Source organism: Acidovorax sp. 94 (genome assembly GCF_003634645.1).
Lineage (GTDB): Bacteria > Pseudomonadota > Gammaproteobacteria > Burkholderiales > Burkholderiaceae_C > Acidovorax > Acidovorax facilis.
Window position 1 is genome coordinate 3,257,501 of sequence record NZ_RBJA01000001.1, and the last position, 56,363, is coordinate 3,313,863.

At 62.7% G+C, this 56,363-nt stretch carries 58 protein-coding genes (1 of these 58 cut by a window edge); 24 read left to right on the top strand and 34 right to left on the bottom strand.

Annotated features, from left to right (window positions below):
* On the top strand, positions 1–1,361 hold the 3' portion of the coding sequence (abc-f, locus tag C8C94_RS14930) for a ribosomal protection-like ABC-F family protein (protein WP_121421271.1). Its footprint begins 538 nt before the window's first position; the window shows 1,361 of its 1,899 coding nt (coding positions 539–1,899); its start codon lies beyond the left edge, outside the window; the stop codon is at positions 1,359–1,361.
* A gap of 77 nt (positions 1,362–1,438) precedes the next feature.
* Here abc-f and C8C94_RS14935 read toward each other — a convergent pair whose 3' ends face one another.
* From C8C94_RS14935 to C8C94_RS14965, 7 genes are all read right to left on the bottom strand, one after another.
* Positions 1,439–2,536 carry a chemotaxis response regulator protein-glutamate methylesterase gene (locus C8C94_RS14935; RefSeq protein WP_055398272.1) on the bottom strand — a complete coding sequence of 366 codons (1,098 nt, stop codon included), beginning with the start codon at positions 2,534–2,536 and terminating at the stop codon, positions 1,439–1,441.
* A 15-nt stretch (positions 2,537–2,551) separates the two neighbouring features.
* The gene (gene cheD, locus C8C94_RS14940) at positions 2,552–3,301 is read right to left on the bottom strand and encodes a chemoreceptor glutamine deamidase CheD (protein WP_055398273.1); all 750 of its coding nucleotides are present in this window, start codon (positions 3,299–3,301) and stop codon (positions 2,552–2,554) included.
* Between the two features lie 27 nt (positions 3,302–3,328).
* Positions 3,329–4,234 (bottom strand): CheR family methyltransferase, encoded by a 906-nt coding sequence (locus C8C94_RS14945; RefSeq protein WP_121421273.1) that lies wholly within the window; start codon positions 4,232–4,234, stop codon positions 3,329–3,331.
* Between the two features lie 101 nt (positions 4,235–4,335).
* On the bottom strand, positions 4,336–4,824 hold the full coding sequence (locus C8C94_RS14950) for a chemotaxis protein CheW (RefSeq protein WP_010466005.1): 489 nt from the start codon (positions 4,822–4,824) through the stop codon (positions 4,336–4,338).
* Positions 4,825–4,876: 52 nt separating this feature from the next.
* Positions 4,877–7,030 (bottom strand): chemotaxis protein CheW, encoded by a 2,154-nt coding sequence (locus tag C8C94_RS14955; protein ID WP_121422886.1) that lies wholly within the window; start codon positions 7,028–7,030, stop codon positions 4,877–4,879.
* A 40-nt stretch (positions 7,031–7,070) separates the two neighbouring features.
* Complete coding sequence (locus C8C94_RS14960) at positions 7,071–7,433, bottom strand: response regulator (RefSeq protein ID WP_010466008.1); 363 nt, start codon at positions 7,431–7,433, stop codon at positions 7,071–7,073.
* Between the two features lie 49 nt (positions 7,434–7,482).
* Complete coding sequence (locus C8C94_RS14965) at positions 7,483–7,929, bottom strand: hypothetical protein (RefSeq protein WP_010466010.1); 447 nt, start codon at positions 7,927–7,929, stop codon at positions 7,483–7,485.
* A 182-nt stretch (positions 7,930–8,111) separates the two neighbouring features.
* Here C8C94_RS14965 and C8C94_RS14970 point away from each other — a divergent pair, with 182 nt between their 5' ends.
* Together C8C94_RS14970 and C8C94_RS14975 are read left to right on the top strand one after the other, a co-directional pair.
* Positions 8,112–9,224 carry an ATP-binding protein gene (locus C8C94_RS14970; RefSeq protein ID WP_121421274.1) on the top strand — a complete coding sequence of 371 codons (1,113 nt, stop codon included), beginning with the start codon at positions 8,112–8,114 and terminating at the stop codon, positions 9,222–9,224.
* Complete coding sequence (locus tag C8C94_RS14975; protein ID WP_121421275.1) at positions 9,221–9,850, top strand: response regulator transcription factor; 630 nt, start codon at positions 9,221–9,223, stop codon at positions 9,848–9,850. Before C8C94_RS14970 ends, C8C94_RS14975 begins: the two co-directional genes overlap by 4 nt.
* Positions 9,851–9,874: 24 nt before the next feature.
* Here the strand turns inward: C8C94_RS14975 and fliR are convergent, their stop codons facing one another.
* From fliR to fliF, 13 genes are all read right to left on the bottom strand, one after another.
* Positions 9,875–10,645 carry a flagellar biosynthetic protein FliR gene (gene fliR, locus C8C94_RS14980; RefSeq protein ID WP_055398277.1) on the bottom strand — a complete coding sequence of 257 codons (771 nt, stop codon included), beginning with the start codon at positions 10,643–10,645 and terminating at the stop codon, positions 9,875–9,877.
* An 80-nt stretch (positions 10,646–10,725) separates the two neighbouring features.
* The gene (gene fliQ / locus C8C94_RS14985; protein WP_015015801.1) at positions 10,726–10,995 is read right to left on the bottom strand and encodes a flagellar biosynthesis protein FliQ; all 270 of its coding nucleotides are present in this window, start codon (positions 10,993–10,995) and stop codon (positions 10,726–10,728) included.
* A gap of 11 nt (positions 10,996–11,006) precedes the next feature.
* A complete protein-coding gene (gene fliP / locus C8C94_RS14990) occupies positions 11,007–11,714 on the bottom strand; it encodes a flagellar type III secretion system pore protein FliP (RefSeq protein ID WP_121422887.1) in 708 nt (235 codons plus the stop codon).
* Positions 11,715–11,769: 55 nt separating this feature from the next.
* Positions 11,770–12,126, bottom strand: a complete 357-nt coding sequence (locus C8C94_RS14995; RefSeq protein ID WP_121421276.1) for a flagellar biosynthetic protein FliO — start codon at positions 12,124–12,126, stop codon at positions 11,770–11,772.
* A gap of 7 nt (positions 12,127–12,133) precedes the next feature.
* Entirely contained in the window at positions 12,134–12,571 is a 438-nt protein-coding gene (gene fliN, locus C8C94_RS15000; protein ID WP_055398281.1) for a flagellar motor switch protein FliN, read from the bottom strand.
* A complete protein-coding gene (gene fliM, locus C8C94_RS15005; RefSeq protein WP_010466026.1) occupies positions 12,561–13,565 on the bottom strand; it encodes a flagellar motor switch protein FliM in 1,005 nt (334 codons plus the stop codon). The genes fliN and fliM overlap by 11 nt, the downstream gene beginning before the upstream one ends.
* An 18-nt stretch (positions 13,566–13,583) precedes the next feature.
* A complete protein-coding gene (gene fliL, locus C8C94_RS15010; protein ID WP_121422888.1) occupies positions 13,584–14,156 on the bottom strand; it encodes a flagellar basal body-associated protein FliL in 573 nt (190 codons plus the stop codon).
* A gap of 372 nt (positions 14,157–14,528) precedes the next feature.
* Positions 14,529–15,893 carry a flagellar hook-length control protein FliK gene (locus tag C8C94_RS25890; RefSeq protein WP_233573480.1) on the bottom strand — a complete coding sequence of 455 codons (1,365 nt, stop codon included), beginning with the start codon at positions 15,891–15,893 and terminating at the stop codon, positions 14,529–14,531.
* A 2-nt stretch (positions 15,894–15,895) separates the two neighbouring features.
* The gene (fliJ, locus tag C8C94_RS15020; RefSeq protein ID WP_055398283.1) at positions 15,896–16,360 is read right to left on the bottom strand and encodes a flagellar export protein FliJ; all 465 of its coding nucleotides are present in this window, start codon (positions 16,358–16,360) and stop codon (positions 15,896–15,898) included.
* Positions 16,361–16,379: 19 nt separating this feature from the next.
* Positions 16,380–17,774, bottom strand: coding sequence for a flagellar protein export ATPase FliI (gene fliI / locus C8C94_RS15025; RefSeq protein WP_121421277.1), 1,395 nt, complete (start codon positions 17,772–17,774; stop codon positions 16,380–16,382).
* Positions 17,764–18,495, bottom strand: a complete 732-nt coding sequence (locus C8C94_RS15030; protein WP_121421278.1) for a flagellar assembly protein FliH — start codon at positions 18,493–18,495, stop codon at positions 17,764–17,766. The genes fliI and C8C94_RS15030 overlap by 11 nt, the downstream gene beginning before the upstream one ends.
* Positions 18,479–19,474, bottom strand: a complete 996-nt coding sequence (fliG, locus tag C8C94_RS15035) for a flagellar motor switch protein FliG (RefSeq protein ID WP_055398286.1) — start codon at positions 19,472–19,474, stop codon at positions 18,479–18,481. The genes C8C94_RS15030 and fliG overlap by 17 nt, the downstream gene beginning before the upstream one ends.
* Before the next feature lie 24 nt (positions 19,475–19,498).
* On the bottom strand, positions 19,499–21,193 hold the full coding sequence (gene fliF / locus C8C94_RS15040) for a flagellar basal-body MS-ring/collar protein FliF (RefSeq protein WP_121421279.1): 1,695 nt from the start codon (positions 21,191–21,193) through the stop codon (positions 19,499–19,501).
* Between the two features lie 172 nt (positions 21,194–21,365).
* On the opposite strand from fliF, the gene fliE reads away from it, so the two are divergent.
* The gene (gene fliE / locus C8C94_RS15045) at positions 21,366–21,677 is read left to right on the top strand and encodes a flagellar hook-basal body complex protein FliE (RefSeq protein WP_055398288.1); all 312 of its coding nucleotides are present in this window, start codon (positions 21,366–21,368) and stop codon (positions 21,675–21,677) included.
* Positions 21,678–22,089: 412 nt separating this feature from the next.
* Here the strand turns inward: fliE and C8C94_RS15050 are convergent, their stop codons facing one another.
* The 4 genes from C8C94_RS15050 to C8C94_RS15065 all read right to left on the bottom strand — a co-directional run bounded on the left by C8C94_RS15050 (position 22,090) and on the right by C8C94_RS15065 (position 26,036).
* The gene (locus tag C8C94_RS15050; protein WP_121421280.1) at positions 22,090–22,389 is read right to left on the bottom strand and encodes a flagellar protein FliT; all 300 of its coding nucleotides are present in this window, start codon (positions 22,387–22,389) and stop codon (positions 22,090–22,092) included.
* Between the two features lie 2 nt (positions 22,390–22,391).
* Positions 22,392–22,847, bottom strand: coding sequence for a flagellar export chaperone FliS (gene fliS / locus C8C94_RS15055; protein ID WP_008904393.1), 456 nt, complete (start codon positions 22,845–22,847; stop codon positions 22,392–22,394).
* A gap of 61 nt (positions 22,848–22,908) precedes the next feature.
* Positions 22,909–24,345: a flagellar filament capping protein FliD gene (fliD, locus tag C8C94_RS15060; protein ID WP_121421281.1), complete on the bottom strand. Its 1,437-nt coding sequence runs from the start codon at positions 24,343–24,345 to the stop codon at positions 22,909–22,911.
* A gap of 200 nt (positions 24,346–24,545) precedes the next feature.
* Positions 24,546–26,036, bottom strand: coding sequence for a flagellin (locus C8C94_RS15065; protein ID WP_121421282.1), 1,491 nt, complete (start codon positions 26,034–26,036; stop codon positions 24,546–24,548).
* Positions 26,037–26,360: 324 nt separating this feature from the next.
* Between C8C94_RS15065 and C8C94_RS15070 the strand changes: the two genes are divergently transcribed.
* Positions 26,361–27,839 carry a flagellin gene (locus C8C94_RS15070; RefSeq protein ID WP_121421283.1) on the top strand — a complete coding sequence of 493 codons (1,479 nt, stop codon included), beginning with the start codon at positions 26,361–26,363 and terminating at the stop codon, positions 27,837–27,839.
* 112 nt (positions 27,840–27,951) lie between these two features.
* The gene (locus tag C8C94_RS15075; protein WP_121421284.1) at positions 27,952–30,147 is read left to right on the top strand and encodes a tetratricopeptide repeat protein; all 2,196 of its coding nucleotides are present in this window, start codon (positions 27,952–27,954) and stop codon (positions 30,145–30,147) included.
* A 26-nt stretch (positions 30,148–30,173) separates the two neighbouring features.
* On the opposite strand, the gene C8C94_RS15080 is transcribed toward C8C94_RS15075, so the two are convergent.
* The 7 genes from C8C94_RS15080 to rfbF are packed head-to-tail and all read right to left on the bottom strand — an operon-like array spanning position 30,174 to position 36,464.
* Positions 30,174–30,830 carry a hypothetical protein gene (locus C8C94_RS15080; RefSeq protein WP_233573481.1) on the bottom strand — a complete coding sequence of 219 codons (657 nt, stop codon included), beginning with the start codon at positions 30,828–30,830 and terminating at the stop codon, positions 30,174–30,176.
* Positions 30,824–31,726: an NAD(P)-dependent oxidoreductase gene (locus C8C94_RS15085; protein WP_121421285.1), complete on the bottom strand. Its 903-nt coding sequence runs from the start codon at positions 31,724–31,726 to the stop codon at positions 30,824–30,826. The genes C8C94_RS15080 and C8C94_RS15085 overlap by 7 nt, the downstream gene beginning before the upstream one ends.
* Entirely contained in the window at positions 31,726–32,796 is a 1,071-nt protein-coding gene (locus tag C8C94_RS15090) for an FkbM family methyltransferase (protein WP_233573482.1), read from the bottom strand. The genes C8C94_RS15085 and C8C94_RS15090 overlap by 1 nt, the downstream gene beginning before the upstream one ends.
* Before the next feature lie 28 nt (positions 32,797–32,824).
* The gene (locus C8C94_RS15095; RefSeq protein WP_121421286.1) at positions 32,825–34,066 is read right to left on the bottom strand and encodes a class I SAM-dependent methyltransferase; all 1,242 of its coding nucleotides are present in this window, start codon (positions 34,064–34,066) and stop codon (positions 32,825–32,827) included.
* Entirely contained in the window at positions 34,063–34,623 is a 561-nt protein-coding gene (locus tag C8C94_RS15100; protein WP_121421287.1) for a dTDP-4-dehydrorhamnose 3,5-epimerase family protein, read from the bottom strand. The genes C8C94_RS15095 and C8C94_RS15100 overlap by 4 nt, the downstream gene beginning before the upstream one ends.
* Entirely contained in the window at positions 34,620–35,687 is a 1,068-nt protein-coding gene (gene rfbG / locus C8C94_RS15105; RefSeq protein WP_121421288.1) for a CDP-glucose 4,6-dehydratase, read from the bottom strand. Before rfbG ends, C8C94_RS15100 begins: the two co-directional genes overlap by 4 nt.
* A gap of 6 nt (positions 35,688–35,693) precedes the next feature.
* Entirely contained in the window at positions 35,694–36,464 is a 771-nt protein-coding gene (gene rfbF, locus C8C94_RS15110; protein WP_121422892.1) for a glucose-1-phosphate cytidylyltransferase, read from the bottom strand.
* A gap of 396 nt (positions 36,465–36,860) precedes the next feature.
* On the opposite strand from rfbF, the gene motA reads away from it, so the two are divergent.
* From motA to C8C94_RS15155, 9 genes are all read left to right on the top strand, one after another.
* Positions 36,861–37,721: a flagellar motor stator protein MotA gene (motA, locus tag C8C94_RS15115; protein ID WP_055398297.1), complete on the top strand. Its 861-nt coding sequence runs from the start codon at positions 36,861–36,863 to the stop codon at positions 37,719–37,721.
* Between the two features lie 30 nt (positions 37,722–37,751).
* On the top strand, positions 37,752–38,759 hold the full coding sequence (gene motB, locus C8C94_RS15120) for a flagellar motor protein MotB (RefSeq protein WP_233573483.1): 1,008 nt from the start codon (positions 37,752–37,754) through the stop codon (positions 38,757–38,759).
* A complete protein-coding gene (gene cheY / locus C8C94_RS15125; protein ID WP_010466076.1) occupies positions 38,756–39,142 on the top strand; it encodes a chemotaxis response regulator CheY in 387 nt (128 codons plus the stop codon). Before motB ends, cheY begins: the two co-directional genes overlap by 4 nt.
* 4 nt (positions 39,143–39,146) lie before the next feature.
* Complete coding sequence (locus C8C94_RS15130; RefSeq protein ID WP_121421289.1) at positions 39,147–39,767, top strand: protein phosphatase CheZ; 621 nt, start codon at positions 39,147–39,149, stop codon at positions 39,765–39,767.
* Positions 39,768–39,997: 230 nt separating this feature from the next.
* Complete coding sequence (locus tag C8C94_RS15135) at positions 39,998–41,152, top strand: flagellar biosynthesis protein FlhB (RefSeq protein ID WP_055398300.1); 1,155 nt, start codon at positions 39,998–40,000, stop codon at positions 41,150–41,152.
* Positions 41,149–43,230, top strand: coding sequence for a flagellar biosynthesis protein FlhA (gene flhA, locus C8C94_RS15140; RefSeq protein ID WP_121421290.1), 2,082 nt, complete (start codon positions 41,149–41,151; stop codon positions 43,228–43,230). Before C8C94_RS15135 ends, flhA begins: the two co-directional genes overlap by 4 nt.
* On the top strand, positions 43,227–44,723 hold the full coding sequence (gene flhF / locus C8C94_RS15145; protein ID WP_121421291.1) for a flagellar biosynthesis protein FlhF: 1,497 nt from the start codon (positions 43,227–43,229) through the stop codon (positions 44,721–44,723). The genes flhA and flhF overlap by 4 nt, the downstream gene beginning before the upstream one ends.
* Positions 44,716–45,513, top strand: a complete 798-nt coding sequence (locus C8C94_RS15150; protein ID WP_121421292.1) for a hypothetical protein — start codon at positions 44,716–44,718, stop codon at positions 45,511–45,513. The genes flhF and C8C94_RS15150 overlap by 8 nt, the downstream gene beginning before the upstream one ends.
* A 294-nt stretch (positions 45,514–45,807) precedes the next feature.
* Complete coding sequence (locus C8C94_RS15155) at positions 45,808–46,524, top strand: RNA polymerase sigma factor FliA (RefSeq protein WP_121421293.1); 717 nt, start codon at positions 45,808–45,810, stop codon at positions 46,522–46,524.
* Between the two features lie 254 nt (positions 46,525–46,778).
* On the opposite strand, the gene C8C94_RS15160 is transcribed toward C8C94_RS15155, so the two are convergent.
* The 3 genes from C8C94_RS15160 to flgA all read right to left on the bottom strand — a co-directional run bounded on the left by C8C94_RS15160 (position 46,779) and on the right by flgA (position 48,439).
* On the bottom strand, positions 46,779–47,153 hold the full coding sequence (locus C8C94_RS15160) for a hypothetical protein (protein WP_121421294.1): 375 nt from the start codon (positions 47,151–47,153) through the stop codon (positions 46,779–46,781).
* A gap of 71 nt (positions 47,154–47,224) precedes the next feature.
* Complete coding sequence (gene flgM / locus C8C94_RS15165; RefSeq protein ID WP_121421295.1) at positions 47,225–47,545, bottom strand: flagellar biosynthesis anti-sigma factor FlgM; 321 nt, start codon at positions 47,543–47,545, stop codon at positions 47,225–47,227.
* A 93-nt stretch (positions 47,546–47,638) separates the two neighbouring features.
* Positions 47,639–48,439, bottom strand: coding sequence for a flagellar basal body P-ring formation chaperone FlgA (gene flgA, locus C8C94_RS15170; protein WP_228898966.1), 801 nt, complete (start codon positions 48,437–48,439; stop codon positions 47,639–47,641).
* A 220-nt stretch (positions 48,440–48,659) separates the two neighbouring features.
* Here flgA and C8C94_RS15175 point away from each other — a divergent pair, with 220 nt between their 5' ends.
* The 9 genes from C8C94_RS15175 to flgJ all read left to right on the top strand — a co-directional run bounded on the left by C8C94_RS15175 (position 48,660) and on the right by flgJ (position 56,363).
* Positions 48,660–49,118, top strand: coding sequence for a flagellar basal body rod protein FlgB (locus C8C94_RS15175; RefSeq protein ID WP_121421297.1), 459 nt, complete (start codon positions 48,660–48,662; stop codon positions 49,116–49,118).
* A gap of 36 nt (positions 49,119–49,154) precedes the next feature.
* Positions 49,155–49,559, top strand: coding sequence for a flagellar basal body rod protein FlgC (gene flgC / locus C8C94_RS15180; RefSeq protein WP_121421298.1), 405 nt, complete (start codon positions 49,155–49,157; stop codon positions 49,557–49,559).
* 15 nt (positions 49,560–49,574) lie between these two features.
* Positions 49,575–50,231 carry a flagellar hook assembly protein FlgD gene (locus C8C94_RS15185; protein WP_121421299.1) on the top strand — a complete coding sequence of 219 codons (657 nt, stop codon included), beginning with the start codon at positions 49,575–49,577 and terminating at the stop codon, positions 50,229–50,231.
* Between the two features lie 39 nt (positions 50,232–50,270).
* Positions 50,271–51,551, top strand: a complete 1,281-nt coding sequence (gene flgE, locus C8C94_RS15190; protein ID WP_121421300.1) for a flagellar hook protein FlgE — start codon at positions 50,271–50,273, stop codon at positions 51,549–51,551.
* A gap of 58 nt (positions 51,552–51,609) precedes the next feature.
* Positions 51,610–52,350, top strand: a complete 741-nt coding sequence (flgF, locus tag C8C94_RS15195; protein WP_121421301.1) for a flagellar basal-body rod protein FlgF — start codon at positions 51,610–51,612, stop codon at positions 52,348–52,350.
* Positions 52,351–52,387: 37 nt separating this feature from the next.
* Complete coding sequence (flgG, locus tag C8C94_RS15200) at positions 52,388–53,170, top strand: flagellar basal-body rod protein FlgG (RefSeq protein WP_121421302.1); 783 nt, start codon at positions 52,388–52,390, stop codon at positions 53,168–53,170.
* 29 nt (positions 53,171–53,199) lie between these two features.
* Positions 53,200–53,892 (top strand): flagellar basal body L-ring protein FlgH, encoded by a 693-nt coding sequence (locus C8C94_RS15205; RefSeq protein ID WP_121421303.1) that lies wholly within the window; start codon positions 53,200–53,202, stop codon positions 53,890–53,892.
* Between the two features lie 383 nt (positions 53,893–54,275).
* On the top strand, positions 54,276–55,427 hold the full coding sequence (locus C8C94_RS15210) for a flagellar basal body P-ring protein FlgI (protein WP_121421304.1): 1,152 nt from the start codon (positions 54,276–54,278) through the stop codon (positions 55,425–55,427).
* A gap of 15 nt (positions 55,428–55,442) precedes the next feature.
* Complete coding sequence (gene flgJ, locus C8C94_RS15215; protein WP_121421305.1) at positions 55,443–56,363, top strand: flagellar assembly peptidoglycan hydrolase FlgJ; 921 nt, start codon at positions 55,443–55,445, stop codon at positions 56,361–56,363.

A 56,363-nucleotide genomic window follows, 5' to 3' on the forward strand; every position in this document is an offset into this window, starting at 1 on the left:
ATTCGATTGAATGGCTGGAGGACCTTCTCCTCGACTTTCCCGGCAGCGTTGTCACCATCACCCATGATCGATCGTTCCTGGACCGGGTCGCCACGCGCATTGTGGAACTCGACCGAGGCCAGCTCCGGTCTTACCCCGGAAACTTCGCGCAATACCAGATACAGAAAGAAGAACAGCTGGCGCAGGAGGCTGTCATCTCGGCCAAGGCCGACAAGCTTTTGGCGCAGGAAGAGGTCTGGATACGCCGGGGCGTCGAAGCACGCCGCACCCGCAGCCAGAGCCGCATCAGCCGCCTGGAGCATTTGCGTGCGCGCCGCGAAGCACGTCGCGAGGTGGTCGGCAGCGTTCGCATGGATGTGGCAACCGGTGGTTCCAATGGCTACCAGGGCAAGATCGTCGCTGAGCTGACCGGGGTGGGCAAATCGTTCGGTGACAAAACGATTGTTCGCAACTTCACGGGGACCATCCTGCGCGGCGACAAGGTGGGACTGATTGGCCCCAACGGAGCAGGCAAGACCACGCTCCTCAAGATGATCCTTGGCGAGCTCGCGCCTGACGAGGGCTCCATCCGCCAGGGAGCCAACCTGCAAGTTGCGTATTTCGACCAGATGCGCCACGCGGTCAATCTGGATGCCACGCTGGAAGACTTCATCAGCCCGGGCAGCGAATGGATCGAGATTGGCAACCAGCGCAAACACGTGAAAAGCTATCTGAGCGATTTCCTGTTCTCTCCGGCCCGCGCGCACTCTCCGGTTCGCTCGCTATCGGGTGGGGAACGTAACCGCTTGCTGTTGGCGCGGCTGTTCGCGCGTCCTGCGAACGTCCTGGTGCTGGATGAGCCCACCAACGATCTGGACATCGACACGCTGGATCTCTTGGAAGAGTTGCTGGAGAACTATGAAGGTACGGTCTTCCTCGTCAGCCACGACCGAACCTTTCTCGACAACGTCGTCACCAGTACCATCGCATTTGAAGGCGATGGACTGTGGCGAGAGTACGAAGGCGGCGTGCAGGACTGGCTGCTGCAATCCAAGCGCAGTAGGGCTCTCAACGCTTCAGCACCCGCCACCAAAAAGGTTGATGCGGATAGTTTGAGTCAAAATGCCGATCAGCGCTTATCCAGCAAGCCCGAGCAGCTATCAAAAAAGAAGCTTAGCTACAAGGAGCAACGCGAACTGGATCAGCTCCCGGCGCAGATCGCCAGCCTGGAATCCGAACAGCAGGCGCTCCAAGAGGCGCTGGCAGATGGGACCCTCTACAGCACCGATCCAGCGCGGGCAGCAGTCATGACCGCGAGGGCGGGCGCGATCGAAGACGAGTTGATGGCCGCACTGGAGCGATGGACAGCCCTGTCCGCATAGCGTTAGCCGGTCGGGGAACATAGCGCGGCCCGCAGGAAACCATCCAGCCTGCAGCGCTCAAGGGCCGCGTTATTCCATCAGATGCGGTGGTGCAGCCGATCCGTAGCGCCGCGCAGACGGGTGATCAGCGCAGGCGCGATCTGCCCCAGCGGCAGAACCTCATCAGCAGCGCCATGGGCAATGGCCTCACGCGGCATGCCAAAGACAATACAGGTCGCCTCATCCTGCACATAGTTGTAGCTGCCGGCGTCCTTCATTTCGCGCATCGCAGCCGCTCCATCATTACCCATTCCAGTGAGCATGATGCCGAAGGCGTTGCGTCCAACCACTGCGGCGGCAGATTTGAACAGCACTTCCACCGAGGGCTTGTGACGATTCACGGGCGGACCATCATCCACCACCGCCACATAGTTGGCACCACTACGTGCTACATGGAACTGGGTGCCACCCGGCGCGATGTAGGCATGGCCAGGCAAGATGCGCTCGCCATTGACCGCCTCTTTGACCGTAATCTGGCACAAACCGTTCAAGCGGGCAGCAAAGCTGGTGGTGAACCCTGGAGGCATGTGCTGGGTAATGACAATCGCGGGCGAATCCGCCGGCATTTGCACCAGCACCTCCTTGATAGCCTCCGTCCCCCCTGTGGACGCACCAATGCAGATCAGCTTTTCGGTGGACAGACGGCCCAGGAGCGCCGAGGCTGGGGGCGCGACAGCAGCCCCGGCGCCGCCCCCTGCTGGCGCAGCGTCACGCACGGGTGCACGGCGGACCTGGGCGACCGCAGCCACACGGATCTTGTCCACAATCTGCGCAGCGAGATCATTGAGGCCGCTGGCCAGCCCCACCCGGGGCTTGGCCACAAAATCGACGGCACCCAGTTCGAGCGCCTTCATGGTCACCTCGGCGCCCCGCTCCGTCAGCGTGGAAATCATCACCACTGGCATCGGGCGCAAGCGCATCAGACGCCCCAGAAAATCGATGCCATCCATCCGGGGCATCTCAACATCCAGTGTGATGACATCAGGATTGAGCTCACGGATCATCTCGCGTGCCACCAAGGGATCATTGGCCGTGCCAATGCACTCCATGTCCCGCTGCCGGTTGATGATCTCGGACAGCAGACTACGGACCAGCGCCGAATCGTCCACCACGATCACCCGGATTTTCCTGCTCATTAACTCACGCCTTCCTCAAAACAGATCGACAGAACCGCCCGAGGTAGTCTTTGCCACAGTAGCTGCATTGCCACGCACTTCCTGGGCCACCAGGGTTTCGGGATGTGCGTGTGCCAATCGCTTGACCATGGCCTTCCCCGTGATGGGGAAAAAAACCACCTTGCGCGGATAAATATCCAATACATCCTCGGAGACGATGGGAATCCGCTCCGTGTGCAGGTAGTTCAAAACAAAATTGGTGTTGCGCTCACCGACGTTCATGGTCGTAAAGTTGTGCATAACCTGCGCCCCGCCAAATATCTTGGCCTGCATGGTCTCGCGCCGGGCGCCCAGCTTGAGCATCTCGTTGATCAGCAATTCCATCGCGTATGAACCATAGCGGCCCGACGCATCCGCCACGTCACCATCGGGCAGCATGAAATGGTTCATCCCTCCCACATGCGCGCGGCTGTCCCACAAGCAGGCGGCAATACACGACCCCAACACGGTCATGATGATCATGTTCTCGTCGCCGACGAAATACTCACCAGGAAGCACCTTCACAGCGTTGTGCTGGAAATGATGGTCCAGGTAGAAAAAAGATGCCTCCCCAGGCTTGCGGCTGCGCGCTTTGAGATCTTGCAGCGATGATTCCCTTGCAGGACCTGCCCCCGCAGAGTAGATGTCCGCACTCAACGGCGCAATGCGAGGGGCACGGCGCCGCTCGGACGCACCAGAAGAGGCGGCGGCCGGAGAAAGAGAGGATCCTGATGGAATATTGGTCATGGGCTAGGTGCGAGGCAACATGGCAGGTCAGCGACGCTCGTACACGGTCTTGCCACGCAGCGTAAACAGGTCTCTGGACTCGCTAAAGTTTTCGGCATGCCCCACAAACAGCATGCCCCCGGGTTTCAGGACCCGGTGAATCCTTTCCAGCACGCGTCGCTGCGTGGCGGCGTCAAAGTAGATCATCACATTGCGGCAAAAGACCACATCGAAGGGCTCTTTGAACGGCCAGTCGTCCCGGATGAGGTTCACGCTCATAAAGTCAATCGCGCGGCGCAACTCCGGCTTGGCCCGCACCATCCCCAGGTTGCCACCCTTTCCCCGCAGAAAAAACTTTTGCAGGCGCTCCGGGCTCAGCCCCTTGAGACTGTCAAGGCGGTACACCCCTTGCGCCGCCGTCGCCAGCACGCGGGAATCAATGTCACTGGCAGTCAGCTTGAAAGAAGCGTTGGCTCCCAGCGCCTCGAACGCGGTCATGACAATGGAATAAGGCTCTTCTCCGGTGGATGCCGCGTTGCACCAAACCTTCCAGCTGGCAGACGGCTTGCTCCGCAGGTGCGAAGCAAAAATCTCAAAGTGGTGCTGCTCGCGGAAGAACGCAGTGAGGTTGGTGGTCAGGGCATTGATGAACTCCTGCCACTCCGGCCCGTCGTGCGTCTCCAGCCATCCCAGATAGTCGTGAAAGCTGCTGTGGCCCGTGTCCCGCAAGCGGCGTGAAAGGCGGCTATACACCATGGCGTGCTTCCCATCGTGCAAGCTGATCCCGGCCCGTTGATAGATCAAGGCCTGCACCCGCGCAAAATCTGCATTGGTCCAGACGAATTCACGCCCTTGAGCCAGCGGCCCCGACGGCGCTGCAGCAGCGGCAAACGCTGGATCCGCCCTGCCAACGGGAGGCCGGGCTGTTGAAGAGGCACTGGTGGGTTGGGCCATATTGATCGTCCGACGGGAAATCCTGTTCGCTCCTAGAGATCTGCAAGCCACACCTGAAATCTGGCAGGTGCCGGGTCCACCACGTTGGTGACGGAGGAGTCCTACTCGTTGGCAGTCACCAGCCCCATGTCTACGCCGGACATGAGTTTCTCGATGTCCAGCAAAATCAGCATCCGCTCCCCCACCGACCCCAGCCCCAGGATGCAACTGTTGTCGATGGCGCTTTCGATATCAGGCGCCGAACGGATGCTCTCAGGTGTCAACTCCATCACATCACTGACTGAGTCCACCACGATTCCGACCACCCGGTTGCGAAGGTTCAGAATGATGACCACCGTGAAGCTGTTGTAGTCGGCCTGCGCGCAGTTGAACTTGAGCCGCATGTCAACGATGGGCACGATGGTGCCGCGCAAATTGACGACACCCTTGATGAAGTTAGGGGCGTTCGCAATCCGTGTAGGTGGCTCATAGCCACGTATCTCCTGCACCTTCAGGATGTCGATACCGTACTCTTCCTGGTCGAGACGGAAAGTCAGATATTCACGGGTGCCCGTTGGCACCGCCTCTGCTGTTTTACCCATCACACTCATGGTGCTTCTCCTTTCGTGACAGCGCCGTGCCCCTGGGAACGGCCGCTTGAATCTAGTGGCGCGCCCTGCGCACCAAGCCGCCTGTGTCCAGAATGAGTGCGACCGTGCCGTCACCCAAGATGGTGGCCCCCGATACGTTGGGAACCTTGCGGTAGTTCGACTCCAGGTTCTTGACTACCACCTGGTGTTGGCCCAGCAGCTCATCGACCAACAGCGCCACACGGCTGCCATCCGCCTCGACCACCACCATGATGTTGCTGGATTTGTTGGGATCGAAACGCGGCACCTGGAAAATTTTCTCCAGCGCAATCACCGGCATGTATTCATCGCGCACTTTCACCAGTTGCGAACCTTGGGCCACAGTGCTCACATCGTCTGCATTGACCTGGAAGGACTCCACCACCGAAGACAGCGGAAGAATGTAGACCTCATCACTCACGCCCACGGACATGCCATCCATGATGGCCAGCGTCAGCGGCAGGCGCACAGAAACCTTCATCCCGTAGCCTTCAGCGGAATCGATTTCGACCGAACCATTGAGTGCAGCGATGTTGCGCTTGACCACATCCATTCCCACTCCACGCCCGGACACATCCGTCACCTCGTCAGCCGTGGAGAAGCCGGGCGCGAAGATCAATTGCCAGACCTCCGCGTCGCTCATCTGCTCGGACACTTCAATGCCACGCTCTTGGGCTTTGCTGAGAATCTTTTCGCGCGAGAGCCCACGGCCATCGTCGCGTACCTCAATCACGATCGAGCCGCCTTGGTGAGAGGCCGACAACGTGATGGTCCCATGCTCGGATTTGCCTTTGGCCAATCGGTCTGCGGGCATCTCAATACCGTGGTCGCAACTGTTGCGCACCAAGTGAGTCAGCGGATCGGTGATCTTTTCCACCAGCCCCTTGTCCAGTTCGGTGGCTTCGCCCAGCGTCACCAGTTCCACCTTCTTGCCCAGCTTGTTGGCCAGGTCCCGGAGCATGCGGGGGAAACGGCTGAAGACAATGGACATCGGAATCATGCGGATCGACATGACCGACTCCTGAAGATCGCGGGTATTGCGATCCAGGTCAGCCAGCCCTGCCAGCAACTGCTGGTACGCACCAGCATCCAGGCCCCGGCTGTTTTGCGCCAGCATCGCCTGGGTGATCACCAGTTCGCCCACCAGATTGATGAGCTGGTCGACCTTTTTCACATCGACCCGAATGGTCGTGGACTCCATCTGCGCCTGCATGGCAACCTTGGGCTCGCTGGCCTTGGGGGCTGCAGCAACCTTCACAGCTTGGGCTGGGGCCTGCGCTGCGTGAGGTGCATCCGCACGTGGGGCACCAGGCGCTTCGCTGAAGAACCCGTAGGCCTCACCCCCAGCGGCGCCAGCAGCAAGGACCGTTTCTTCATCCTCGTCGGCGGCAGCGCCCGACGCTGGCGCCGCAGCGTCACGGATCAGCACCTGCTCCTTGGCCACATGAAAGGCAAACAGGTCGAGCAGATCGTCGTTGGTGGAGGTGGTTTCCACCGCGAAACTCCGCGTATTGGCCTGTGGACTTTCTATGTCACGGATCGCCCCGAGGCCCGGGATATCCCGAAAAAGCTCCTTGATGGCATCCGCCTGCTCCAGTCGATCCAAGGGACCAATCTGAATCTCCAGGGTCCGAGCCTGTCCGGCCACCGCCGGTGTCACTACCTTCGGTGCTGGCGCTGGTGCTGCAGCCTGTGGAGCTGGAGTTGGAGGAGGTGCGGCTGGCGGCGGGGGCGGAGCGACAGCAGGGGCATCCCCGGGGACCAACCCTGCAGCAAGTTCACTAATGCGACGCACCAGTGAGGTGGTGGAAACCGCTTCGCCCTGCCCACCTGCTTGGTGGCGGGCCAGCAGGCTCCGCGAGGCGTCGGCAGATTCGAGGAGCACATCCACCATCTGCGGAATCGGCTGGAGCTCGTGGCGGCGCAAGCGGTCCAGGAGAGACTCCATCTGGTGGGTCAACTCCGCAACATCCGAGAATCCAAAAGTGGCTGAACCACCCTTGATGGAATGGGCGCACCGGAAGATGCCATTGAGTTCTTCGTCATTGGCGCTACTCAAATCCAGATCCAGAAGCATCTGCTCCATCTGGTCCAGGTTTTCGCCCGCTTCCTCGAAAAAGATCTGATAGAACTGGCTCAGGTCGAAGTCAGCACCTGCACCCGATCCTTCTTGGTAAGTTTCCGCCATCATGGGCTCCTGTGTACTTGGTGATCCCGGACAACCCGACTCAGCGGATCACTTTCTGGATAACTTCAATCAGGCGATTGGGATCGAAGGGCTTCACCAACCAGCCGGTCGCGCCAGCAGTACGTCCCGCCTGCTTCATCTGATCACTGGACTCGGTGGTGAGGATCAGAATGGGAATGGTCTTGAACTTAGGGTTCTCACGCAGTTTCCGAGTGAGCCCGATCCCGTCAAGCCGGGGCATGTTCTGGTCAGCCAGCACAAGATCGATATTGTGGCTCTCGGCCTTTTCCAGGGCATCCTGCCCATCCACCGCCTCCACGACGTGATAGCCGGCACCCGTCAGAGTGAACGACACCATTTTCCGCATGGACGGTGAATCATCTACGGCAAGGATCGATTGCATGTAAGGCTCCAACTGACTTAAATATATAGGTTAACCAGTGATGTAAAGATCAGAACAGGTCCACCGAACCGGCATCCATCTCGCTCTGCGTGACAGGGTTAGGCCGGTCGGGCGCCATCTCCGCAAAGGGCGCCGCTTCTTCGCCATCTTCATTGCCCATGGCTTCAGAAGCCAAACGGAACGCGCATCCTTGAAGCACCTTGGTCGTGTGCCATATCAGCTGGGACGCCATATCCTGGAACTGCAACTCAGTCACTGCACTGCGCAGCGCAGCGCGGGCAGCCACCAGCTCCGGGGAATCTGCAACGGCAGCATCCGTTAGCACCGCGTTTGCCTCCCCAAAGCGTTCCAGCAGGTTATCGGTAGCGTGGTTCAGCAGTCCTTCCAGGCGATGCAGGTCATGCATAACGACCAGCAACGAATCCTGCAGTTCTGCCGCCACCATGACGGGAACCTGGACAGCAGGTCCTCCAGACGTTGTTAGCGTAGATTGCATCGTTTCTCCATCGCGGCACGCAGCAGCAAAGCACGCAAAAACACAGAACTACGACACCCGCACAGTGGCCCCAAGCCCGTGTGCACCGTGGTGTCAGCGCCCATTGGACGCTGACGCTGAAACCATCCCAATCGGACAAACACCCTTGTTTGTTCCAATTTGTATCCTATGATAGCGCTCCTATGGTCACCATAGCATCAGACCAGACCCTCAACATCCTGCATCTTGAAGATTCACTGGCAGATCATGAGTTGACCGCATTGACCCTGCGGCGCTCCGGTCTCCACTGCCACCTCCATCGGGTGGATTCGCTCTCCGAATTCCAGCGGCTCACAGATATCCAGCCGTTTGACATCATCTTGGCAGATTACCGGCTGCCCGGCTTCACGGCACTGGACGCGTGGGCACATGTGGTGCAAAAGCCGCAACACCCCCCCTTTATCCTTCTGTCGGGAGCCATCGGCGAGGCAGCAGCTGTAGATGCGATCCGCCTGGGCATTGCCGATTACCTGCTTAAAGACGACCTTCAGCGGCTGCCGCATGTCATTGCACGCGCCCTGGAGGTTCATGAAGCCCGTCAGGCGCGCGAACTGGCTGTCGCGCAACTGGAAGCCTCGGAGCGCCGACTGGCTGACCTGACCGAACATCTGCAAACCTCGATCGAGCAGGAACGTGCGTCCATTGCCCGCGAGATCCATGACGATATCGGCGGCGCACTGACGGCCGTCAGGTTCGATGTGGCATGGATCGGACGCCATAGCACCAATACGGAGATGCAACAGCATGCAGCCTCAGCGGCAGAGATGTTGCAGCATGCCATTGGAGCAAGCCAACGCATCATGATGAACCTGCGCCCCCCGATTCTTGAACAGGGACTGGTGGCAGCGGTGCAATGGCTTGCCGCCGGATTTGAGCGTCGCTCGGGCATTCCCGCCCGGGTTATCAGCAGCAGCGAATCTATCCGGGCCACCGCAGATATTCAGCTGGTTGCCTATCGCACAGCGCAGGAGGCGCTGACCAACATCTCCAAACACGCACATCCCCGCACAGTGCACATTGACCTCTCCGACAAAGAGGATGTCCTGACATTGGAAGTGACTGACGATGGGCAAGGTATTGACCCCTGCATGCTCGAAAAACCAAAAGCCTTTGGGCTCAAAGGCCTGCACGAGCGTGCCCGGACCGTGGGGGGATGGCTGGACATCAGCAGCCGGCCCGGCCATGGCACGTCCGTGATCCTGTCCATACCGCTAACATCGCACCCAACACCACCAGCTCCAGGAGATGCGCAGTGATTCATGTGGTCCTGTGCGATGACCACGCCGTCTTGCGGCGTGGAATACGCGACACGCTGGCCGACGCGCCCGACATCCAGGTAACTGGCGAGGCCGGAGGATATTCCGAGTTGCGCGAGGTCTTGCGCTCCGCCGCCTGCGACGTATTGCTGCTCGACTTGAATATGCCGGGCCGCAGCGGCTTGGAGGTGCTCACCAGCTTGCGCGAAACCCATTCCGCCATCAAGGTGCTGGTGGTCTCGATGTATCCAGAAGATCAGTACGCCCTGCGCTGCCTGAAAGCTGGCGCGCAAGGATATGCCAACAAGGCAGGGGACCCGGTCGAGCTGATTGCTGCCGTGCGGACCGTCATGCAGGGACGCAAGTACCTCACGGCAGAAGTGGCGCAGATGCTCGCGGACAGCCTGGCACAGCCTACGCCGGAAGCGCCACACACGGCCTTGTCGGAGCGGGAGCTGCAAACGCTGGTCAAAATCGCGTCCGGACGCAGGCTGTCGGACATTGCAGAAGAGCTGATGCTGAGTCCAAAGACAGTGAGTGTCTACCGTTCACGGGTGCTGGAAAAGCTCAAGCTGTCCAACAATGCGGAGCTTACCGTCTACGCCATCCGAAACCAGCTGGTCTGAACCTGCCCCCAGCGCCACCTATGACTACCGCTGAGCAGCAAACAGATCGACTGCCTGCTGCATGAGCGCGAGCACGGGTTGCTCCAGTAGCGGCAGTGTGGCCACAATACCCAGCATGCCTACCGTCAACGTCACGGGGAAGCCGACCGCATAGATATTCATTTGCGGTGCCACGCGGGAAATGATGCCCAGCGTCAAATTGACAAACAGCAACAGCGCAATCATCGGCAGAGCAATCCAGAGCGCGCTGGCGAACAGCGACGAGCCCAGTTCATAAAGGCGCATCTGCCCGAGCGCCTGCAAAAAATTTCCATCGACAGGAAAGCGGTCAAAGCTTTTCACCACGGCCATCAGGATCAGCAAGTGGCCATTGATGACCACGAACAGCAGCATGGCCATATGCCCAAAAAACCGCGCAACGGCGCTGATCTGCGCATTGGACGACGGGTCAAAGAACGACGCGAAATTCAAGCCCATCTGCAAACCGATGATTTCACCCGCCAGTTCCACGGCCGCAAACACCAGCCTGACAGAGAAACCGATCGCAAGGCCCACGGCCACCTGCTGAGCAACAGCACCAAACGCCTCACGACCATTGACGCTGATGACCGGCTGATCACCCAGCACACCCTGCGCGCACAGTGCCACCAGAAACGCCAGTCCAATTTTGACGCGCATGGGAACTGTGCGCATGGAGAACACCGGCGCGACCGAGAACACGGCCAGCACGCGCAAAAAGGGCCACAGAATGGGCGAAAGCCAAGCCATCAGCTGAGCCTCGGTGAAAGTGATCACACGATCCTCAACGGGCTTCGAAGCGGGCGTCTGGAGGACCCGACTTCAGGAAAAAACCCATAGCTCGCCCTCTCACCGGGCTAGCCAATCATCGAAGGAATCGATTCGATGGTCCGGCGGATAAAGTCCACCAGGGTGCTGAGCATCCAGGGGCCTGCAATGGCAAAAACCACCATCGCAGCAATGAGCTTGGGAACAAACGCAAGCGTCGCTTCGTGGATCTGGGTTACGGCCTGAAAAATGCTCACGAGCAATCCCACCGCCATGACGACCCCGAGCACGGGCATCGAAATCATCAGAAGCAATGTCAGCGCATCACGCCCGATGGTCAGCACCATTTGTGAAGTCATTGGCAGCTCCTTCAGGGTACAAAACTGGCAGCCAGCGAGCCAATCAGCAGGTTCCAGCCGTCCGCAAGCACAAACAGCATGAGTTTGAACGGCAGTGCCACCAGCACCGGAGACAACATCATCATGCCCAAGGACATGAGGATGCTCGACACCACCATGTCGATCACCAGAAACGGAATGAAGATCATGAACCCGATCTGAAACGCCGATTTCAGCTCACTGGTGACAAATGCAGGCACAAGCACCCTGAGGGGTGCAGTTTCTGCGGTCACACTGGAATCCAGTCGCGCCAAGCGGGAAAACAGGGCAAAGTCAGACTGCCTGGTCTGCTTGAGCATGAAACTGCGCATCGGCGCTTCGGCCTTTTCCAGAGCCTGTTCAAAACTGATGGTGTTATTGGTGTAAGGCACATAGGCATCCTGGTACACACGGTCCAGGGTAGGCCCCATGACAAAAAAAGTGAGAAACAGCGACAGCCCGATGATGACCTGGTTGGGCGGCGCGGACTGGGTGCCCAGCGCCTGGCGCAACAGCGACAAAACAATCACGATCCGGGTAAAGCCCGTCATCATGAGCAGCACCGCTGGCAAGAAGGACAGCGCCGTGAAGAACAACAGTGTCTGAATAGGCACCGAGTAACTGTTGCCAGACGGACCGCTCCCCACCACCAGCGGGAGGGACCCGGCAGACGCCTGCGCGAAGGCCAGGTCATGCCCCATGAACCCCACCGAAGCGACCGCTCCCAGCAGCGCCACGCGACGGGTGAGCGATACATCAGCCATTGGCGGTACTTCCTGGGGGGTTCACGGCGGAAGCGACTGCCTGCGCGAAAGAAGGCTCCGCTCTGGGTGCCGAATGGGGGGCGGCTGACGGACCAGCAGGGAACACATGCAGACAGCTCACTTGCTGAGCGGTAACGCCCAGCACCAGCCAGGTTCGCGCATGCTCGGGCCCGACTTCCACCGTCACCACGCGCTGATGGGGGCCGACAGCCACGGCAGACAGTACCCGGGATGCGGCTCCCACACCAGCGCTACCCGCCGCCTGGCGCTGCTGCAACCGGCGGACAAGCCAGGGCAGTAAGGCCATGGCGCCCACAAAAAGGACGACCACGAGCAGCGTCTGGGTCATGCTGCCACTATCCACGACTGACCCGCCGCAAACGCTCGGAAGGCGTCACCACGTCCGTGAGACGAATACCAAACTTGTCATTTACAACCACCACCTCGCCCTGGGCAATGAGATAGCCATTGACCAGAACGTCCATCGGCTCACCCGCGAGGGCATCGAGCTCAACCACCGACCCTTGCGCGAGCTGAAGGATGTACTTGATGGGTACCTTGGTGCGCCCAAGCTCCACCGATAACTGGACGGGTATGTCCAGCACCATGTTGATGTCGTTGACCGTGCCATCGCCACCACCGGAGAAAGGGCGTACAGGCTCACCAGACAACGGGCCACCTTGCTCCCCGTCGCCAGGCTTGTCGTCGGTGCGCTTTTGTTCTTCAAGCGCCTCGGCCCAACCCGCAAACGGGTCGTCCGCGCCAGCATCCTTGTTATCTTCTTCAGTTGACATCTTTTTCTCCCAGCCAGCTCATGTCGGCATTGCGCAGGCATTCTTCGATACGAATGGCGTACTTGGAATTGTGCGTTCCGTACTGGCACTCAAAAATGGGGACCCCACCAATCGATGCGCGAATGCGGGGTTCTCGGTCCAGCTCGATGAAATCGCCAGGCTTCATGGCCAGCAACTGCTCCACGGTGGCGTCGGCGCGTGCCAATTCGGCCACCAGGGTCACTTCGGCTGCCTGGATTTCCCGGGTCAGCACGCGGACCCAGCGGCGATCCACTTCAATGGAGTCGCCCTGGGTGGACGAATACAACACATCACGGATCGGCTCCAGCGTCGCGTAGGGCATGCAGATATGGATTGCGCCCGAAAGGTCCCCGATTTCCAGCTGAAACGCCGTGGATACAACGATTTCGCTGGGGGTGGCAATGTTGGCAAACTGCGGCTGCATCTCGGACCGCTGGTACTCCAGCTCCAGCGGGTAAATGCCCTGCCAGGCCTTTTTGTATTCAGCACAGATCACGTCCACCAGGCGGTTGATGACCCGTTGCTCCGTGGGCGAAAAATCCCGACCTTCAATCCGTGTCTGGAACTTGCCCACGCCGCCGTACAGCGTGTCGATGATGCCGAACACCAGCGAGGGCTCGCACACGATCAGTCCGCTGCCGCGCAGCGGACGGATGGCCACAATGTTGAAGTTCGTGGGTACTGCCAGCTCGCGCAGAAAGGCGCTGTAACGCTGCACGGATACCGTGCCCACCGAAATTTCAGGACTGCGGCGGATGAAATTGAAGAGCCCGATGCGGAAGTTACGTGCAAACCGCTCGTTGACGATTTCCATCGTAGGCATACGCCCACGGACGATGCGCTCCTGGCTGGAAATGTCGTAGTTGCGTACGGAGCCCGCCTCAGCAACCTCCTCGACCGATTTCTGGCTCTCACCAGTAACCCCTTCGAGAAGGGCATCAACTTCTTCCTGGGAAAGAAATGAATCACTCATGACTGGTCCTCGCCCGGGTCATTGGATGATGAAGCTGGAAAAAAGCACACGGTGCACCGGGTTGCGCTCTGTGCGCCGACGCGAAGGCCGGTCCTCCGCATCATCGTCCTTATCCGCCTCGGCAGCACGTGCGCGCTCCTTGGGAACCGTGTAACCCAGGGGGCGGGAGACTTCCCGCAGGATGTCTGCAGCCAGCTTTTCCTTGCCTTCCCGCTGCAGCAGTTCAGTGGAAGTCCGCTGGGAAACCAGCATCAGGATGCCACTGCGTATGGAGGGCAAATACAGCTTCACCTGCTCTGCTGTCTTGGCATCCTCCAACTCCAGGGTGATACCAATCTGGGCAAACCGGTCACCCCCAGGGTCTGCTAGGTTCACCACCATGTTCTCCATGGGCAGGAACGTGGGGGCCACCTTGGGCGCCTCCTTGCGGGCTGGTGCAGCCCCATCTTCTTCGTCGGCATGGGAGCGGCTGGAAATGAACCAAGCCGCCGCGCCGCCACCAATCACCAGCACCGCCACCACAACGCCGATGATGATGATGAGCATCTTCTTGCTTTTGGCCGGGGCCGCTGCGGGAGTATTGGCTGACACGTTGCGGATTCCTTGCGGTGGGAGACGGGCCGGGCCCGCGCAATCCATGGGCGAGCAAAACCGGATGGCCCATTATTGGGCGGGGCTGCAACCAATAATAGCCAGAATAAAAGCCCAAAACCATGGCATTCACTGCGCTATGGACTCTGCACGCAAGCACCGGAACGGCGTTCGGTCGCGCTGCAGCGGCAAGACCTGATGGAATGCAGGAGCAGCCACCGCTGCAAAGCAACCTATCAGAAGTGCTCTGGGGTAGGGAGTAACACGGTACTCGCGTACCGCCAGCAGCAGCGTAAAGACGCCGCGCGAGCGAGTTCCTGACCGGGAGGGTGACGCGGGCGGCAGGCGGGTAGCCCCGTCTGCCCGCCGGGCTCACACAAAGACGTCTACTGTGCGATCCGGGGCGCCACCGCGCAGCAGTGAAGCCGTGCCAGTGGGCGCTGCAGCGACCACCTTCGCCTGGCGAGCGCCATCGCGCTGGCCCTGCCGCTCAGCCCCACCCGCATCGTCACGCTGCCCCGCCGAGGTGCCAACCGACATACCCGACAGCACGAGGCCCTCACTGCGCAACAGCTCACTCAATTGCGCCATGCTGCGGTCCAGCAGCTCACGGGTTTGCGGCTGGTCGCTGCGGAACGTCACGTGGGCCTCATTGCCCGACAGCGACACCGACACCTCTACCGGCTGCCCGTCGCGGTTGAGCGTCAGTTCCGCATTCTGTGTTTTCTGGTTGACCCAATAAGCCACCTGCTCGGCGACCTGCTCCTCAACACCTGCCTGTGCAGGGTCGGCAAACACCGTGGCCCCATCCAGGGAGCCCGGCTCCACCGGCGCAGAACCGCTGCCGCTATCCAACCAAGCCCCGGCGCTGGAACGCCCCTCGCCAGAGCGGCCTCCAGCGTCCGCACCCTCCCCACCTCTCGCGGACGCTACCGGAGACAGCAAACCCTCTGCAACGGAGGCGACCACAGCGCCACCCGCCGGGTCCACCATGCCCCCCGGACTGCGATCCGATGCGCCAGCAACTGGCATCCCCACCATTCGCTCGCTGGCCATCTGCACCGCAGCCAGGGCCACGCCTTGATGGCCCGGCAACTGCTGCGCAGCGCCTCCTCCGAGGGAGCGACCTGTAGACATTTCCACTGCATCTGCCTTCTGGGCCAAGGCACTTTGCATGCGGGAGAAAATCCGACCCTGCGCCATCCCGCCGACCGGCGGGAACCCTTCCTGCAAGTCTGCCGAAGTGTCGAGCCTGGCTGTTTCAGCCACGATGCCTTGCGAAAGACCGTCCGTTCCGGGAAGGATTCCCGCCAGGGACGCCAGCCCCCCTTGGGCGCTACCACCCTGCGCGTCCAGCCCCAACACCGCTCGGGTCTGCGCTCCGGCACTCAAAATGCTGCCGCCCTGCCCGCGCTCTGCCGCAGCAGCATCAATCCGCCCATGGGCGCCGGGCACCAGCAAACCCTGCCAGGCAGCCATGGCGGAGGCCTCCATGGCCGCCTTTGCAGCGTCCGACAAAGCCACATCGGAAGGAGCGGCACCCGAGGCCGCCAGATCCAGCGGAGCGCCATCGCCTCCGCCCATCGCCCCATCGCCCAAAGCTGCCAGCAGCGCCAGAAAGCCGCCAGCGCCCGGTTCGTTAGCGTCCGGGGTCTGCGCTGTGGAGCGGTGCCGAGCGGCATGGGCGGACTGGGCGGACTGGGTGCCCTGGGGAGAAGAAATTTTGGTGGGTTCCATGGTCAATACTCCCGGCCCTCAGAGCCCTGAATCGCACTGCGGTACTGCAACGCAGCCCGCTCATCGGTTTGTTTCTGATCTCTTCGCATTTCGGCCAACTCCAGGTCGTGGCGCCGCTTTTCCATGACCTTGCGCAGGCTTGCCAGACGCAATTCCGCCTCCAGCAAGGCGCGCCTGGCGGCCTCCACCCGATGGGCGTGGTCTCCCACCACACCATTCTGGACACCCGCCGCGTGGCCCAGGCGGTCCATGAACTGGTAGTGGTGGTACATCACCTCGGGCTTCATCGTGGTATCGGCCTTCATGCCCCAACGCGCCTGGGTCTCTCGGGCGTAATCTTCCAGCTGGTCGAGCTGGGCACGCGCCGCCTGCTGCGCAGCCAACATGTCCTGCAGCGCCTGGCGCGCGTCGTCCCGCTTGCGGGAGGCGACTTCCACAGCGACGGCGAGCGAGTTCAGGCTGGACATGGCTGACTACCCCAGGTGTTCAATGGTCCAACACCGCTGCCATGCCCGCCACGCTCTGGTCCATCGAGGCGGCCTCGAACATGTCCTGCTGCAAGAAGGCGGCCATCTGCGGCTGCAGGCGAATGGCTTCGTCCAGGGCGGGATCGGAGCCGCTCATGTACGCACCGACCTGCACCAGATCCCGGCTCTTCTGGTAGCGCGAATACACCGCCCGAAAGCGTCGCGCCAGATCAAAATGCCCGCGCGACACCACGTTGTGCATCACGCGGGATGCAGACTGCTCGATGTCGATGGCGGGGAAATGCCCCGTCTCGGCCAAAGCCCGCGACAGCACGATGTGCCCATCCAGAATCGCACGCGCCGCGTCAGCGATCGGGTCTTGCTGGTCATCGCCCTCAGACAGCACCGTGTAGAAAGCCGTGATCGAGCCAACCCCATGCAGCCCGTTGCCACTGCGCTCCACCAGTTGCGGCAGTTTGGCAAAGCAGGAGGGCGGATAGCCCTTGGTGGCGGGAGGCTCACCGATGGCCAGCGCAATTTCGCGCTGCGCCATGGCATAGCGGGTGAGCGAATCCATGAGCAGCAGCACATGCTTGCCCTTGTCCCGAAAGTGCTCGGCCACCGCCGTGGCATACGCAGCCCCCTGCATGCGCAAGAGCGGCGGTGCATCAGCAGGCGCCGCCACCACCACCGATCGCGCACGGCCATCCTCACCCAAAATGTCTTCCACGAATTCCTTGACCTCGCGCCCCCGCTCGCCAATAAGCCCCACCACGATCACATCTGCCTGTGTGTAGCGGGCCATCATGCCCAGCAAGACGCTTTTGCCCACCCCTGAACCGGCAAACAAACCCAGGCGCTGCCCACGCCCCACGGTAAGCAGGGCATTGATGGCGCGCACGCCCGTGTCCAGCGATTCGCGCACAGGGTCCCGGTCCATGGCATTGATCTGGCGGCGCCCCATGGGCTCAGACACCACGTCCTGCACGGGCCCGCCATGGTCCAGCGGCAGTCCCTGCGCATCCACCACCCGGCCCAGCAGGCCTTCGCCCATCGGCAAGCGCAGTACACCCGCACGCTGGATGGCCCGCGCGGGCTCGCCGAGACGGGGGATGGGGATGTAGGGCGCAGCGGGCACCACACTGGCACCACTGGAGAGTCCGTGGATATCTCCCGCAGGCATCAGAAAAGCGCGGTCCGCAGAAAAACCCACCACTTCTGCCAGCACGGGGGCATGCCCCGGCATCTGGACCATGCACTGCGAGCCCACGGGCACGCGGATGCCCACAGCCTCCAGCACCAGGCCCGTCAGCCGGGTCAGCGTGCCGCGCGTCTCCAGCGGCGCGCCTTCAGCGACGCGCGCACGCGCGTCGTCCATCAGGCGTGTCCAGGCAGAAGGAGATTCAACGGACATCACTGCCCTCTTCTTCCTCTTGCCATGGCGACTGGAGCCCCAGTGCGGCAATGGCCCGCTGCCAGCGTTTGTCAAGGCTGCCGTCCACCGCCGTACCGGCTGATTCCACCAGGCAGCCGCCCGGCGGCACCGCAGCATCCGCCATCCACTGCACACCGGGGGCATCGATTTCTTCGCGCAGAGGCTGGGCCATCGCCTCCATATCTGCTGGGTTCAGGCGGACCACGGCAGGCCGCCCCTCAGTCACCAGCATGCCTACCGCCTCCCTCACCACGGGCTGCAAGGCGTTGGGGTTGACGGACAGTTCCTGGCGCACCACCTGGCGCGCAATGTCACAGGCCAGCTCCAGCAGTTGCTGGGCCATCTGCTGCTGCATGTCGATCAGGCTTGCATCGAGGGTCTGCACCACGCTCTGCAGCCGCTGCGCCGTTTCATGCCCTTGCTGGGCAATGTATTCGTCCATGCGCCGCTGCCATTCCAGCGCCGTTTGGGCCTGCCCCTGGGCAAAGCCCTCGGCATAGGCGTCATCACATGCCTGCTGAATCAGTGCCTGCTGCGCAGCCTCATCAATTTCGGCCGGAATCTCCGCCACAGGCTCGGGCTCCGCTGGTTCAACCAGGTCGGAGCCGTCCACCGCACCAAACTTCCACTGCGTGAAATCGCCCACTTCCTCGCTGGGAATGAAGCGCGAATAAGAGCGCTGGCTAGACGAAGGCATCATCACCGCCGGATCCAATCACGATTTGACCCTCGTCGGACAAGCGACGCACGGTCTTCAGGATTTCCTTCTGCTGAGCCTCGACCTCGGACAACCGCATCGGGCCGCGCGATTCGAGGTCTTCGCGCAATGCCTCGGAGGCACGCGAGGACATGTTCGACAGGAACTTCTCGCGCAGCTCGGGCACTGCTCCCTTGAGTGCCACGATGAGCGTTTCGGACGCCACTTCCTTGAGCACAGTCTGGATGGCCTTGTCGTCGAGCTTGAGCACGTCTTCGAACACGAACATCTTGTCCATGATCTTCTGGGCCAGATCGGGGTCGTAACCCCGGATGGATTCGAGCACCACGGCATCCATGTTGCCACCCAGCAGATTGATGATCTCGGCCGCAGCCTTGACACCACCCAGAGAGCTTTTGCGGATCTTGTCGCCACCCGCCAGCACCTTGAACAGCACCTCGTTCAGGTCCTTGAGCGCCGTCGGCTGAATACCTTCCAGCGTGGCCACGCGCAGCAAAATTTCACTGCGCTGACGGTCAGTGAGGTGCATCAGGATGCCCGATGCCTGGTCGCTGTCCAGGTGCACCAGGATGGCTGCGACGATCTGGGGATGTTCGTTGCGCAGCAGTTCAGCCACCGACAGTGGGTCCATCCACTTGAGGCTCTCGATGCCCGACACGTCGCCGCCCTGCAGGATGCGGTCGATGAGCAGGCCCGCCTTGTCGTCGCCCAGCGCGCGGCGCAGCACGGCGCGCACGTAATTACCGGTGTCGGACACCAGCAGGCTCTGCGCAGCAGCGGCGCCGGAGAACTTGTTGATGACCTCGTCCACTTTCTCGCGCGATACCGAGCGCATGCGCGCAATGGTTTCGCCGAGTTTCTGCACTTCCTTGGGCGAGAAGTGCTTGAACACTTCCGCAGCCTCTTCCTCGCCGAGGGACATCAGCATGATCGCGGCGTCGTTGAGTCCTTGGTCGTCCATGGTCGTCGTCCGTGGTGTCGGTGATTAGACCGGCTCGCCGTTCAGCCAGGTCTTCAGGATATTGGCCACAGCCACCGGGTTCTCCTTGGCCAGCACGCGCGCCTCTTCCAGACGCAATTGCTCCGGCGTGGCAGGAAGCACCTCGTTTTTCTTGGCGGGCGCAGGCAGCGCCGGGCGTTCGGGCGTTTCGGACTCCACGGCATCCAGCTGGCCACCGGCCACCGGGATGGCACGGGGCTTGGCCGCCGCGCCAGTGCCCTTGAGGGCCGGACGCACCAGGCCCATCAGCACCAGGGCCGCAAACAGCACCGCACCCACCGGCCAGGCAAACGACTTGGCCAGATCGATCACTTCAGGCTGCTTCCACAGAGGAATGTCGCTGGTTGGCGTTGCGGTCACCTGGAACGGTGTGTTCATGAGGTTGACGGAGTCGCCGCGATCCCGGTTGAAGCCAATGGTCTCGCGCACCAGCGCCGTCATCTGCTCCAGTTGCTCGGGTGTGAGCGCCTTCGACACGGTCTTGCCCTTGTCTTCCGTGGACTGGTAGTTGACCACCACCGCCGCGCTCACCCGCTTGAGGGCACCACTGCCGCCGCGCGTGACGCGCACCGTCTTGTCAACCTCGTAGTTGGTGATGGATTCGCGCTTGCTGCCCACAGCCTGGGCGCCCTGGGCCTGCTGGCCGGCGGCGGTGGGCGGCGGGTTGGCGCCATTGATGGGCGCGGCAGAGGGTGCAGGGGGCTGGTTGGTCGTGGCGCCCGGCACGCCCGTGGGCAGCGGATTGCCTTGGGGGCCTGTGCTTTCCACCACCTGCTGGCTGCGGATGGCGCTGGCATCGGTGGCCAGGTTGGGCCGGTGCTGCTCGGAAGTGGATTCGGTCTGGGTGAAATCCACCTCGGCCGTCACCTGCGCCTTGACGTTGTCGCGGCCCACCACGGGCTCCAGGATGTCCAGGATCCGGCGGGTGTACTGCTGCTCGATCTGCTGCACATACAGCAGTTGCTGCGCATCCACACCGTTTCCAGCGGCGGTATCGGTCGACTGGGACAGCAGCTTGCCTGTATCGTCCAGCACGCTCACGGCGGACGGAGACAGCTCTGGCACGCTGGAAGCCACCAGGTGCACGATGCCCGCCAGCTGCGCCCGATCCAGAATACGGCCCGGGTGCAGGCTCACCAGCACCGACGCCGAAGGCTTTTGCTGCTCCCGGAAAAATCCGTTCTGGTTGGGAAGCGCCAGATGCACCCGCGCACCCTGCACCGACGACAGCGCCTGGATGGAGCGCGTGAGTTCGCCCTCCAGGCCCCGCTGGAAGTTCAGGCGCTCCTGGAACTGTGTCATCCCAAATTTGCTGGATTCCATCAGTTCGAAACCCGCCACCGAACCCTTGGGCAGGCCCTGGGTGGCCAGACGCAGGCGCACATCATGCACGCGGTCTGCAGGGATCAGGATGGCACCACCGCCATCGGCGTGCTTGTAAGGCACATTCATCTGCGACAACTGGGCCACGATGGCACCGCCATCTTTGTCGTTCAGATTGGCAAACAGCACGCGGTAGTCAGGCTGGCGCCCCAGCACGATGGCCGCAATGGCCACCGCCACCAGCAGCGCCGCACCCACACCCAGCCGCATGCGCTGCGCCCTGTCGAGGGCAGACAGCCGCTGCAGCCAGTTCGGGCTGGCAGGGGGGGTGAGAGGAATTTCAGCAACTGCAGACATCTTGCTTTCCAGTAGGGTGGCCCGGCAAGGACCAAAGCGTGGGGTCGATTATTCGGTCACGCCTCCAAAATGTTCGCTGGATAAGCCGCGCGTTTGGCCATCAATTCAGAGCGATGGGTCCCGGCGCGATGGCTAGGATACGCAGCATACCGCCATTCCCACGGATACAGCCATGGACCTTCGCATCTCAAGCTCTACCGCCCCGCTCACGGGCGCTGGCGTGGCGCGCCGTGCTGCAGCGCCGCAAAACGACGCCAATGACGTGGGTTTCTCGGGGGCGCTCAAAGGCGCACTGCAGTCGGTCAGCGCCGCACAAAACCGCTCTTCGAACCTGCAGACCGAGGTGCAGATGGAAAACCCTTCTGTCAGCCTCGAAGAAACCATGGTGGCGATCCAGAAGGCCCAGATCGGCTTTCAAGCCACGCTGCATGTGCGCAACCGGATGGTGCAAGCCTATACCGACATCATGAACATGCAGGTTTAGCAGTGGCACTCCCCTGAGCGGCTGCGCCGCTTCCCCTCGCTCTCACAGCGCTGCGCGCTGTGGGCAAGGGGACGATGCCCTCGCTGCAGGGCGGCCCTTGCTTGGCATCCCTGGCCTTGGGGCGCGCCAGTATCGAACAGCAGGGACTCGGAAAACCCCTAATTTGATAGCTACCTGCGATTTTTGGATAAGCCCTAGAGGCACTTTTTTGCATGCGATCACGGGGGCGCAGCGCTCCCAACCGGCGACCTTGCTGCTTCCACCCAAGGCGTACTCGCTCCATACGGCGGGGGCCGATTTTTCACTCTTAATTTGATAGCAAAATACGCTTTATTTATAAGCGCTGCAGGCGATTTTTATCCGTAAAAAAGCCGACCTCGCGGTCGGCTTAGTTTTGGGCTCGGCGCCTGTCTCAATGCACCATCTGCGGCTGACCTTCGAACATGTGCTCAAACTGCGCCAGCCAGGGCTCGGCCAGGCAGCGGATCTGGGCATCGTTGCGCAGGATGCGCTGCATGATGCGGGTTTTCTCGCGTTTGTGCTCGGGCAGCAGCTCGTGCTCTTGCGACTTGAAACGCAACTGCTCGATCAGCACCGCGCAGGCGCCTTCGTAGCGCACCACACCATCCCAGTCCTTCAGACGTGCAGCCTCCAGCATTTTCGAGCTGCTGTCTTCAATGGCTTTGTAGTAGTCAATCAACATGTGGGACATGGTTATGCCTCCACCAGCACAGGCTGGCCAGTGGTGGCTGGCACAGCGGCAGAAGCCGCAGCGCCGTTTTTCTTGATTTCATTCCAGCCCTGTGCCACGGGCTCAATCAATCGCATGACTTCCTGCATCATGGCGTCATCATTGCGGGCATTGGCCAGAATCAGGCGACGCATGCAGTAGTCGTACAGGGCGCCCAGGTTTTGGGCCAGCTCGCCGCCATCCACCTTGTCCAGCGAAGTGCTTAAACCCTCTTCCAGGATTCGAATGGCCTTGGAAATGGCGTTGACCTTGCCCAACACGTCGCCACGTGCCATGGCGCCGCGGGCGGTGGCGATGGAATTGAGCACACCCTCATACAACAGATTCACCAGCTGGTGCTGGTCAATCGTGTGCATGCTGGTTTCAACATTGATGCGCTGGTAAGCGTTGGCTGCACGGGGGCTGTAGGCGCTGAACATGCTGACAATCCTTCCGAGGTATTACTTAAGTTATCGGCTGGCGCCAGAAAAACTGAAGCCCTTATCCACCCGTCGATTTGTTCCATGCAGACACCTGCTGCGAAATATAGGCATTCAGTCCGTTCAAGCTACTCAACTGCGTATCCAGAGCGTTGTACCGTCTGGTGATCCGCTTTTCAAAGGCATCCACCTTCTCGTTGACCCGCGTCTGATCCTGGCTGTTGCGTTTCAGACTCAGCTGCAAGGAGTCGTCCTTGGACTTGAAGAACCCATCATTCGACAGAAGGTTGGTGGCAAGCGCCTTGATCTTGACTGCGACCCCGTCTGCGGCACCTCCGCCGGTACTGCGAAAGAAGTTCTTCACATCTTCTGGGTTTTCGGTGAGCGCCTTGTTCAGCTTTGCACTGTCGACTGCCAGATCGCCGCCCCGCTGCTGGGTGATCCCAAGATCCACCAAGCGCTGAAATGCTCCCCCAGAGGAGGTAACCGACTGGATCGCGTTGCGCAGAGAGTTCTGAAGGGCCACAGTCGTGGAGTCGCCTTGAAACAGCCCGGCAGAGTTCGTTTTGGGGTCGAACTTCGTGGCCTCCTGCAACAGTTGGTTGATGTCGTTGTAAGCCTTCACAAACGCATCGATATTGGCCTTAACAGCCGAATCGTCTTTGCTGACAGTGATATCCACAGCCGCAGTCGTAACCTGCTCTGCCTTGAAGGTAACGCCCGAAATCGTGGAGGCAAACGTGTTGGTGGCAGACGTGACGGCAATGCCATTGACGGTTGCCTTGGCGTTGGCCGCCACCTGGGTCATGGTGCTACCAGCTACCAAACGCGACAAACCTGAAGCATCTGTGTTACCCGGACTGGTGATATCCGTATCACCACCCTCCATGACACTGAGACGAAAGCCAAACTCCTCGCCGGTGGATTTGCTGCGCAGCAGCAGGCGCTCTCCGGAGGCGTCCGACAAGATCGACGCAGTCACCCCGGCATTGGCGCCGTTGATTTTGCTGGCCACATCCGACAGCTTGTCAGTGGCGGTGATGGCAATGTCCACGGGCTGCCCGCTGCTGGGGGTGAACGAAGCGGGTGCCACACTCCACTTGCCCAGCTCAAGGCGCAGTGTGCCTGCACCCAGCGCACCACCCACCGGCAGCAGCGCTGCAGAGGCTGTGGCCTGGGCCTTGGCCAAGCCTTGCACCTCCACACTGAAAGTGGTGGGCAATGTGCCCCCAATAGCGGTGGCCGATACAAACTTGGAGTCTGAAGACGCAGTTGAAACGCCGTTCCAGCCCGTCAGGCTGGCCAGTTTTCCAGCAGCGTCTGAGAAGGCGGAGACCAGCGACTTGATCTGACCAAAGGCAGAAATTTTGGTGCTGACCGTGGCAGCCTGGAGTTTCAGTGTGTCCAGGGGCTTTTTTTCCAGAGCGACCAGCTGGGTGATGATGCTTTTGACATCAAGCCCGTTTGTGCCTACGCCTGGGGATGAAATGGTTGCCATACAAACCTCCTGAACTGGTTCAACGGAAATTATGGCGCCGAATGGCGTCAACGAACATCCGTAACACGCCAGGAAAACCTGTCTTATCCAGCGGTCCTGGCGCCCGCCTTCCAAAAAGCCAAATGGCGGCGACAGAAATCTGCCGCCGCCTGGGTCACATCAGGGCGCTGCAACGCCCCGACTGCCTTACCCGCCGCTGATTAACGCAGCAGGGCCAACACACCCTGCGGCAGCTGGTTGGCCTGCGCCACCATCGCGGTACCGGCCTGCTGCAGGATCTGCGAACGCGAGAGGTTTGCGGTTTCTGCGGCAAAGTCGGCATCCAGAATGCGCGAACGCGATGCAGACAGGTTTTCCGACGTCACTTGCAGGTTGCTGATCGACGTTTCAAAGCGCGATTGCAGAGCACCGAGCTTGGCACGCTCACCGTTGATGAAGGCCAGCGCAGAGTCCACCGTCTTCAGGGCGTTGGTCGCGTTGCTGAACGTGGTCACATCCAGTTTGGCCACGGTTTGCAGGGCAGAGCCACCGTTGTCCAGCTGGTTGCTGGCCGAGGTCACAGCGAAGGACTTTTCCGAGTCCAGCGTGATGTAGCCGCCGGTGCTCACGCGCTCCGCCGTCGTGTCGGCGCCCAAAGTGCGGGCCGCACCGTTGCTAGCGCCTGCTGCGTCGTAGCCGGTCACTGTCACAGTGGCGACGTTGGCGTTGGAGGTGTCGCCCACCACGATGTCATTGCCAGTCGCGTTGGTCAGGATGATCTGGCTGCCGTCCGAGCTCAGCGAAGCGTTGATCCCGGTCTTGGCTGCCTGATCGTTGATCGCAGACACAGCGGCAGACAGACGGTCCGTGCCAGTGGCCGAAGTCAGCGTGAACGACACGGTACGGGCGGCACCCACGTTGTCGCCTTCCAGCGTCAACGAGTAGGAACCGGCCGATGCCATGCCGCCCAGGCGCACTTCACTGCGTGCCGTGGCAGTCACACCGGTGTCTGCCTTGAGGGCATTGATCTGGTCGGCCGTGGCCTTGGCGGTGGCACTGGATGTCACCGACAGAGTGCCTGTGCCCAGGTAGCCACTGATGGCCACGGAACCGGCGGTCACGCCGTTGGCATTGGCCGTCGTACCACTGACGGGAGCCTGTGCGCCAATGCCCGAGCCGTTGGAAGCCACGTTCTGGTTGTTGCCATAGACACTGGTGCGCAGGTTGCCTGTTGCCGCCACGATGGTCTGGTTGGCGTTGGCGCCCACCTGGAACTGCTGCGTCCCGAACGAACCGTCCAACAGCTTGGCGCCGTTGAATTCCGTTGTCTGCGAAATGCGGTCCAGTTCTGCGACCAGCTGGCCGACTTCCGACTGCAGGGCCTGGCGGTCGCCAGCGCTATTAGAGGCGTTGGCCGACTGCACTGCCAGTTCGCGCACACGTTGCAGGATGTCGCCGGAAGCCTTCAACGCGCCTTCCGCCGTTTGCGCAAGGGAGATACCGTCGTTGGCATTGCGAACAGCCTGGTTCAGACCGCGGATCTGACTGGTAAAGCGCTCCGAAATCGCCAAGCCAGCGGCGTCGTCCTTGGCGCTGTTGATGCGCAACCCCGATGACAGGCGCTGGATGGAAGTGTTCAACGAAGTCTGGCTCATGCCCAGATTGCGCTGAGCGGTAAGCGAAGCCACGTTGGTATTGATGGTGGAAGCCATTGCAAATCTCCTGAAAGAACTGACTGAATATGGCGTTGCCGCCAGCCGGGGGCGCCAGCACTGCGCTGGCCTCCTGGGTTCGCCAGTGCTCTAGGGGCTATCTGGTGAACGGCGGGCCGCTTACGGACCGTTGCAATTGTTTTCGGTGTGCCTGAAGAAAACTTAAGGGCTAAACGCACAAGTTGTGCGACTTTTTTGCCGCTTATCTCCCCAACAGCCAAAAGCAGCGTCTCCACAATTCATCCATCGTTCCCCCATTGACAGCCGGACGGGTGCGCTTGAACCGGCAAACAGATCCGTCTTGCGACGTTAAGGAGTTTCGCCATGGCAGCAACCATCAATACCAACATCAGCTCGCTGACCGCCCAGCGCAACCTGGGCACCAGTCAGGCGTCGCTGAACACGGCCATCCAGCGCTTGTCGTCCGGGCTGCGCATCAACAGCGCCAAGGACGACGCCGCTGGCTTGGCGATTTCGGAGCGTTTCACCAGCCAGATCCGGGGCCTGAACCAAGCTGTTCGCAATGCGAACGACGGGATTTCGCTGGCTCAGGTGGCAGAAGGTGCATTGGGTGCTGCCGGCAACATCCTGCAACGTGTGCGCGAACTAGCAGTGCAGTCGGCCAACGCCTCCAACAGCGCTGGCGACCGCCAGGCCCTGCAACAAGAAGTCGGCCAATTGGTGGCAGAACTTGACCGGATTTCGCAAACCACCGAGTTCAACGGCCAGAAATTGCTGGACGGCACCTTCGGTACGCAGCAGTTCCAGGTGGGCGCCAACGCCAACCAGACCATCGTGGCGGCCACGGCCAACCTGCGCACCAGTGTGTACGGAAACAATCAGAACTCAGCTGCTGCGGGTGTTGCGTCGGGCGCAGTGGCGGCGGCAACCAATGGCGTTGCGGGTGGTTCGGTCGCCATCAGCGGATACCTTGGCACCAGCACGACCACCATTGCAGCGGGCGCCACCGCCAAGGCCACGGCAGATCAGATCAATGCTCTGAAGGCCAACACCGGCGTGACGGCCACGGCACGTACGGAGGTGCGCCTGGCCGGCTTCAGCGCAGCAGGCTCGTACACGCTGAATCTGACGGGTGACAACACCACCGCACGCTCAGTGTCTTTCACGCTCAGCTCAGCCACCGGCACAGACCGTCTGTCGGCTGCCGTATCTGCCATCAATGAGCAATCCGCGAAGACAGGCATCAACGCGTCGCTGAACTCGGACGGAACCCAAGTGATCCTGACCAACGATACGGGCAACAACATCTCTGTGGCAGATACCACGGTGGCCAATGCTGCGGATGTGACTGTGACGTCTTACAACGCCGCTGGCGCGTCTGTGGGTGCTGCTGGTATTACATTGGCATCCAATGCCACTGCCGACACTGCCACCGCAGGCGGCTACATCACTCTGGACTCTGACAAGTCCTTCGCGGTAAATGCTCAAGCGAACAACGGACAACTGGTTTCCGGCGGCTCAGGGCTGCAAAAAGTGGCTGATCTGGATGTAACAACTTTCAGCAACGCCACCAACGCCCTGAAGACGGTGGACTCTGCCCTGGCCTTTATCAGTGGCGAACGCGCCAAGCTCGGCGCTCTGCAATCTCGCTTCGAGACAAGCATCTCCAGCCTGCAGATTACGTCGGAGAACCTGTCCGCATCGCGCTCGCGCATCCAAGACGCCGACTTTGCGGCCGAGACCGCCAACTTGTCGCGCGCACAGATCCTGCAACAGGCCGGCACGGCGATGGTGGCCCAGGCCAACCAGATCCCTCAAGGTGTGCTGTCGCTGCTCAAATAGTTGGTCTGACCCACAACCGGGCAGTGAAGCTGCGTAAAGCAAGGGGCCCAGTGGGCCCCTTTGCACATGGCACACTGCTTTCAATGCCCCCCGCTCGTAGATCGGCGCCATCGTGCACACCAAAAACACCGAACCGTACGCATCCCGCCTGCATGCCGCGCTTGTTGCCGCAGACTGGCCCCTCCTCACCCGTCTGTGCCGTCAGGTTCTGCGCAAAAACAGCCGCGACCTCAAAGCCCACCGATTGCTGGGTTTCGCATTGAGCAAGCAGCGCAAATTCGAAGCCGCGCTCCAGGCCTACCGTCAGGCCCATGCATACTGGCCTGGAGATGCCGAGTTGCTGATCAACTATGCCAACGTGCTTATCGAGCAGGCACAGAATCAGGATGCACTACCCCTGTTGGAAGAGGTGTGCAAGCTGCGCCCACAGGAGGCCATTTCATGGATCAAGCTCGCAGAGTGCTGCTACCTGATGACCTTGCATGGCAAGGGGTTCGAGGCCAGCCAAAAGGCGGCTGCTCTGGCAACTACCCTGGAGGACCGCACTTCAGCACTCACGCAAAGTGCCATCCACCGGCGCGAACTGGGCCAAGTGCGCGAGGCAATCCAAGACTGCGAAACTGCCATCGCCCTTCGCCCCAACGATCCGGGCAACTACACCAACAAGCTGCTTTTCATGTTGGCAGACCCCCATGTCAGTGCAGAACAGCTCTCGGCGGCAGCACGACAATTTGGTGACACATTCGAGCCCCCCCTACAACCGAGCTGGCCGCGCTTTGAAGAACACCAGGGACTTCCGTGGCGGCGTCTGAAGGTGGGCTTTTTATCTCCCGACTTTCGCGCCCATGCCGTCATGTACTTCACGGAAGGGCTGCTGGCGCAACTGGACAGACGCCAATTTGAGGTGTTCGCCTTTTACCTGTTCCCCAAGAGCGACCATGTTACAGAGCGGGTGGAACGCCATGCAGACCACTTTGTGCGCCTCGCGGGCTTCAGCCCACAACAGCAAGCGGAACTCATTCGCGCCCAAGGCATTGACATCCTGATTGATCTCGCTGGCCACACAGGACACAACGGATTGCTCGCCATGGCACACAAAGCGGCGCCTGTGCAAGTGACCTGGCTCGGGTTTCCAGCCACTACAGGGCTCAGCGCGGTGGACTACAAGTTCACCGACGAGGTGACCGACCCACCAGACGCCCAGGATCAATACACCGAGCAGCTCTACCGTCTGCCCACGCTGTTTGCCTGCTACCGCCCCATGAGCCGCAACCCGCTGTGGCGGTATCAACCCCGCTACCAAGTGCGGCCAACACCTGCATTGGAAAACGGCTTCATCACCTTCGGCTCGTGCAACAACCTGGGCAAGCTCACCGACGAGGTGCTGGGCTTATGGGGCCGCGTACTGGAGGCTGTGCCCAACTCGCGTCTGCTCATCGAGGGCAAGGGCATGGAGCGGCCGGACTTTGCCAATGCGTACCGGCAACGCTGCCAGGGGCTTGGGTTGGACCCTGCTCGGCTAGACCTCGTCCCCCTGGACACCAACAACCAATACCTCACCTACCATCGGATCGATATCGCGCTCGACCCCTTCCCGCTCACCGGCGGCACAACCACCTTCGATGTGCTGTGGATGGGATTGCCCATCGTCTCCATGGTCGGCGATAGCTTCAAAAGTCGTATGGGCGTGAGCCTGTTGACCTACCTGGACCGCACAGAGTGGCTGGCGGAAAGCCCCGAAGACTATGTCCGCATCGCGTGTGCGCTGGCATCTGATGCTCAGGCGCTCAACGCTTTGCGACAAGGGCTGCGTGCAGAGGTGGAGGCTTCGGCCCTCATGCGCGAAGACATCTTCAACCATCATTTTGGCGAGGGATTGCGGGTGATGTGGCTGCGGTGGCTGGCGCAGGCAGAGCATCCGGACGATGCGCAAGCCCAGGCAAAGGCCCTTGAGTCGTGGTTACCAGGACTTCCTGAAGAGTGGTCCCACCCACCCGCACCGGGGGTGGGGCTGCGCCCTGGCCTACGGGTGACCCTAAGTGAGGCCCATCAGCGGCTGCAAATGCTGGTGAACAAGGCAAAGGTGTCACCTCCCCCGCAGCGCGCGGAATCCGAGTCTGCCGCTACGAAGATGGAGAGCCAACACTGGATCGCCGTAACTGAACTGGCCGAAATTGTGCTCAACGCAGTGCCCCATGACCCTGTGGCACTGGCGTGTCTAGCTGAAGTCGAACACGCGCATGGCCATACCGAATTTGCTGTGACCTATTTGCGCTATGCCACCGAAGCCATGAAGACCTTGGTGTAGCAAGCCCGGCGCTCAGACTCCCCAGATTAGCGGCGAAAAATGTCCTGAAGCGCGTCGCGTCGCGTCGCTTTGAAGACCACCTGCCCACCGGGCCCTGGGTAAACCGTGCAATTGCCCGGTGAGTCCGCATTGACCAGACTCGTCCCCTGGGAGATCACGGTGCCATCACCCACCTGGCACCCCCCAATGATGGCGGTGCCTGCATACATGACAACGCCCTCCCCCAGCACCGGCGCCGCGCCATGGTTCTTTCCCACCGTTGAGTTTTGATAGACCACCAGGTAATTGCCATAGGTCGCCTTGGCAAAGACGATACCCACCGAATGGCCGATGAACATGACCTCGGGCATGTCGATCTCATAGAACAGATCAATCCCGTTGAGCGCCTTGTTCAGCCCGAACAGCTTGGCGCAGAGCGTGCGGTTGCCCGTCGCCTTCCAGATCGTGTTGGACAGGTAGTAGAGAAACAGCGTGTATTGGGTGGAATGCAGGTGATCGAACTGGTCTGGCGTCCACCACCGCACTTCGTTGATGCAGCGGCCCAGCCGCAGCAGCGCCGCATCCAGGTGCGCCGCGAGCACAAACGGAGCATCGGTATCCAGTCCATCAGGGTAAAAGGTGGCCAGCTGGCGGGACACGTAGGCGGCCAGCTCGGTGCGGGACAAGTGCAGGGGCTTCAGCATGCGCGGGCTCCTTGGCAAGATTCCAGGACATCATCCAGTGCATCAAAAAGAGCCCGTGGCCGCCAGTGCAGCTCGGAGCACAGGCGTTCGATGTCCACCTGTGGCGCGGAACTGGGGACGGTCTGCAGGAGTGGCTGCACCTCACAGCCCCAGCGGCACGCCAGGTATTCGAACAGGTCGGCATTGGACACGTTGGCACCAGACGCCACGTTGTACACCGGCTGCCGACCAGAAACCGCGATACGGATGAGCGCATCGACCACATCATCCAGGTGCACATAGTCACGGGCGAAGTGGGGGGAGGAAGATACCTCGACCCGTGCCACACCGGCGCTCCGGGCCGCCAGCACTTGCCGCAGCAGCGCAGGCAGGAAGCCATCGGCATCCTGGGGCCCTTCGTACACGCATGCCAGCCGCGCCACGCGGGCGCACCCTTGGCCCGCCACATGGCACAGCGATTCGCCCAGACCTTTGGAAAAGTCATACAGATGGCGGGGGTTGGCCGGGTCCAGGGGCAGCACTGCGATTTCGTTCGCCAAGCCCGCTCCTTGGCCGTCGTACAGCCGGGTGGACGACAGGTAGACCAGGGATTCCAGCGAACCCCGCTCCAGCCCATGTTGCAGTACCTGGGCCAGGTGGCTTACATGGGCCTCCACGGTATCGAAAGGACGCGCCAAATAGTCTGCCGTGAGCCCCGCGCAATAAATGACGTGCCCTAGTGGTGCCAGCCAAGGCCAAGGCTCATGGCGGGCGGGGGCCCACACCTGCGCACCCCGCGCCTGCAGGGTCGCACACAGGCGGGCGCCCACAAAGCCCGCGGCACCGACCACCGTGAAGCGCAAGCCCTGCAGGTCTCGCAGGCCCTGCACAACCAACGGCGCTTGCTCCGAAACCATCAGAAGCCGCCCACAGGGTGGTGCAGGTGCGGTGCCTTGTGCGGCAACAGCTTGGGGCTGACCCCTTCAACAATGCGGAAGGCACTGCCTTGCACACGGGCGGCATCCGACACCGCCAGCATGTTGAAACCGTGTGGCGGGCCTTCCAGGTACACGGAGTCCAGCGGCACCAGCTCAATCGGCTGGCCAGACATTTCGCGGTGCGAGTTGATGTCGCGCACGGCATAAACGGCATAGCCCAGGTCCAGGAACAGGCGGCACAGAGGTGTGGCACGCAGTCCACTACTCCAGTCCACATAGGTGCGGTGCAGTTCGAAGACCACATGGGGCCGGTCACGCGCCAGCACCTGCTGGGCCCCTTGCAACGCGGCCAGCTCTGCGCCCTCGATGTCCAGCTGGATCAGGCCGATGCGCCGCCCGTGGCGCTGGGCATAGTCATCCATCGCCACGGTCTCAAAACCGCTGCCGTCCTGGGCCGTGACCATGTTGGCAAAGGAGTCAAAGCCATCCAGACGCATGCGTTCTCCGCTGCGGCTCCATAGCCCGGCCACGTTCACCTCCACATTGCTCAGTGCGTTGATATCGATATTGCGCTGCAGCATGGCCGCCTGCTGGGGGTTGGGCTCGAAGCAATGCACCCGCAGGCCCCGCCCTGCCAGCTGGCGGGCCACCAGCACCGCCTGATCGCCAAAGTAAGCACCGCCCACCAGCACATCCCCTTGCAGATCGCGGCCCAGCTCCAGCAACAGCTTGGTGGTTTGCGGCTCCCACACATGGGTAGGGTACTCCGACTCCGACAACAGGAAGTCGCGAGCGATCTTGGTGCGGTACAGGAACTGAAAGCGCGTGCCATCGGCCAGCACCTTTTCGTACTGGTCCGTGTCCAGATGGAGGGCATCGATCACAGGACCGGTCACGTCGTCCCGCACCGAGCCTTCGCAGGCGATCTGCGCCTCGCTCTCGCGCAACAGCGCAATCAGGCGAGCGCGTAGCACGGGGTCACGCCCCAAGGTTTGCATGGCTTGCTGCAGGCGTTTGCCGTCCAGGTCGCGTGGGTCATTGCTGGTCATGGCGAAGGCTCCTTGAAACATGAATCCATTAGAAAATTTCCAGGCGCGGCACGGCCACCACCATCTGGGCGCCCCAACTGCGCGTGTAGTCGAGCTGGTCAGCCACTTCGCTGCGCAGGTTCCAGGGCAGGATCAGGATGCGCTGCGGCTTGTGGGCGCGCAGGTGCGCCTCGCTCACCACGGGGATGTAGCTGCCAGGCAGGTACTGGCCCTGCTTGGCAGGGTTCTTGTCCACGGCATAAGGCAGCAGATCGGGCCGCACACCCGCAAAGTTGAGAAGGGTGTTGCCCTTGGCGGCCGCGCCGTAGGCGCCCACGGTGATGCCGTCGGCCTGGCATTGCAGCAAAAATGTGAGCAGCTCTCGCTTGACCCGTATGGCCTGGGCCTGGAAATCGCTGTAAAAACCTGCGCCCAGCATGCCCGCCGCTGCCTCGGTGGCCAGCAGTTGCTGCACGCGGACGGCGCCTTCAGCCGTTACCTGGGGGTGGCCCACGGTATCGGCGCGGGCGGCAAACACACGCAGGCTGCCGCCGTGGGTGGGCAGCTCTTGTACATCGATCACCGCTAAGCCGTTGGCCGCAAAGATGCGCTGCACCGCCGTGAGCGACAAATAGGAATAGTGCTCGTGGTACGCCGTGTCGAACTGGCAGCCCTCCACCATGCGCAGCAGGTGCGGAAACTCGAACGTCGCCACGCCATGGGGCTTGAGCAGCCGCGTGAAGCCGCCCACAAAGTCGTTGATGTCGGGCACATGGGCCAGCACATTGTTGGCGGCGATCAGGTCGGCCTGGCGGCCTGCGGCGGCCAGCTCGTCGGCCAGCGCCACGCCAAAGAACCGATCCACCACCTCAATGCCCTTGGCGCGGGCTGCGGCTGCCGTGCTGGCGGTGGGCTCCACGCCGTAGCAAGAAATGCCAGCCGCCTGCACGTATTGCAGCAGGTAGCCGTCGTTCGACGCGACCTCGACCACGCGGCTGCGGGCATTGAGCCCCAGGCGTTCGCGCATCGCTTCGACATAGGCCTTGGCGTGGGCCAGCCACGACGATGAGAACGAGCTGAAATACGCGTAGTCGTCGGTGAACAGCGCCTCGCGCCCGGCGTGGTCTTCGGTCTGTACCAGCCAGCAGGTCTCGCACACCAACAGGCGCAGGGGGAACCAGGTCTCAGGCGCGCGCAGGGCGGCTTCGCTCAGGTAGGCGTTGGACGGGGGCGCGCTGCCCAGGTCCAAAAACGGCAGTTGCAGCGGGCTGCCGCAGTGTCGGCACTTCACAGGCGCACTCCTTCGAATTCTTCGGTCATCCCGGGCTGGCCTGCGTCGCGGGGCGACATTTGCCCCACCGGCAGCGGCCAGGCAATTGCCAGGCGCGGGTCGAGCGGGTACAGCCCCGCCTCGGCAGCGGGAGCATAGGCGGCAGAGTGGCAATACAGCAACTCGGCATGGTCGGTCAGCGCCTGGAAGCCGTGGGCAAAACCGGGCGGGATCAGCAGCGCGTTGCCGTTGTCTGCGGATAAATGCTCGGCATGCCACTGCAAAAAAGTGGGCGAGCCCTGGCGCAGGTCCACGGCCACGTCCCAGACCTCGCCGCGCAGGCAGGTCACCAGCTTCATCTCGGCGTGTGGCGGCTTTTGGTAGTGCATGCCACGCACGGAGCCTTGGAGGGCTGTGTAGCTCTGGTTGATCTGGGCGATGGGCGCCGTCCAGCCCGCGCCCGCTAATTCCTCGGCGCAGAACAGACGCGCAAAAAAGCCGCGCTCGTCCACCAGCGGCTGGCGCTGAACACGGAAAAGCCCAGCCAGCGGCAGCGGCGCCAGGGCCAGGCGGCTCATGGGCGCGCCTCCCACGCGTCGATGTCGGCCAGGCACAGCGCGCGGGCATCGGCGCCGCCGCGTTGCTGCCGGTACCAGTTCATGGTGCGCGCCACGGCCGTGGTCAGCGCCCAGTGCGGGGCCACGCCCAGCGACTGGCGGGCGTGTGCGGTCTCCAGCGCCAGCCAGCCGGCTTCGTGCGGGCCTTTACTCTCATTTTCATAGCTGGTAGCGCTTGATGGATAAGCGCTAGATGCCAATTCGATCACATTTTTGACGGTGGCAGCCTCGTGCGGCAGCGGGCCGAAGTTGTAGGCACCGGCCAGCGCGGGCGATTCCCACAGGCACTGGGCCAGGCGCAGGTAGGCGGCCAGCGGCTCCAGCACATGCTGCCAGGGGCGCGTGGCCTGGGGGCGGCGGATGTGCAGGGTCTGGCCGGCTTCCCAGGCGCGCACGGCGTCGGGCAGCAGGCGGTCTTGGGCCCAGTCGCCACCGCCAATCACGTTGCCCGCGCGGGCGGTGGCCACGGCGATGCCCTGGGCGGCCAGAAAGGAATCGCGGTAGCTGGCCGTGACCAGCTCGGTGGCGGCCTTGCTGGCGCTATAGGGGTCGTGCCCGCCCAGGGCGTCGTCCTCGCGGTAGGGGTAGGCCCATTCGCGGTTGCGGTAGACCTTGTCGGTGGTGACCACCACGGCCACGCGCACGCCAGCCAGCCCGCGCAGGGCATCGAGCAAATGCGCCGTGCCCATCACGTTGGTGGAAAAGGTATCCAGCGGCGCTGCATAGCCGGGCCGCACCAGCGCCTGCGCGGCCAGGTGCAGCACCACCTCGGGCCGGGCGGCGCGCACGCGCATGGCCAGGGCCTGGGGGCTGCGGATGTCGCAAAAGTGGTTCTCCATGCCCGGCGCGGCCTGCCCGAGCTGGGCCAGGGTGAACAGGTTGGGCTCGGTGGCGGGCGGCAGCGCCACGCCAGTGACCTGCGCGCCCAGGCGCTGCAGCCACAGGGCCAGCCAGGCACCTTTGAAGCCGGTGTGGCCAGTGAGCAACACGCGCTTGCCGCGCCAGAAGTCGGGATCAGGGCGCATCGTGGTTTACCAGCACTTCCAGGGCGCGCGGCCCGATTGCCACAGGTCTTCGAGCAGGTTCTTCTCGCGCAGCGTGTCCATGGGTTGCCAGAAGCCGGTGTGCTCAAAGGCGCGCAGCTGGCCGCTGGTGGCCAAACGGGCCATGGGTTCCAGCTCCCAGCTGGTGGCGTCGCTGTCGATGTAGTCAATGACCTCGGGCTGCAGCACAAAAAAACCGCCGTTGATCCAGCCGCCGTCGCCACGCGGTTTTTCCTCGAACCCAGCCACGGTGTCTCCGTCACGCACCAGGGCACCGTAGCGGCCCGGGGGCTGCACGGCTGTGACTGTGGCCTGGCAACCGTGGGCGCGGTGGAAGGCGAACTGGGCCGTCATGTCCAGGTCGGCCACGCCGTCGCCATAGGTAAAGCAGAAGGGCTCGCCTTCGGGCAGGTATTCCTGCACCCTCCGCAGGCGCCCGCCCGTCATGGTGCTTTCGCCGGTGTCCACCAGCGTCACGCGCCAAGGCTCGGCGTGGCGGTGGTGAACTTCCATGCGGTTGTTGGCCATGTCAAAGGTCACGTCCGACATGTGCAGGAAGTAGTTGGCGAAATACTCTTTGATCACGTAGCCCCGGTAACCCAGGCAGATGATGAAATCGTTGACGCCATGGGCGGCGTACATCTTCATGATGTGCCAAAGGATGGGCCGCCCACCGATCTCGATCATGGGCTTGGGACGCAGGTGCGATTCTTCCGAGATGCGGGTTCCCAGCCCCCCCGCGAGCAGTACGGCTTTCATGCCCGCAGCATAGTGCAGCCCCTGCGCCACCAAAAGGCCCTGTCACTGTGGAAATACGGGCCAAATGCAGGGATTGGCACCGCGCGCCGATGGAGAGGGGTGCGAACAATTGGAACATCGCTATATTTTATATAGCAACAAACCTTCTACCACCAAGCGACAGAGGCATTTTTTCACATAATCCGCGCCCCAGGACAACCGTCAAAACTACGGCAAAAGAGGCAAAGGTGTGGCGCTGGCGCCATTTCCCGAAGAAGGCCTGTGTTGATGGCGCTCTTGAGTGCATTCCACACTCATCAATCCGATACATTTACAGTAACCTTCGGTAAGCCGCGTTGCCAGCGGCTCCGCCCGCCCACTTGTTTAGCCCCGGCTGCCGCCCAACACGTCTACAGCATGTTCGTCATCATTGGTTACGTTGTCTGCCTAGGCTGCATCTTCGGCGTGTACATCGTGCACGGGGGGAACATCAGTGTGATCCTGAAGGCCCTGCCCTTCGAGATCGTCACCATTCTGGGCGGCGCGCTGGGCGCCTTCGTGGTGAACAACCAGCCCAAGGTGATCAAGGCCACCCTGGCGGCCATTCCGATGGCACTCAAGGGCTCCAAGTACACCAAGGCCCGTTACATGGAGCTGATGGCCATGCTCTATGACATCCTGCAAAAGGCCCGCAAGGAAGGGCTGATGGCCATCGAAAAGGATGTGGAAGCGCCCCACGAGTCCGAGATCTTCAAGAAATACCCCACCGTGGGCAGCGACCACCATGTGATCGAGTTCACCACCGACTACCTGCGCATGATGGTGTCGGGCAACCTCAACTCCCACGAGATCGAAGCGCTGATGGACAGCGAGATCGACACCCACCACCAGGAAGCCCACGCCCCCGTGGCCGCGCTGGCCCGCCTGGCCGGTGCCCTGCCCGCCTTCGGGATCGTGGCCGCCGTGCTGGGCGTGGTGAACACCATGGGCTCGGTGGGCCAGCCGCCCTCGGTGCTGGGCGGCATGATCGGCTCGGCGCTGGTGGGCACGTTCCTCGGGATCTTGCTGGCTTATGGCGTGGTGGAGCCCCTGGGCGGCCTGGTCGAGCAAAAGACGGAGGATGCCGCCAAGGAATTGCAGTGCATCAAGTCCACCCTGCTGGCCAGCATGCAGGGCTACAACCCCGCCACGGCCATCGAGTTTGGCCGCAAGGTGCTTTTCTCCAGCGTCCGCCCCAGCTTTACCGAGCTGGAGGGGCATGTGAAAGGCAAGAAGTAGCGACGTCCGCGCCGCGAAACCCCAAACGCCATGGCAGAAAAAAAACTCCAGCCCATCATCATCAAGCGCATCAAGAAAGGCGGCCATGCGGTGCATGGTGGCGCCTGGAAGATCGCTTATGCCGACTTCGTGACGGCGATGATGGCGTTCTTCCTGCTGATGTGGCTGCTGGGCTCCACGGCCAAGGGCGAACTGCAGGGGATCGCCGCGTATTTCGCGTCGCCGCTCAAGGTGGCAATGACTGGCGGCGACGGCGCGGGCAACAGTTCGAGTGTGATTCCGGGCGGCGGCAACGATCTCTCGAAGGTGCATGGGCAGGTGCGGCGCTCTGATGTGGAAGAGGCCAAGCAGCGCCGCATGAGCATTGATGCCGCCCGCGCCGAGCGCGCCAAGCAGGACCTGGACCGCATCAAGGCCCTGGAGGCCAAGATCGACGCGCTCATCACCGAAAACCCACGCCTGAACGAATACAAGTCGCAGATCCGCATCGACATCACCCCCGACGGCCTGCAGATCCAGATCATCGACGACCAGAACCGCCCCATGTTCGACAGCGGCAGCGCGTTGGTGAAACCCTACATGCGCGACATCCTGCGCGAGATCGGGGCAGCGCTGGGCGGGGTGGAAAACCGCATCAGCCTGGCCGGGCACACCGACGCCGTGCCTTACGGAAACAGCGACCGGGGCTACAGCAACTGGGAGCTGTCGGCCGACCGCGCCAATGCCTCACGCCGCGAGTTGGTGTCGGCCGGCATGCCAGACGCTAAACTGGGACGTGTGGTGGGCTTGGCGGCCAGCGATCTGCTGGAGCCAAACAACCCGCGCGCACCCGCCAACCGGCGCATCACCATCACGGTGCTGACCCGCGAGGCCGAAGAACGACTCATGGGCAAAGGGATTCCCGAAATCACTTCCACAGAACTGCTGAATGAAAAGCGGGAAAATCCCCCCCAAGCAGGTAACAGTTACGACTTGTCACCAAACCTGCCACCCATGACAATGCCCACAGTAATTCTCGACCGAAAGGGTCCCAAGTGACCACAGCCCTTCGTTTTTTGATCGTTGACGACTTCTCCACCATGCGGCGCATCGTGCGCAATCTGCTCAAGGAAAGCGGCTTTGCCGATGCCGACGAGGCCGAAGATGGCGTGGCCGCCCTGAACAAGCTGCGCAACAGCAAGTTCGACTTCGTGGTGACGGACATCAACATGCCCAACATGAACGGCTTTCAGCTGCTGGCTGAAATCAAAAAGGACGACAAGCTCAAGCACTTGCCCGTCCTCATGGTCACAGCCGAAGCCCGCAAGGAAGACATCGTGGCAGCCGCCCAGGGTGGCGCAGCGGGTTACATCGTCAAACCCTTCACCAAGGCCACGCTGGAAGAAAAAGTGACCTTGATCCTGAAAAAGATGGGGCTATGACACCATGGACGACACACCGGACAACAGCCAGCCGCCTGCCGATGTACACCACAAGATTGGCCAGCTGACGCGCCAGCTGCACGACTCGCTCAACGAACTGGGCTATGCCGACAAGCTGCGCGGCTCCATGGGCGAACTGCCCGACGCGCAAAGCCGCCTGTCCTACATCGCGCGGTTGACGGGGGAAGCGGCCGAGAAGGTGCTCAACCGCGTCGAACAGGCCAAAGCCCAGCATGACTACATCGCGGCCGAGACGCGCCGGGTCGTCAACTCGCTGGTGGCCGACCCGGTGGCGGCCGTGGCCAAGGGCGAGATCTTCAACTTCCTGACCGATGTGGAGCGCGTGACCAAGGAAGCCGACACGCACCTCACCGAAATAATGATGGCGCAGGACTTTCACGACCTCACGGGGCAGGTGATTGCCCGCGTGGTCAACCTGGCGGCCACCATTGAAGACCAGCTGGTCCAGCTATTGATTCAAACGGCCCCACCCAACGCGCAGGTGCCCGCCGAACCGCCCCGCACTCAGCACCTGCAGGGCCCCGTGGTGGACCCCGAGCACACCCCCGACGTGGTCACCGACCAGTCCCAGGTGGACGACCTGCTGGCCAGCCTCGGGTTCTGAGCCCGTCCGGGGCTTTCTGCGGTCAAAATGGCTGCTAGCGCTTGTCCACAAAGCGCTAGCAGCTATCTTTTTTAGCATTCCATCCCGGCTCCACCCACCCTTTGTCGGTGAGGCCACGCAGGCAAGGCCCCTTTGGCCCGCATGGAAAAGAGGGGGCTGCAGCCCCCTTATCCAGCTTTAGATGTCCGGGCTGCTCACGACAATGGCATGACACCAGCCGTCATGCCACCATGGAATCCAGCCAAGAAAAAAGCCTACCCGCGTCAGAGCGCAAGCTGCAGAAAACGCGCGAAGACGGCCAGGGAGCACGCTCGCGCGATCTCTCCCACCTGGCGATTCTGGGTGCCGGGGCCGCCTGCCTGCTGGTGCTGGCGCCCCAGCTGATGGACCACATGCAGCTGGCCATGAGCCAGCAACTGGCGTTTGACGCCGCCACCGTCATGGCGCCAGGCACCATGCTCAAGCGTCTGCAGGACATGGTGGTGGTGGGCCTGGTGGCCAGTGCAGTGTTTGCCATCCTCACCAGCGCCGCCGCCCTGATCAGCGCCATTGGTGCTGGCGGCTGGATCCTGAGCCTCAAACCCATCACGCCGCAGTTCAACCGGCTCAACCCGATCTCGGGCCTGGCCAACCTGTTCTCCAAGCAGCAGATGGCCAACGTGGCCAAGATGGTGCTGATGACCGCGATCCTGAGCTATGTGGCCTGGAAGTTCATGGGCAACAGCATCGACACCGTGGCCATGCTGGTGCTGCAGCCCTCCCCCATGGCCATTCGCCAGCTGGCTGACTGGCTGACTTCGGGCATGAGCCTGCTGCTGCTGGTCGTGTTCCTGGCCGCGCTGGTGGACGTGCCGCTGCAGGCCTACTTCTTCAAGTCGCGCCTGAAGATGTCGCACGAGGAAGTCAAGCAAGAGCACAAGGAATCCGACGGCAACCCCCACACCAAGGGCCGCATCCGCCAGAAGCAGCGCGAGATTGCCGACCGCGCCAGCGTGGGCGCAGTTCCCAAGGCCGATTTCGTGGTGATGAACCCCACCCACTATGCGGTGGCACTCAAGTACGACGAAAAGACCATGAGTGCCCCCCAAGTGATATCGCGCGGCACCGACCTCATCGCTCTCAAGATCCGCGACGTGGCCAAGGCGCACGACGTGCCCGTGCTGCAGTCGCCCATGCTGGCCCGGGCGTTGTATGCGCATGCCGAACTGGACCAGGCCATTCCCGCCACGCTCTACACCGCCGTGGCCCAGGTGCTGGCCTATGTCTACCGCCTCAAGGCCGCCCTGCGTGGCGAAGGCCGCATGCCCGACAGCCTGGTGGAGCCCTTCGTTCCGCCTGAACTTGATCCGCTGAACCGCACTCCCGTGCAAGGCGCCGCCGTATGAACACCTCCGTAACGTCTCTTCGACAATGGGCGGGCACCAATGCAGGCGCCCTGCAGGGCCTGTCGGCACCACTGCTGGTGGTGGCGATCCTGGCGCTCATGGTGTTGCCCATCCCGCCCTGGCTGCTCGACGCGTTTTTCACGCTCAACATCGCCGTGGCCCTGATGGTGATGATGGTGGCGGCCTACATGCTGCGGCCGCTCGATTTCGCAGCCTTCCCCTCGGTGCTGCTGCTAACCACCCTCATGCGCCTGTCGCTGAACGTGGCCTCCACGCGCGTGGTGCTGCTCGAAGGCCACACCGGCCCCGGCGCCGCCGGTGCGGTGATCGAGGCCTTTGGTCACTTCTTGATCGGCGGCAACTTTGCCGTGGGGCTGATCGTGTTCGCCATCCTGGTGGTGATCAACTTTGTGGTGATCACCAAGGGCGCCGAGCGCATTGCAGAAGTGTCGGCACGCTTTACCCTGGACGCCATGCCCGGCAAGCAGATGGCCGTGGACGCCGACCTGAACGCGGGCCTGATCGACGAAAAAGAAGCCAAGCGCCGCCGCGCCGAAGTGGCGGAAGAAGCCAACTTCTTTGGCTCCATGGACGGTGCCTCCAAGTTCGTGCGCGGCGATGCGGTCGCCGGCATCCTGATTTTGCTCATCAACATCATCGGTGGCTTTGCCATCGGGGTTTTGCAGCACGACCTCTCGGCCAAGCAGGCGGCTGATAGCTACATCCTGCTGGCCATTGGTGATGCGCTGGTGGCACAGATTCCTGGGCTGCTGATCTCGGTGGCTGCGGCCATGGTGATCTCGCGCGTGGGCAAGGACCATGACATGGGCCGCCAGATCGTGCAGCAGCTCTTCATGTCGCCCCGCGTGCTGGGCGTGACCGCCGGCATCCTGCTGCTGCTGGGCGTGATCCCCGGCATGCCCCACATGGTGTTCCTGACCATGGGTGGCCTCTTGGGCTACGCCGCCTGGGTGCTGTACGAACGCCAGAAAGTGCCGCCCGAAGTCGAAGCACCGCCCGCCCCGGTCAGCGATGGCGAAGCCACCTGGGACGACCTGCAACCCATAGACCTGCTGGGCCTGGAGCTGGGCTACCGCCTGATCAGCCTGGTGGACAAGAGCCGCCAGGGCGACCTGCTCACCCGCATCAAGGGCGTGCGCCGCAAGTTTGCGCAGGAGGTGGGCTTCCTGCCCCCCGCCGTGCACGTGCGCGACAACCTCGAACTCAAGCCCAGCGGCTACCGCATCACGCTGCGTGGCGTGGTGGTGGGCGAAGGCGAGGCCTTCCCTGGCATGTTCCTGGCCATCAACCCCGGCGGTATCACCACGCCCCTGATTGGCACCCCCACCACCGACCCCGCTTTTGGCCTGCCAGCCCACTGGATCGACGAACGGCAGAAGGAAGCCGCACAAATGGCGGGTTTTACCGTCGTTGATTCCGAAACCGTGATGGCCACCCATTTGTCACACTTGATGCAAGTGCAAGCCGCCAAGCTTCTGAGTCGCACAGAAACCCAGCAACTGGTGGAGCACGTGGCCAAGCTGGCCCCCAAGCTCATCGAAGAAGTGGTCCCCAAAATGGTCTCTATCGCAACGTTCCAGAAGGTCCTCCAGCTGCTGCTGGAAGAGTCTGTGCACATCCGCGATATCCGGACCATCATCGAAACGCTGGCCGAGCACGCTGGTGGCATCACAGACCCGGTCGAGCTGGCCCGCCGCGTGCGCATTGCGCTGTCGCCCGCCATCGTCCAGCAGATTTACGGCCCCACCCGCGAACTCAACGTCATTGCCATCGAGCCGGGCCTGGAACGCCTGCTGGTGCAAGCCCTGGGCAACGCAGCAGGACCGGCTCTGGACCCCGGCGTGGCCGACATCCTCACGCAAAAGGCCGCCGAGGTGGCCCTCAAGCAGGAAGAGATGGGCCTGCCCGCCTGCCTGCTGGTTCCCGACCAGATCCGCAACGCCATCTCCCGCCTGGTGCGCCGTGTGGCGCCCCGGCTGCAGGTGCTTGCGCACAGTGAAATTCCAGAGACCCACACCATCCGCATTGGGCCGATCCTTAGAGGTGCATCAGCATGAACATCAAACGCTTTACCGCCCCCACCTCCCGCGAGGCATTGGCCAAGGCGCGCATGGCCTTTGGAGAGGGCACCCTCATCCTGTCCAACCGCCCCACGGCCAACGGCGTCGAGGTTGTGGCCACGGCCGAAGACACGCTGTCGGCCCTGGATGGAAGTGCAGGCGCGTCCAGCAACCCGCCCTTGCTGGCCCCCACACCGGCGCGCAGCGCCCCTCAGCGCGCCAGCCAGGCCGCCGCAGCCAGCACCCTGGGCCGCAACGCGGTCGAGGAAGACACCGAGCAGCTGGCGATGAGCACGCTGTCGTTCCAGGACTACGTGCGCGAGCGCATGCTGCGCCGCCGCCACGAGGCGCTCAACGGCCCGGCCGAACCACAAACCTTGTCGGAGCGCAGCCGCGACCAGGAGCCCGAGCGTGAACGCATGCCAGCACCCGCCGTGGTGCGCCACAACCCGCTGCGCAGCATCCCCATGGACATTCCACCGGAGCCTCCACGCCGCCGGCAGGAAGCCGCCAGCGCCCACCTGGCCCAGTCGAACAACAACCAGCAAAGCGTGATGAATGAACTCCATGCCATGAGGGAGTTGATCGAAGACCGCTTTAACACCATGGCCTGGCTGGGCCAGGCGCGCCAGAACCCGATCCAGTCCAACCTCATGCTCAAGATGATCCGTGCAGGCTACTCTCCATCTTTGGCCCGCGCCGTGCTCGAGCGCATGCCCGAAGACCTGTCGGCCGCCGAGTCGGTGCGCTGGCTGATGGAAGTGCTGGAGCGCAACCTCAAGACCGATCTGGCCGAGCCTCCGCTGTATGAGCAAGGCGGCATCTTCGCGATGGTGGGATCCACCGGCGTGGGCAAGACCACGACCACGGCCAAGCTGGCCGCGCTGTGTGCGCGCATCCATGGCCCGGGCAGCGTGGGCCTGATCACGCTGGACACCTACCGCGTGGGCGCGCACGAGCAGTTGCGCAGCTACGGCCGCATGCTGGGCATCGTGGCCCATCTGGCGCACGACCGCGCCGCGCTGCAAGACCTGCTGGGCCTGCTCAGCGGCAAGAAGATGGTGCTGATCGACACCACCGGTGTGGCCCCCCGCGACCCGCGCAAGCGCGACATGCTGGACGTGCTGGATCTGCCCCACGTCAACCGCCTGCTGGTGCTCAACGCGGGCTGCCATGGCGACACGCTCGATGACGTGCTCACTGCATTCAAGACCGAAGGTTCCCAGCAAGCCATCTTGTCCAAGGTGGACGAGGCCGTGAAGCTGGGCCCCGCCATCGACGCACTGATCCGCCACCAGATGGTGCTGCGCGGCGTGACCAACGGCCAGCGTGTGCCGGAAGACTGGGAACGTGCCGATGCGCACAAGCTCATCAGCACCTCCATGCGCGCGCCTGCCAAGTCGGCCTTCGACCCCAAGGCGACCGACCTGAATTTCTTCTTCTCGCATTCGCCCGACACCATGAACGAACGGGGGCTGGTCGATGCTTGATATCGCCTTTCATCAGGCAGCCGGCCTGCACAGCTTCACTCCGCAGTCAGAGCTGCGCGTGGTGGCTGTTGCCAGCCAGGACAACGCGGGCACCGGGCTGGAGACGCTCTGGCAGATCTGCGCCAGCCTGCAGCGCCTGGGCTACCCGGTCGTGGTGCTCGACGGCACAGCGCAGGAGACGGATGAGTACCCGGGTTTGCTGCACCTGCTGCAACAAGCGCCGTGGAACGAGGGCGTCAGCCTCAACATGGGGGCCATGGCCTCATCGCTGGCAGTGATTCCCGCAGCCAAAGGCCTGCAGCGCATCAGCCGCGAGGCCAGCCGCAACGAGACCGCACCCCTGCCCTGTCTGCTGCCCTATTTCCGAACCTACGGGCTGATCGTGCTGCACGCGCCTGCGGCCACGCTGGGGCCGCTGCTGACGCACACCGCCACCGTACCGCTGGTGGTGATGGGCGACGGCTCGGCTGGTGTGCTGACCAGTTACAAGAGCCTCAAACAGATCGCGGTGCACACAGGACTGCCCTGTATGGTGGCGGCTTTGCTGCGCGGCACCACGCCCGCAGAACGGCGCAAGACCCAGCATGCACTGATGACCTTGCAGGACTGCGCGGAACGCCATCTGGGCGGCCCCGTCCGCACGACCACCATCGCCACACAGAACCCTCAGGACCTCCAGCGCCTGGCCTTGCAACTGCTGGAAAATGCGGGCACTATCAGTGAGTCGCTGACAGCGCTGCCACCCAGCAACTTGGCAGCCATGCCTGCGCATTTTGTCCGGAGCCATTGATCTGATTTGTCCGGAGCCGTTGACTAGAGCGTGTTATGCACTTTTACGTACCCACGTTGCCCCCAGAGGCTGGTGATCGCAAGGCGCAGTGCGCAGCCAAGGCCGGGGCCTTGGCAAGTGCTGCAACGCGGCGAGTGCCTGCCTCTGGGGTCAACCCGGAGGGAAAGCCGGGGCAAGGCCCGGCCACGTCGTTGCAGGCCGCTGGCAGTATTGATACTGCGGCGCGTCCTGCGTCTCGTTGCCGGGCCTTGCCCCGGCTTTCGTGGGCACGTAAAAGTGCATAACACGCTCTCTATGTACACCGCCAAAGGCCAGCTCGATCGTGATGCGATGATCCGCCAGCACGTCCCGCTGGTGCGAAGAATCGCGCACCACATGATCGCCAAGCTGCCTCCCAACGTGGAGCTGGACGACCTGATCCAGGTTGGCATGATGGGCTTGGCGGAAGCCCTGTCGCGCTACGAAGTGGCCCAGGGTGTGCAGTTCGAGACCTTTGCCACCCAGCGCATCCGCGGCGCCATGCTCGACGAGCTGCGCGAGGGCGACTGGATGAGCCGCAGCTCCCGCAAGAGCCAGAAAGACATCGAACACGCCGTGCACCGGCTGGAGCAGAAGCTGGGCCGCAGCCCGCTGGAGTCTGAAATTGCCAGCGAGATGGGCATGAGCTTGGTCGAATACCAAAGCCTGCTCGGCAAGGTTCGGGGTACACAACTGGTGTATCTGGAGGACATGACGCATGGCAACGAGGACGATGACGGCTTTCTGGACCGCCATGTGGCAGACGCCGACGCAGACCCTCTGGAATTGCTGCGCGACCAACGGCTCAAGATGTCGCTGGTGAATGCCATCAAGACCCTGCCCGAACGCGAGCAGCACATCATGGGCATGTACTACGAGCACGACATGAATCTCAAGGAGATCGCGGCCGTGCTGGGGGTGACCGAATCTCGGGTATGCCAGCTGCACAGCCAGTCCATCGCACGCCTGCGGGCCAAGATGCGGGCGCACTAGAGCTCCCCCTGAGGCGCTGCGCGCCTTCCCCCTGAGGGGGACGCCACCCCTGGACTGGCAGAGCCAGATCCACGGTGGCACTGGCTTGGGGCAGCGGCCGTTTCAAAGGCCATGCTCGCTAGGTGGAACCTCGGTCTCCACCAATTCACTTCAAAACAATAGCTGCTTACGCTTGCTCTTCAAGGGTTTGAGATAGTTTTTATCTCAAACTCACTATTAAAAAGCGCAAGCAGCTATCTTTTTTGAGCGTCGGCTCAACCAGCCGATTTGTAGATACGGGCCACGCCGGGCTTGCCGGGCTGTGCGCCCCGACCGTCGCCGTAGGTGGAGGGTGTGCCCGCCTGCGGCACCAAACCTGCCACCTGGCGATCGGCATTCACGGCCAGGCGCGCCAGGCTTTCGCGGTGCACGGCAAGCATGTCGTCAATGGCCCGGGCTCGTTTTTGCAGCTGTGCAGGCAGGGGCAGACCCCTGGCTGCAGTCTGCTCCAGAACGCGCGCGAACTGGGCCGCTGCATCCCGCAGGGCCACACTGTTCTTTTCCAGGGATTGGGGGTCTGCCGCGAGAAGGGCGGCGGAGACTTTTTCGATCAGCTGTTCAACAGCCGAGAGGGATTCTTCCAGGGACATGGCGCATTGTGGGGTGGATAGCGCCTGCCTGCCAAGTCTGTCAATAAAGGTGCGTGCGGGACGCTGAGGAATCAACCGCGCGAGCGGGCCAGGATTTCCTGGGCATTGGAGAGCATCTTGTCGGCAATGGCTTCAGCGTCCACCGAGAAAGTGCCTTTTTCGATGGCCGCCCGCACCGCCTTGACCTTGCTCGCATCAAAATCACCTGTGGAACGGGATGTCTGCTCCAGCGCACGGGCAGCGGTGGAGACGGTGACGGGCACACCGGCGGTTGACACAGCCGCAGCGTCTTTGGCGGCTCCTTCAGCAGCGCTGGCAGGACTTTTGGCTTGCTTGGCAAGCCCCGTCTGCGCCAAGGCGCCCGGGAGTTCCGGTTTTTGACCAATCTTCATCGCTCTCTCCACCACCCCGTTTGATGTGGGGCACAGTAGCAATGTTTTCGACCCATTTGGCCCGGACTTTAGCCATTTATCACCGCCCCGTCATCAAAGAGCGACGACCACTGTCCCAACCTCATTCACAGTTCCACTGACTATCCTGCCATTATCCATGCGGATGCGAACAATCTGCCCCGCAGCGCCTGCCGACATGGCCTGCCCTGCGGAGGTGACTGCATAGCCGGGGCCCTGGGCAATCACCTTGACCTGGGCGCCTGCGCGAAAGAGCTGGGGGGGCCGCACCATGGTCTGGCGCAATGCCTGGCCGGCCACCAGCTGGCGCGCGGCGACCTGCCCGACCCACATTTCCGGGTTGGCCATCACGGCTGCCGACTCTTCGGCCCAGTCCACTTCCGCCTCGGTGGCGTCATTGGCGGTCAGCACCGTCCCCGGAGCCACCGGGCCGGTCAGCACCCAAGCCGGGCCAAATGCCTTGACGGTCACCGGCAGGTAAACGTTCCATGCGGTTTGCCCCTCGACACAGCGCAGCCCCAGGCGGGTGCGGCCCCAAAGCCGGGCGCCCACTGGCAGGTAGGGTTCGACCCGCGCACACGGCGCCAGCCGCAGCCGCGAGTCGAGTGAGCCAACGCTCACTTCCATGCGCAGCGGCAAGCCGGAGGCCTGGTTGCGCGACATCGCGTCATCCAGCCAGCGTTGGGTCAGCGGGCCCAGGTCGGCACTGGGGTCAGCTGCCGCCTGGGCCAGCGCGGCCCCGCTGCTGCCAGCCACTGCAGTCAACCCCAGCACCACCGCCAGAGCGTGCCGAGCCACAGCACGCCGCCCGGCGATCGCCAGAGCGCCAGCGCGAACCAAAGGGGACACGAAGGGGAAAACGAAGATCGATGGCATGGGGCCTCCTGGGCATCGCAGGTCAACAGGTCTGACCGCGCGGGGCGGCAAAGACTCTTTCACGACTGGAACTATAGGCAGGCGAGCCCTGCGCAAAACCCGAAACTGCGCACCCATTTCCGCGTTCTTCGCGCTTTAGAAAAAAGCGGCGGCTTTCACAATCGAACCACGCCGGAAACCCCCAACCGGCTCCTATTGCAACCCAGGGTGTGAGGCAACCATGCTTGACAAGATGACCAACCGGCTGGACTTTCTCGGCAACGCACTCGTGGTGCGTGCCGAGCGCCAGCGCGCCATCGCGAGCAACATCGCCAACGCTGACACCCCGGGCTACGTGGCACGCGATTTCAGCTTTGGCGATGCGATGCGCGAAGCCACGGGCTTGGGCTCGGGCGTGACCCGCCTGGCCACGGGTGGCTCGGTGGGCGCCACGGGCAACCTGGGGGCCAAGGGCGCCACAGACCCCCGCCACATTCCGCTGCCAGCGGCCAGCACGGGCACCGGCGCACCCGGCACGCTGGGTTATTCCGTGCAGACCCAGCCCAGCCTGGACAACAACACGGTGGACCTGGACCGCGAGCGCGCCAACTTTGTCGACAACGCCGTGCGCTACGAAGCCACGCTGCGTTTCATCAACGGCAACGCCAAAACCATGCTCAGCGCGATCCAGGGCCAATAAGCCATCCGCAGTGCAGCGCAGAAAGCGAGTCTCCCCATGTCCATGTTCTCCATCTTCAGCGTCTCGGGCAGCGCCGTCAGCGCGCAGTCGCAGCGGCTCAACGTGGTGGCCAGCAACCTGGCCAATGTCGATGCCGTGGCAGGCCCCGACGGCCAGGCCTACAAGGCGCGCCAGGTGGTATTCCAGACCGCCCCCATGGGCGCGGACAGCTCGGCCGGTGTGCGCGTGAGCTCCATCAACGAAAGCAACGTTCCCGGCCGCCGCGTGCACGACCCCAGCCACCCGTCGGCAGACGCGGAAGGCTATGTGACGCACTCCAACGTCAACGCCGTGGAGGAAATGGTCAACATGATCTCCGCCTCCCGCTCTTACCAGAACAACGTCGAGGTCATGAACACGGCCAAGTCGCTGCTCCTCAAGACCCTGCAGATGGGCCAGTAACTCTAGGACGCCACCATGATCCTCAACTCCGCCACCAGCGCGCCCACGGTCACCGATGCGACCGGCACCAAGGCCAACGCCGCCACCGACCCTGCAGCCGCGCAGGACCGCTTCCTGAAACTGCTGGTTGCTCAGCTGAACAACCAGGACCCGATGAACCCGCTGGACAACGCCCAGATGACCTCGCAGATTGCGCAGATCAACACGGTGACCGGCATCCAGCAGCTCAACCAGACGATGGAGAGCATGTCGGCGCAGTTCAACTCGCTGCAGGTGATGCAGGGCACGGCCCTGATTGGCCGCAACGTGATGACCGAAGGCTCGACGCTGGCTGTGGCCGACAAGGCCGGCAAAGGTGGCTTTGAGCTGGCCTCGGCCGCCACCAAGGTGAAGGTCGAGGTGATGACCGCTGGCGGCCAGGTGATCGAGACCATGGACCTGGGTGCCAAGGCTGCAGGGCGCCACACCTTCGAGTGGGATGCCAGCAAGTACACCGGCTCCACCGAGGGACTGCAGTTCCGCGTCAGTGCCGTCAATGGTTCGACCAAGATCGACAGCACGTCGCTGGCCCTGTCCAAGGTCACGGCCGCAGGTGCCGAGGACGGCCAGCTGGTGCTGACCCTGGCCAACGGAAAAACCATCAACTACAGCCAGATCAAGGCCCTGGTCTAACCCGGCCGATTCAGTGATAGCCCCCATCAGGAGAACACCATGAGTTTTCAGCAAGGCCTCTCTGGCTTGAACGCCGCCAGCAAGAACCTCGACGTCATCGGGCACAACATCGCCAACTCCAACACCGTCGGGTTCAAGGCCTCGCGGGCCGAGTTTGCCGAAATGGTGGCGTCCGCCATCGGCTCGTCCGGCGGCACCAATGCGGGCATCGGCGTCGAAGTGGGCGCGGTCTCCCAGCAGTTCACACAGGGCAATCTCACGATCACGGGCAACAGCCTGGATGTCGCCATCAACGGCAACGGCTTTTTCACGCTCACGCTGCCCGATGGCACACCCGCCTACACCCGCTCCGGCAACTTCAAGCTGGACAAGGAGGGCAACATGATCACCAACGACAACGCCAACGTGATGGGTTACCCCGTGGACCCGGTCACCGGCCTGCGTTCGGGCACCGACCCCATCCCGATGGTGTTCCCCACCTCCGAGCCCATCCCTGCCAAGCAGACCACCACGATCACGGCAGCATTCAACCTGCCGGCCACGGCCACCGATGCGGCCGGCGACCCTGCCGCCACGCCGCCCATCCCGGCCACACCGCGCGCCACCTACGGCACGTCGATCAACGTGTTCGACAGCCAGGGCGTGGCCAAGCCAGTGAGCCTGTACTTCCAGAAGACCGCCACCGACAACACCTGGGACGTGTACGACCAGCTGGACGACCCCACGGCAGTGCCTCCCGTGGTGGCAACTCCTATAGGCCAGATCACGTTTGACAACAATGGCGCCATCACGGCCCCCGTGGCCACGCCCCCCGCCACGGGCTTCGCGCTCACGCTGAACGTGAACCCGACCCCGCCCAACCCCAACAACCTGCCCGCGTTCGATGTGGCGGTGAGCCTGGACAAAGTCTCACAGAGCGGCAACAAGTTCTCGGTCTCCAACCTGAGCCAGGACGGCTACACCACGGGCGAGCTCACCGGCATCAACATCGAGAACAACGGGATGATCATGACCCGTTACTCGAACGGCGTGACCCGTGCAGAAGGCCAGCTGGCGCTGTCGAGCTTCCGCAATACGCAGGGCCTGGCTTCGGTAGGCGGCAACAACTGGGTCGCCACCTTTGAATCCGGCCAGCCGGTGGCTGGCACGGCCACCGACGGCAACTTTGGGTCGCTGCGCTCGGGCGCGCTGGAAGACTCCAACGTGGACCTGACCGCCGAGCTGGTGAACATGATGACCGCACAGCGCGCCTACCAGGCCAACGCCCAGACCATCAAGACGCAAGACCAGGTGATGTCCACCCTGGTGAACTTGCGTTGATCGGGAACGGTTCGTAAGAACTCTGCACTGAAACAGCCCTGGACAACGGAGAGCCCCCATGGACCGCATCATTTACACCGCGATGACGGGCGCCAACGCGGCCGCCCACCGGCAGGCCGTGTTGTCCAACAACCTCGCCAACGCCTCCACCCAGGGGTTTCGTGCGGAGATGTCCACCTTCCGCTCGGTCCCGATCCAGGGCGATGGCTCCAAAACCCGTGTGTTTGCGCTGGAGGCCACCTCGGGCCACGTGAGCACGCCCGGCCCCGTGCAGCGTACCGGCCGCAACCTCGACGCCATGGCCGTGGGCAATGCCTGGTTCGCCGTGCAGGGACTTGACGGTACCGAGGCCTACACCCGCGCCGGCACCTTTGAGGTGTCTGCCACGGGCCAGCTGCTCACCCCCACCGGACTGCCCGTGCTGTCCGATGGCGGCGCGCCCATTGATGTCCCGCCGGGCGCCGAAGTCACGCTGGGCTCGGATGGAACGGTCACTGCCAAGGCAGCGGGCCAGCCCGCGCAGGCCATTGGCCGCCTCAAGCTGGCCACTCCCACCCCGGAAGACCCGCTCAAGCGCGGCGACGACGGGCTGTTTCGCACCACGTCCGGCGACCCGATTGCCAATGACGCCAACGCCCGCATGCTGGCAGGCGCAGTGGAAGGCTCGAACGTGAATCCGGTCGAAAGCATGGTCGGGATGATTGCCGCATCGCGTCAGTTCGAACAGCAGATGCGCCTGCTGCAGTCCGCCGAAACCAACGACAAAACCGCCAGCCAGTTGCTGAGCATGAACGGCTGAGGTCGCGCCCCGCGCCGCCACGCCAAAAGGAAGCACCATGATCAACTCCCTCTGGATCGCCAAGACCGGCATGTCTGCCCAGCAGACCCAGCTCGACGTCATCTCGCACAACCTGGCCAACGTCTCCACCACCGGCTACAAGCGCAACAACGCGGTGTTCGAGGATCTGATCTACCAGAACCTGCGCCAGGTGGGTGCCAACACCACCGAGCAGAACCAGCTGCCCACCGGCCTGCACCTGGGCCTGGGCGTGCGCACGGTGGCCACCAGCCGCAACTTCGTGCAGGGCAGCCTGCAGGAGTCCAAGAACAACCTGGACGTGGCCATCAACGGCAATGGTTTTCTGGAAGTGACCATGCCCGACGGCACCATCGGCTACACGCGCGACGGCTCGTTCCAGGTCGATTCGCAGGGCCGCCTGGTCAACTCCAGCGGCCTGCCCGTGGCCAACGGCATCACGGTGCCCGCCAACGCCACGAGCGTGACCATCAGCGCCGACGGCGTGGTGTCGGCCACCGTACAGGGCAACACCCAGCCCCAGCCCTTGGGCAACCTGGCGATGTCGGCCTTCATCAACCCGGCCGGCCTCGAGCCCATTGGCCAGAACCTGTTCAAGGAATCGGCCGCCTCGGGCCAGCCCCAGCAGGGCACGCCCGGCACCAACGGGCTGGGTATTCTCAAGCAGGGGTTTCTGGAAGCCTCCAACGTCAACGTGGTGGAAGAGCTGGTCACCATGATCCAGGCACAGCGTGCCTATGAGATGAATTCCAAGGCCATCCAGACTTCGGACCAGATGCTGGCCAAGCTCAGCCAGCTGTGATCCCGATGCCGACACCAGGAGCGTTCGCCATGCTGCCGTTCACACACCTTTTTGCCCTGCCCGCCGCCGTGGGCGCGCTGCTGCTCACGGGCTGCGCCGCCACCCTGTCGCCGCCGCCGCCGGTGGACATCCTGCCGACCACCCCACCACCACTGGCCGCAGTGCACCGTGCACCACCGCCCGTGACCGGGGGCCTGTTCCACAACGCCAGCTACCGCCCCGCGTTCGAAGACCGCCGCGCACGGCTGGTGGGCGACAACGTCACGATCATGATCGTCGAGAACGTGACGGCCAGCCAGAAATCCTCGTCCACCGTGGACCGTACCTCGGAGGCCTCGGCCGGCATCACCAACCTGCCTTTCGTGAAAAAGTCGCTGGCCGACCGCACCACGCTCGGCGCCGGTTCGGAAAGCACCTTCTCGGGCAAGGGCGGCACCGAAAGCGCCAACACCTTCACCGGCTCGATCACCGCCACCGTGGTGGACGTGCTGCCCAACGGCCACCTGGTCGTGACGGGCGAGAAGCAGATCGGCGTGAACCAGAACGTGGATGTGCTGCGCTTCTCGGGCACCATCGATCCGCGCGCGCTGCAGCCGGGCAGCATTGTCAACTCGACCCAGGTGGCCAATGTGCGGGTGGAATCCCGTGGCCGTGGCGCACAGAACGAAGCCCAGGCCTTGGGCTGGATGAACCGGGTCTTCAACACGATCACGCCGTTTTAGGGTTTCACCCCCTGAGGCGCTGCGCGCCTTCCCCCTCTCTCTACGCGCTGCGCGCTAGGGGAGGCGGACGCCGCCAGCGCGGCGGGGCGGCCCTTGCGCGGCGGCCCGCGCTTTGGCCGCGCCAGTTTTGACGAGCACTGGGCTGTGGGATGGCTGCGATTGTGTAGTCGATCTCAAAATCGCTATCTTATTTATAGCTATTTACGCTTATCTATTAAGCGACAGCGGCTATTTTTATTCATATTTCACCTTGCAGCTTGACCCGGACCAACCGCCCAGGCGCACGGTACGCCACCGCCGTTTCCCACCCGCTCGGGAACCCATGCAATAGGCCGGTGAACCCGCTTCTTTTTGGGTTTTAGTTCCTGGCGGGGCCGCCCACAATCGGTGTCATGAAAGCCTTGTCCCACTCCCTCTTGTCACGCCCCGTGCGCGCGCTGTGGCTGTTGCTGGCCCTCGTGGCTGCTGGTGTGGCGGTGCCTGCCCATGCGTTGCGCATCAAGGAAGTGGCGGCGGTGCAGGGCGTGCGCAGCAACCAGCTGACAGGCTATGGCCTGGTGGTGGGGCTGGACGGCACGGGCGACCAGACTACGCAGATGCCTTACACCACGCAGGCCATGTCCAACTACCTGCAGCAGATGGGCATCAGCCTGCCGCCTGGCACGGCGAACCAGTTGCAGCTCAAGAACGTGGCGGCGGTGATCGTCACGGCACAGTTGCCGGCCTTTGCCCAGCCCGGGCAGATGATCGACATCAACGTGTCCTCCATGGGCAACGCCAAGTCGCTCAAGGGCGGAACGCTCATCGTCACGCCCCTGCGCGGCGCCGACGGCGAGATCTACGCCCTGGCCCAAGGCAATGTGGTGGTGGGAGGCGCGGGCGCCTCGGCGGGCGGCAGCAAGGTGCAGATCAACCACCTGAGCGCGGGGCGCGTTCCGCAAGGCGCACAGGTCGAACGCGCCGTGCCCACACCCCTCAACGAGGGCGACACCATCAACCTGGGGCTCAATGCCTCGGACTTCCAGACCGCACGCCGCGTGGCGCAGGCCATCAACACCAAACTGGGTAGCGGCCTGGCCACGGCGCTCGACGGGCGCACCGTGCAAGTGCGCGCACCGCTGGACCCCGGCGCCCGCGTGGGCTTCATCGCCGACCTGGAAGAACTGCCCCTGGAGGCGTCCACCCCCTCTGCCAAGGTCGTCATCAATGCACGCACCGGCTCGGTGGTGCTGAACCAGGCCGTGACGCTGGGCCCCTGCGCCATTGCACACGGCAACCTGTCGATCACCATCAGCTCCACGCCCGTCATCAGCCAGCCCGCTCCACTCTCGCAAGGGCAGACCGTGGTGGCGCAGCAAAGCGACATCCGCATCAACCAGGAACCGGGCAACATCATCCAGATGCCGGCTTCACCCCAGCTGGCGGACGTGGTCAAGGCGCTCAACACGCTGGGGGCCACGCCGGGCGACCTGCTGGCCATCCTGCAGGCCATCAAGGCCGCCGGCGCCCTCAACGCCGAGCTGGAAGTGATCTGACCCCGGGGAGCAACCATGGCCCTCACCCTGCCCTCGTCCAGCACCACCAGCAGCACCTCCAATGCGCTGGCGGTGGACATCCGCTCGCTCAATTCGCTCAAGTACGACGCGGGCACGGCCAACAACGCCCAGACCACGCGCGAGGTCGCCAAGCAGTTCGAGTCGCTGTTCATGCGCGAGCTGATCAAGAGCATGCGCGACGCCACGATGAAATCCGGCCTCATGGAAGGCGAGCAGGCCAACCTGGGCCAGGACATGCTGGACCAGCAGCTGTCGGTCAGCATGTCGGGCCAGCAGGGCGGGCTGTCTGAAGCGATTGCACGCCAGCTCTCGCGGCAGATGGGCGGGGCCGACGCCAATTTCTCCGTGCCTTCCACACTGAGCCTGCCGCAGGCGCTGCCCCGCACAGCGTCCTCGGCCACCGGCACACCGGCCGAGGCCACTGGACCCGCGCCCAAGGGCCGCGATGGTTTTGTGCAGCACCTCTCGGGCACCGCCGAGCGCGTGGCCCAGGAGAGCGGCATTCCGGCCAGCTTCATGCTGGGCCAGGCTGGCCACGAAACCGGCTGGGGCAAAAGCGAGATCAAACACAAGGACGGCTCCAACTCGTTCAACCTGTTCGGCATCAAGGCCGGCAAGGGCTGGACGGGCAAGGTGGCCGAGATCACCACCACCGAATACATCAACGGCAAGGCCCAGAAGGTGACGGCGAAGTTCCGCGCCTACGACTCGTACGAGGATTCGTTCCGGGACTACGCAAAGCTCATCAAGGACAGCCCGCGCTACGAGAAGGCCGAATCCGTCGCCCAGTCCGGCTCGGCCATGGCCTATGCCTCGGCGCTGCAAAAGGCGGGCTACGCCACCGACCCCGAGTACGCCAAAAAGCTCGGCGGTGCCATCAATAGCGTGCTGCGCACGCTGCGCGCGCAGGCTTGA

Bases quoted from the DNA above. Each gene is read 5' to 3' on its own strand.
- C8C94_RS15050 (WP_121421280.1), bottom strand. From the start codon at position 22,389: ATGTCCCACATGTTGATTGACTACTACAAAGCCATTGAAGACAGCAGC.
- C8C94_RS15185 (WP_121421299.1), top strand. From the start codon at position 49,575: ATGATCCTCAACTCCGCCACCAGCGCGCCCACGGTCACCGATGCGACC.
- fliQ (WP_015015801.1), bottom strand. From the start codon at position 10,995: ATGACTTCACAAATGGTGCTGACCATCGGGCGTGATGCGCTGACATTG.
- fliS (WP_008904393.1), bottom strand. From the start codon at position 22,847: ATGTTCAGCGCCTACAGCCCCCGTGCAGCCAACGCTTACCAGCGCATC.
- fliM (WP_010466026.1), bottom strand. From the start codon at position 13,565: ATGAGTGATTCATTTCTTTCCCAGGAAGAAGTTGATGCCCTTCTCGAA.
- flgJ (WP_121421305.1), top strand. From the start codon at position 55,443: ATGGCCCTCACCCTGCCCTCGTCCAGCACCACCAGCAGCACCTCCAAT.
- C8C94_RS15160 (WP_121421294.1), bottom strand. From the start codon at position 47,153: ATGTCCCTGGAAGAATCCCTCTCGGCTGTTGAACAGCTGATCGAAAAA.
- C8C94_RS15135 (WP_055398300.1), top strand. From the start codon at position 39,998: ATGGAATCCAGCCAAGAAAAAAGCCTACCCGCGTCAGAGCGCAAGCTG.
- C8C94_RS15070 (WP_121421283.1), top strand. From the start codon at position 26,361: ATGGCAGCAACCATCAATACCAACATCAGCTCGCTGACCGCCCAGCGC.
- C8C94_RS14995 (WP_121421276.1), bottom strand. From the start codon at position 12,126: ATGACCCAGACGCTGCTCGTGGTCGTCCTTTTTGTGGGCGCCATGGCC.
- C8C94_RS14955 (WP_121422886.1), bottom strand. From the start codon at position 7,030: ATGGCGGAAACTTACCAAGAAGGATCGGGTGCAGGTGCTGACTTCGAC.
- flhF (WP_121421291.1), top strand. From the start codon at position 43,227: ATGAACATCAAACGCTTTACCGCCCCCACCTCCCGCGAGGCATTGGCC.
- C8C94_RS25890 (WP_233573480.1), bottom strand. From the start codon at position 15,893: ATGGAACCCACCAAAATTTCTTCTCCCCAGGGCACCCAGTCCGCCCAG.
- flgE (WP_121421300.1), top strand. From the start codon at position 50,271: ATGAGTTTTCAGCAAGGCCTCTCTGGCTTGAACGCCGCCAGCAAGAAC.
- C8C94_RS15030 (WP_121421278.1), bottom strand. From the start codon at position 18,495: ATGATGCCTTCGTCTAGCCAGCGCTCTTATTCGCGCTTCATTCCCAGC.
- C8C94_RS14945 (WP_121421273.1), bottom strand. From the start codon at position 4,234: ATGGCCCAACCCACCAGTGCCTCTTCAACAGCCCGGCCTCCCGTTGGC.
- rfbG (WP_121421288.1), bottom strand. From the start codon at position 35,687: ATGCGCCCTGATCCCGACTTCTGGCGCGGCAAGCGCGTGTTGCTCACT.
- flgM (WP_121421295.1), bottom strand. From the start codon at position 47,545: ATGAAGATTGGTCAAAAACCGGAACTCCCGGGCGCCTTGGCGCAGACG.
- flgA (WP_228898966.1), bottom strand. From the start codon at position 48,439: ATGCCATCGATCTTCGTTTTCCCCTTCGTGTCCCCTTTGGTTCGCGCT.
- fliG (WP_055398286.1), bottom strand. From the start codon at position 19,474: ATGGACGACCAAGGACTCAACGACGCCGCGATCATGCTGATGTCCCTC.
- C8C94_RS14950 (WP_010466005.1), bottom strand. From the start codon at position 4,824: ATGAGTGTGATGGGTAAAACAGCAGAGGCGGTGCCAACGGGCACCCGT.
- C8C94_RS15155 (WP_121421293.1), top strand. From the start codon at position 45,808: ATGTACACCGCCAAAGGCCAGCTCGATCGTGATGCGATGATCCGCCAG.
- C8C94_RS15130 (WP_121421289.1), top strand. From the start codon at position 39,147: ATGGACGACACACCGGACAACAGCCAGCCGCCTGCCGATGTACACCAC.
- fliJ (WP_055398283.1), bottom strand. From the start codon at position 16,360: ATGTCCAGCCTGAACTCGCTCGCCGTCGCTGTGGAAGTCGCCTCCCGC.
- motB (WP_233573483.1), top strand. From the start codon at position 37,752: ATGGCAGAAAAAAAACTCCAGCCCATCATCATCAAGCGCATCAAGAAA.
- C8C94_RS15175 (WP_121421297.1), top strand. From the start codon at position 48,660: ATGCTTGACAAGATGACCAACCGGCTGGACTTTCTCGGCAACGCACTC.
- rfbF (WP_121422892.1), bottom strand. From the start codon at position 36,464: ATGAAAGCCGTACTGCTCGCGGGGGGGCTGGGAACCCGCATCTCGGAA.
- C8C94_RS15090 (WP_233573482.1), bottom strand. From the start codon at position 32,796: ATGACCAGCAATGACCCACGCGACCTGGACGGCAAACGCCTGCAGCAA.
- fliP (WP_121422887.1), bottom strand. From the start codon at position 11,714: ATGGGGCATGACCTGGCCTTCGCGCAGGCGTCTGCCGGGTCCCTCCCG.
- fliE (WP_055398288.1), top strand. From the start codon at position 21,366: ATGGACCTTCGCATCTCAAGCTCTACCGCCCCGCTCACGGGCGCTGGC.
- flhA (WP_121421290.1), top strand. From the start codon at position 41,149: ATGAACACCTCCGTAACGTCTCTTCGACAATGGGCGGGCACCAATGCA.
- C8C94_RS15080 (WP_233573481.1), bottom strand. From the start codon at position 30,830: ATGCTGAAGCCCCTGCACTTGTCCCGCACCGAGCTGGCCGCCTACGTG.
- cheD (WP_055398273.1), bottom strand. From the start codon at position 3,301: ATGACCAATATTCCATCAGGATCCTCTCTTTCTCCGGCCGCCGCCTCT.
- C8C94_RS15065 (WP_121421282.1), bottom strand. From the start codon at position 26,036: ATGGCTTCCACCATCAATACCAACGTGGCTTCGCTTACCGCTCAGCGC.
- C8C94_RS14965 (WP_010466010.1), bottom strand. From the start codon at position 7,929: ATGCAATCTACGCTAACAACGTCTGGAGGACCTGCTGTCCAGGTTCCC.
- fliN (WP_055398281.1), bottom strand. From the start codon at position 12,571: ATGTCAACTGAAGAAGATAACAAGGATGCTGGCGCGGACGACCCGTTT.
- fliD (WP_121421281.1), bottom strand. From the start codon at position 24,345: ATGGCAACCATTTCATCCCCAGGCGTAGGCACAAACGGGCTTGATGTC.
- C8C94_RS14960 (WP_010466008.1), bottom strand. From the start codon at position 7,433: ATGCAATCGATCCTTGCCGTAGATGATTCACCGTCCATGCGGAAAATG.
- C8C94_RS14970 (WP_121421274.1), top strand. From the start codon at position 8,112: ATGGTCACCATAGCATCAGACCAGACCCTCAACATCCTGCATCTTGAA.
- C8C94_RS15150 (WP_121421292.1), top strand. From the start codon at position 44,716: ATGCTTGATATCGCCTTTCATCAGGCAGCCGGCCTGCACAGCTTCACT.
- flgG (WP_121421302.1), top strand. From the start codon at position 52,388: ATGATCAACTCCCTCTGGATCGCCAAGACCGGCATGTCTGCCCAGCAG.
- fliI (WP_121421277.1), bottom strand. From the start codon at position 17,774: ATGTCCGTTGAATCTCCTTCTGCCTGGACACGCCTGATGGACGACGCG.
- flgF (WP_121421301.1), top strand. From the start codon at position 51,610: ATGGACCGCATCATTTACACCGCGATGACGGGCGCCAACGCGGCCGCC.
- fliF (WP_121421279.1), bottom strand. From the start codon at position 21,193: ATGTCTGCAGTTGCTGAAATTCCTCTCACCCCCCCTGCCAGCCCGAAC.
- C8C94_RS15205 (WP_121421303.1), top strand. From the start codon at position 53,200: ATGCTGCCGTTCACACACCTTTTTGCCCTGCCCGCCGCCGTGGGCGCG.
- motA (WP_055398297.1), top strand. From the start codon at position 36,861: ATGTTCGTCATCATTGGTTACGTTGTCTGCCTAGGCTGCATCTTCGGC.
- C8C94_RS15100 (WP_121421287.1), bottom strand. From the start codon at position 34,623: ATGAGCCGCCTGGCCCTGGCGCCGCTGCCGCTGGCTGGGCTTTTCCGT.
- C8C94_RS15085 (WP_121421285.1), bottom strand. From the start codon at position 31,726: ATGGTTTCGGAGCAAGCGCCGTTGGTTGTGCAGGGCCTGCGAGACCTG.
- flgC (WP_121421298.1), top strand. From the start codon at position 49,155: ATGTCCATGTTCTCCATCTTCAGCGTCTCGGGCAGCGCCGTCAGCGCG.
- C8C94_RS14935 (WP_055398272.1), bottom strand. From the start codon at position 2,536: ATGAGCAGGAAAATCCGGGTGATCGTGGTGGACGATTCGGCGCTGGTC.